This window comes from Methylosinus sp. sav-2 (assembly GCF_004366495.1).
GTDB lineage: Bacteria > Pseudomonadota > Alphaproteobacteria > Rhizobiales > Beijerinckiaceae > Methylosinus.
The window spans coordinates 1-57,671 of the sequence record NZ_SOEJ01000001.1; the positions used below are offsets into that span (position 1 = coordinate 1).

General features: G+C 66.0%; 42 protein-coding genes and 1 pseudogene (1 of these 43 running past the window's edge). 25 read left to right on the forward strand and 18 right to left on the reverse strand.

Going from position 1 to position 57,671, the window contains the following annotated elements; all coding sequences use genetic code 11:
- Window positions 1–56 precede the first annotated feature (56 nt).
- The 6 genes from EDE12_RS00005 to EDE12_RS00035 all read right to left on the reverse strand — a co-directional run bounded on the left by EDE12_RS00005 (window position 57) and on the right by EDE12_RS00035 (window position 9,844).
- Window positions 57–1,565 carry a DUF4173 domain-containing protein gene (locus EDE12_RS00005; RefSeq protein WP_051592633.1) on the reverse strand — a complete coding sequence of 503 codons (1,509 nt, stop codon included), beginning with the start codon at window positions 1,563–1,565 and terminating at the stop codon, window positions 57–59.
- Between the two features lie 1,054 nt (window positions 1,566–2,619).
- Window positions 2,620–3,804, reverse strand: coding sequence for a thiolase family protein (locus EDE12_RS00015; RefSeq protein WP_026600096.1), 1,185 nt, complete (start codon window positions 3,802–3,804; stop codon window positions 2,620–2,622).
- Window positions 3,805–3,955: 151 nt separating this feature from the next.
- Complete coding sequence (locus EDE12_RS00020; protein ID WP_166671815.1) at window positions 3,956–4,696, reverse strand: SDR family NAD(P)-dependent oxidoreductase; 741 nt, start codon at window positions 4,694–4,696, stop codon at window positions 3,956–3,958.
- Between the two features lie 82 nt (window positions 4,697–4,778).
- The gene (locus tag EDE12_RS00025) at window positions 4,779–7,925 is read right to left on the reverse strand and encodes an efflux RND transporter permease subunit (RefSeq protein ID WP_036291375.1); all 3,147 of its coding nucleotides are present in this window, start codon (window positions 7,923–7,925) and stop codon (window positions 4,779–4,781) included.
- Window positions 7,922–9,031: an efflux RND transporter periplasmic adaptor subunit gene (locus EDE12_RS00030; protein WP_036291373.1), complete on the reverse strand. Its 1,110-nt coding sequence runs from the start codon at window positions 9,029–9,031 to the stop codon at window positions 7,922–7,924. The genes EDE12_RS00025 and EDE12_RS00030 overlap by 4 nt, the downstream gene beginning before the upstream one ends.
- A gap of 84 nt (window positions 9,032–9,115) precedes the next feature.
- The gene (locus EDE12_RS00035; RefSeq protein ID WP_245275846.1) at window positions 9,116–9,844 is read right to left on the reverse strand and encodes a TetR/AcrR family transcriptional regulator; all 729 of its coding nucleotides are present in this window, start codon (window positions 9,842–9,844) and stop codon (window positions 9,116–9,118) included.
- A gap of 247 nt (window positions 9,845–10,091) precedes the next feature.
- Here EDE12_RS00035 and EDE12_RS00040 point away from each other — a divergent pair, with 247 nt between their 5' ends.
- Window positions 10,092–11,561 (forward strand): TolC family protein, encoded by a 1,470-nt coding sequence (locus EDE12_RS00040; RefSeq protein ID WP_036291371.1) that lies wholly within the window; start codon window positions 10,092–10,094, stop codon window positions 11,559–11,561.
- 436 nt (window positions 11,562–11,997) lie between these two features.
- Window positions 11,998–12,159 (forward strand): annotated as a pseudogene (locus EDE12_RS00045) (IS5/IS1182 family transposase); the annotation flags it as partial.
- A gap of 273 nt (window positions 12,160–12,432) precedes the next feature.
- On the opposite strand, the gene EDE12_RS00050 reads toward EDE12_RS00045, so the two are convergent.
- Window positions 12,433–13,872 (reverse strand): IS1182 family transposase, encoded by a 1,440-nt coding sequence (locus EDE12_RS00050; RefSeq protein WP_026600092.1) that lies wholly within the window; start codon window positions 13,870–13,872, stop codon window positions 12,433–12,435.
- A gap of 112 nt (window positions 13,873–13,984) precedes the next feature.
- Here EDE12_RS00050 and EDE12_RS00055 point away from each other — a divergent pair, with 112 nt between their 5' ends.
- The 3 genes from EDE12_RS00055 (at window position 13,985) to EDE12_RS00065 (ending at window position 15,698) form a co-directional block, all read left to right on the forward strand.
- Window positions 13,985–14,881, forward strand: a complete 897-nt coding sequence (locus EDE12_RS00055; protein ID WP_026600091.1) for a radical SAM protein — start codon at window positions 13,985–13,987, stop codon at window positions 14,879–14,881.
- Window positions 14,882–14,996: 115 nt separating this feature from the next.
- Entirely contained in the window at window positions 14,997–15,191 is a 195-nt protein-coding gene (locus EDE12_RS00060) for a hypothetical protein (protein WP_024878610.1), read from the forward strand.
- A gap of 66 nt (window positions 15,192–15,257) precedes the next feature.
- A complete protein-coding gene (locus EDE12_RS00065; RefSeq protein ID WP_026600089.1) occupies window positions 15,258–15,698 on the forward strand; it encodes a VOC family protein in 441 nt (146 codons plus the stop codon).
- Between the two features lie 80 nt (window positions 15,699–15,778).
- Here the strand turns inward: EDE12_RS00065 and EDE12_RS00070 are convergent, their stop codons facing one another.
- Window positions 15,779–16,048 carry a hypothetical protein gene (locus tag EDE12_RS00070; RefSeq protein WP_051592632.1) on the reverse strand — a complete coding sequence of 90 codons (270 nt, stop codon included), beginning with the start codon at window positions 16,046–16,048 and terminating at the stop codon, window positions 15,779–15,781.
- Window positions 16,049–16,443: 395 nt separating this feature from the next.
- Here EDE12_RS00070 and EDE12_RS00075 point away from each other — a divergent pair, with 395 nt between their 5' ends.
- Together EDE12_RS00075 and EDE12_RS00080 are read left to right on the forward strand one after the other, a co-directional pair.
- Window positions 16,444–16,887 carry a hypothetical protein gene (locus tag EDE12_RS00075; protein WP_064033801.1) on the forward strand — a complete coding sequence of 148 codons (444 nt, stop codon included), beginning with the start codon at window positions 16,444–16,446 and terminating at the stop codon, window positions 16,885–16,887.
- 118 nt (window positions 16,888–17,005) lie between these two features.
- Complete coding sequence (locus EDE12_RS00080) at window positions 17,006–17,659, forward strand: DedA family protein (protein ID WP_036291366.1); 654 nt, start codon at window positions 17,006–17,008, stop codon at window positions 17,657–17,659.
- A 30-nt stretch (window positions 17,660–17,689) separates the two neighbouring features.
- On the opposite strand, the gene EDE12_RS00085 is transcribed toward EDE12_RS00080, so the two are convergent.
- Together EDE12_RS00085 and EDE12_RS00090 are read right to left on the reverse strand one after the other, a co-directional pair.
- On the reverse strand, window positions 17,690–18,589 hold the full coding sequence (locus tag EDE12_RS00085) for a bifunctional helix-turn-helix domain-containing protein/methylated-DNA--[protein]-cysteine S-methyltransferase (protein ID WP_026600087.1): 900 nt from the start codon (window positions 18,587–18,589) through the stop codon (window positions 17,690–17,692).
- 48 nt (window positions 18,590–18,637) lie between these two features.
- Entirely contained in the window at window positions 18,638–19,135 is a 498-nt protein-coding gene (locus tag EDE12_RS00090; protein WP_026600086.1) for a DUF2244 domain-containing protein, read from the reverse strand.
- A 44-nt stretch (window positions 19,136–19,179) separates the two neighbouring features.
- Here EDE12_RS00090 and nth point away from each other — a divergent pair, with 44 nt between their 5' ends.
- The 4 genes from nth to EDE12_RS00110 all read left to right on the forward strand — a co-directional run bounded on the left by nth (window position 19,180) and on the right by EDE12_RS00110 (window position 23,468).
- A complete protein-coding gene (gene nth / locus EDE12_RS00095; RefSeq protein WP_026600085.1) occupies window positions 19,180–19,869 on the forward strand; it encodes an endonuclease III in 690 nt (229 codons plus the stop codon).
- A gap of 428 nt (window positions 19,870–20,297) precedes the next feature.
- Complete coding sequence (locus tag EDE12_RS00100; protein ID WP_024878601.1) at window positions 20,298–20,990, forward strand: glutathione S-transferase family protein; 693 nt, start codon at window positions 20,298–20,300, stop codon at window positions 20,988–20,990.
- Window positions 20,991–21,004: 14 nt separating this feature from the next.
- Window positions 21,005–22,117, forward strand: coding sequence for a tRNA epoxyqueuosine(34) reductase QueG (gene queG / locus EDE12_RS00105; RefSeq protein ID WP_245511927.1), 1,113 nt, complete (start codon window positions 21,005–21,007; stop codon window positions 22,115–22,117).
- Window positions 22,118–22,235: 118 nt separating this feature from the next.
- The gene (locus EDE12_RS00110) at window positions 22,236–23,468 is read left to right on the forward strand and encodes a hypothetical protein (protein ID WP_026600083.1); all 1,233 of its coding nucleotides are present in this window, start codon (window positions 22,236–22,238) and stop codon (window positions 23,466–23,468) included.
- A 10-nt stretch (window positions 23,469–23,478) separates the two neighbouring features.
- Here the strand turns inward: EDE12_RS00110 and EDE12_RS00115 are convergent, their stop codons facing one another.
- The 3 genes from EDE12_RS00115 to EDE12_RS00125 form a co-directional block, all read right to left on the reverse strand.
- A complete protein-coding gene (locus EDE12_RS00115; RefSeq protein ID WP_036291361.1) occupies window positions 23,479–23,781 on the reverse strand; it encodes a hypothetical protein in 303 nt (100 codons plus the stop codon).
- A gap of 151 nt (window positions 23,782–23,932) precedes the next feature.
- Entirely contained in the window at window positions 23,933–24,259 is a 327-nt protein-coding gene (locus EDE12_RS00120; protein WP_245275845.1) for a hypothetical protein, read from the reverse strand.
- Between the two features lie 162 nt (window positions 24,260–24,421).
- Complete coding sequence (locus tag EDE12_RS00125) at window positions 24,422–27,124, reverse strand: sensor histidine kinase KdpD (protein ID WP_026600080.1); 2,703 nt, start codon at window positions 27,122–27,124, stop codon at window positions 24,422–24,424.
- Between the two features lie 301 nt (window positions 27,125–27,425).
- Between EDE12_RS00125 and EDE12_RS00130 the strand changes: the two genes are divergently transcribed.
- From EDE12_RS00130 to EDE12_RS00150, 5 genes are all read left to right on the forward strand, one after another.
- Window positions 27,426–27,647, forward strand: a complete 222-nt coding sequence (locus tag EDE12_RS00130; protein ID WP_024878595.1) for a hypothetical protein — start codon at window positions 27,426–27,428, stop codon at window positions 27,645–27,647.
- Between the two features lie 95 nt (window positions 27,648–27,742).
- Entirely contained in the window at window positions 27,743–29,017 is a 1,275-nt protein-coding gene (gene purD / locus EDE12_RS00135; RefSeq protein WP_024878594.1) for a phosphoribosylamine--glycine ligase, read from the forward strand.
- A 28-nt stretch (window positions 29,018–29,045) separates the two neighbouring features.
- A complete protein-coding gene (locus tag EDE12_RS00140) occupies window positions 29,046–29,855 on the forward strand; it encodes a class I SAM-dependent methyltransferase (protein ID WP_026600079.1) in 810 nt (269 codons plus the stop codon).
- Window positions 29,856–29,913: 58 nt separating this feature from the next.
- Complete coding sequence (locus tag EDE12_RS00145; RefSeq protein ID WP_026600078.1) at window positions 29,914–30,321, forward strand: hypothetical protein; 408 nt, start codon at window positions 29,914–29,916, stop codon at window positions 30,319–30,321.
- Window positions 30,322–30,396: 75 nt separating this feature from the next.
- Window positions 30,397–32,691, forward strand: coding sequence for a TonB-dependent receptor (locus tag EDE12_RS00150; RefSeq protein WP_036291357.1), 2,295 nt, complete (start codon window positions 30,397–30,399; stop codon window positions 32,689–32,691).
- Between the two features lie 49 nt (window positions 32,692–32,740).
- On the opposite strand, the gene EDE12_RS00155 is transcribed toward EDE12_RS00150, so the two are convergent.
- Window positions 32,741–33,238 carry a PaaI family thioesterase gene (locus EDE12_RS00155; protein WP_026600076.1) on the reverse strand — a complete coding sequence of 166 codons (498 nt, stop codon included), beginning with the start codon at window positions 33,236–33,238 and terminating at the stop codon, window positions 32,741–32,743.
- A gap of 76 nt (window positions 33,239–33,314) precedes the next feature.
- On the opposite strand from EDE12_RS00155, the gene EDE12_RS00160 reads away from it, so the two are divergent.
- From EDE12_RS00160 to EDE12_RS00185, 6 genes are all read left to right on the forward strand, one after another.
- Complete coding sequence (locus EDE12_RS00160; protein ID WP_026600075.1) at window positions 33,315–33,812, forward strand: helix-turn-helix domain-containing protein; 498 nt, start codon at window positions 33,315–33,317, stop codon at window positions 33,810–33,812.
- 302 nt (window positions 33,813–34,114) lie between these two features.
- Window positions 34,115–35,107: a TonB family protein gene (locus tag EDE12_RS00165; RefSeq protein WP_026600074.1), complete on the forward strand. Its 993-nt coding sequence runs from the start codon at window positions 34,115–34,117 to the stop codon at window positions 35,105–35,107.
- A 55-nt stretch (window positions 35,108–35,162) separates the two neighbouring features.
- Window positions 35,163–35,819: an ABC transporter ATP-binding protein gene (locus tag EDE12_RS00170; protein ID WP_026600073.1), complete on the forward strand. Its 657-nt coding sequence runs from the start codon at window positions 35,163–35,165 to the stop codon at window positions 35,817–35,819.
- On the forward strand, window positions 35,816–38,293 hold the full coding sequence (locus EDE12_RS00175; RefSeq protein WP_026600072.1) for an ABC transporter permease: 2,478 nt from the start codon (window positions 35,816–35,818) through the stop codon (window positions 38,291–38,293). The genes EDE12_RS00170 and EDE12_RS00175 overlap by 4 nt, the downstream gene beginning before the upstream one ends.
- On the forward strand, window positions 38,283–39,341 hold the full coding sequence (locus EDE12_RS00180; protein ID WP_026600071.1) for a lipocalin-like domain-containing protein: 1,059 nt from the start codon (window positions 38,283–38,285) through the stop codon (window positions 39,339–39,341). The genes EDE12_RS00175 and EDE12_RS00180 overlap by 11 nt, the downstream gene beginning before the upstream one ends.
- Before the next feature lie 133 nt (window positions 39,342–39,474).
- Window positions 39,475–40,470 carry a hypothetical protein gene (locus EDE12_RS00185; protein ID WP_024878583.1) on the forward strand — a complete coding sequence of 332 codons (996 nt, stop codon included), beginning with the start codon at window positions 39,475–39,477 and terminating at the stop codon, window positions 40,468–40,470.
- Between the two features lie 4 nt (window positions 40,471–40,474).
- Here EDE12_RS00185 and EDE12_RS00190 read toward each other — a convergent pair whose 3' ends face one another.
- The 4 genes from EDE12_RS00190 to EDE12_RS00205 all read right to left on the reverse strand — a co-directional run bounded on the left by EDE12_RS00190 (window position 40,475) and on the right by EDE12_RS00205 (window position 55,158).
- Window positions 40,475–41,596 (reverse strand): aromatic ring-hydroxylating dioxygenase subunit alpha, encoded by a 1,122-nt coding sequence (locus EDE12_RS00190; RefSeq protein ID WP_051592631.1) that lies wholly within the window; start codon window positions 41,594–41,596, stop codon window positions 40,475–40,477.
- A gap of 103 nt (window positions 41,597–41,699) precedes the next feature.
- Window positions 41,700–43,793 (reverse strand): transglycosylase domain-containing protein, encoded by a 2,094-nt coding sequence (locus EDE12_RS00195; protein WP_026600069.1) that lies wholly within the window; start codon window positions 43,791–43,793, stop codon window positions 41,700–41,702.
- A 158-nt stretch (window positions 43,794–43,951) separates the two neighbouring features.
- On the reverse strand, window positions 43,952–49,936 hold the full coding sequence (locus tag EDE12_RS00200; RefSeq protein ID WP_084768610.1) for an MG2 domain-containing protein: 5,985 nt from the start codon (window positions 49,934–49,936) through the stop codon (window positions 43,952–43,954).
- 47 nt (window positions 49,937–49,983) lie between these two features.
- Window positions 49,984–55,158 carry a hypothetical protein gene (locus EDE12_RS00205; RefSeq protein ID WP_134187956.1) on the reverse strand — a complete coding sequence of 1,725 codons (5,175 nt, stop codon included), beginning with the start codon at window positions 55,156–55,158 and terminating at the stop codon, window positions 49,984–49,986.
- A 313-nt stretch (window positions 55,159–55,471) separates the two neighbouring features.
- Here EDE12_RS00205 and EDE12_RS00210 point away from each other — a divergent pair, with 313 nt between their 5' ends.
- From EDE12_RS00210 to ccoN, 3 genes are all read left to right on the forward strand, one after another.
- Window positions 55,472–55,867: a hypothetical protein gene (locus EDE12_RS00210; RefSeq protein WP_024878578.1), complete on the forward strand. Its 396-nt coding sequence runs from the start codon at window positions 55,472–55,474 to the stop codon at window positions 55,865–55,867.
- A gap of 168 nt (window positions 55,868–56,035) precedes the next feature.
- On the forward strand, window positions 56,036–56,506 hold the full coding sequence (locus EDE12_RS00215; protein ID WP_036291354.1) for an SH3 domain-containing protein: 471 nt from the start codon (window positions 56,036–56,038) through the stop codon (window positions 56,504–56,506).
- Between the two features lie 394 nt (window positions 56,507–56,900).
- On the forward strand, window positions 56,901–57,671 hold the beginning of the coding sequence (ccoN, locus tag EDE12_RS00220) for a cytochrome-c oxidase, cbb3-type subunit I (RefSeq protein WP_134188005.1). Its footprint extends 834 nt past the window's final position; 771 of the gene's 1,605 nt are visible here — the first part of the coding sequence; its start codon is at window positions 56,901–56,903; the stop codon falls past the right edge of the window.

A 57,671-nucleotide genomic window follows, 5' to 3' on the forward strand; every position in this document is an offset into this window, starting at 1 on the left:
GAATGTGGGAATCGTCGTCGGCGACGAGAATGCGGTGGGCCACGGAAGCGCGCCTATCATTTGCCGGAGGCGTCGTCGCTCGTCGGCGTCGCGCCCTGCGGATTTGTATCGAAATATCGTTTCAGGCGCCATCCTCGGAAGGTCCAGCTGCGCCAGTCGATATCGGCGATGGTGGAGGAGCGGGCGAAGACCTCCTCTCGCGGCGGGCGGCGCCCTGTCCGCTCGGCGTAGAGCCGGACATATCGTTCATAGGCGGGGATCGCCTGCGGCCCGAGCGAAAGAAGATAGTCGACGTCGAGCGCCGGGCCGGAGCCGCTCGTCTCGGCGCAATGCGTCACATTGTAGGTCGCGACGAGATGAGGGAAATTCAGGAAGCAGCAGAGGTAGAGCGTCGCAGCCGCGGCGAGCGCATTGGCGTCGAGCAGCCATTTATTGGTTTTTTTCGTGGCGATCTGAATGGTGATCAGCATAAGGCCAACAGCGACCAAACCCATCCAGATCAACGCCGCAAGCCGCAGTTTGCTGAGGGAATAGGCGTCGACATAGAGTCCTGTGCGAAACATCGACGACAGGACGAGCATGAAGTTCTGCGCGACGAAGATCAGCACCAATGGTTTTATGTGTCGCGACCTTTCGGCAGGGCCGCCCGGACGCATCGCTATGAGGACGAAGCCGGCGGCGAGCACTGCCGTCGCCAGCAGCGGATAGGCGCCGTGATGCGCATAGGCGGCATAGGTGAGGCCATGCGGCAACGTCAAGCCGCCCCAGAGATAGGCGACGTCCAGCGACGTCTGTAGGGCGAACAAGGCGTTGAACAGGAGCAGTGATCGCAGCACCGCATCCGCGCCGAGCAGCGCGCCGTCGTCTCGCTGGCTCGCAGATGCGGGCGACGATCGCTGCGGCCGCTTACGTGGGCGGCGCAGATGAGCCAATGGCCAAATGAGGCACGCGATCATCATCCAGAATAGGATTCGCATCGTCGAGATCAGCTCGAATCCGCGCCTCGGATCCAATAGGCGCACCCATTCGTCGATCACAGGATTTGCCGCTGCAAAGAGCGACAGGAATATGAGAAACAACCCGACCGGCGCGATCCAGGCGACCAGCGTTCCTACAGGCCGGATCGTCTTGCGCCTGCTCCTCGACAGTCTTCGCGCACGAAGAACATCGCCGATCAGCCAGAACGGGCCGACGAAGGGTAGACTGCACGCGCGGCGGAGTTGTGAGGGCCAGACGCCGCCGCCGCCGAAAGTCATGACCTGCGCAAACATCAGTGTCGCTCCGGTGGCGACGAGAAACGACAGCCAGGAGATGTCCTCCATAATGGCCAGCAGAGCGAGAATAAATGCCGCGGCGGCGACGCTCCGCAGTCGCATGTTCGCGCGAACCGGATTGGCGACGATCGTCAGCAGACCAATTGCGCCGAGGAACAGGGCGAGCGACAGGCCGACGGCGGCACGATCGACGAACAGCCAATCGGCCAGAGCCGCTGCCGCGGCGGCGAGAGAGAGCCTGAGCGCCAGCCATTGCATGGGCGGGCGATGGGACAGAGAAAATTCAATCATCGCGTGCTTTCCTTTGGCGATGGGCAATCGGGAAAGGAATGACGTTGCAGAGCCGCAGGCGGCGGACCGGGAATGGTGCGATTTCCGCAGGCGGTTGCTCGGTACGGCGGGCGAGCCACCAGCCGTCATTTACGAGCCGGGGCGGCAGGCGTTGGGCGCAGAGTGGGAGGGAGATGACGTCAGCCATGCTCGGACAATGCGCTTCAGCTTTGCAGTGCTGTTGCGGGCCGATCGCAGAATTCGAGTATTATCGTGCAGTTTTTGTGCAATCGGCGGTGGGACCGGGAGCGGCGCCGATGCGATCAAGGCTGCGAGGAAGAGAGATGACCGCGTTCGGAGAAGACCTGATACAGTCTCTTGGCGAAGCGCTGGCGCACATGAAGGGCGAAGGGCCGGCCGTCGTTCACGCCTCGCTAGATCGGCGCGAGGTCCGCAAGCACGGTGGGCTGACGCAGGCGGACATGGCTCGCCTCATGGGGAAGAGTCTATCCGGGTATCGCAAATGGGAGCAGGGTCAGCGCGCAGTGGCCCGGCCGCCATGTTGCAGCGCGTGATCGCACGGGAGCCGAAAGCCGTCAAAAGGACGCTTGAGGCTTGACGCGCGCCGATTTCTTCGCGGCGGTTTTATTGGCATTTCCGTGCTGAAAGCGCCGGTGCTGTCGCGCGAGTTTCGATGTCCGATAAGGTTGGTTTATCGGACATATCGCGGCGGCCATGGAATTCTGGGCGATCAGCGCCGGTTTCCGCGCTCGGCAGCCTCCCGAGGCGTCGGATTTTCGGCGCCGCGGGACCCCGGCCAGCAGACAGAGTTTGAACGCTTCCGACGACGCCCCTCCCCGGCCGACGCCGCTCCGCCCGCGCCGGCGCATTTCGCCGCGTTCGGCGTCAAGGCGAGCGAGGACGCCCGCAACGCATGCGCCGATATCACCTGCCCCGCTTTTCCGGATGATTGCGTCGGCGAGGGCTCGCCCCCTGCCCTAACTGCACCCCCCATCAGTTGCGGTCGACGCCGTCTCGGAGCCGCCGACGACCAACCCTGCCTGCTCATATCGAATCATCTCGTTTCTAAGGCAAGGGCGATGCCTTGGCCGCCTCCGATGCAGAGCGTGACGACGCCACGCCTGAGTCCGTCCCGCCGCATCGAATAGAGAAGGCGTGTTACGAGGATCGCGCCGGTCGCCCCGATCGGATGGCCGTGCGCGATCGCTCCTCCCTCCACGTTTACGAGGTCCAGCGGTATCGCAAGTTCGGCGGCGAAAGCGAGAGGCACGGCGGCGAATGCTTCGTTGATCTCGAAACGCTCTACGTCCGCCAGCTTCCAACCCGCACGCTCCAGCGCCTTTCGGACAGCGGGCACAGGACCGATGCCGAACAGGCCTGGCTCGACCGCAGCCACAGCCGAGGCTGCCAGCCTGCCCATGGGCGCGATCCCGTTCGTCTCCGCGAATCCGCGTTCGGCGACGACCATGGCCGCGGCGCCGCTGTTTAGACCTGGCGCGTTTCCGGCCGTGATGGTCCCACCGTCTCTGAACGCTGGCCGAAGCTTCGCGAGTATCTCGATCGTGGTGTCGGGACGTGGGGCTTCGTCGACAGCGAACCGCACGCTTCCCTTCCGACCGGGCGCCTCGACCGGCACGATCTCGTCCTTAAGGAGACCAGCTTCGCGCGCGCGGGAGAACGCCTGCTGCGAGCGGACGGCGAATGCGTCCTGCTGTTCCCGCGTCAGTCCCGCGCGGGCAACGAGGTCTTCGGTGTGCCAGCCGGAATGTTTGCCGGAGAATGCATCCTCGAGGCCGTCTGTCACCGCGCTGTCGAAGATTTCGGCCGCCCCCATCCGGTAGCCCCAACGGCCGTTGCCGAGAAGGTACGGCGCGCGGTCCATGCTCTCCAATCCGCCCGCGATCGCAATGTCGATCTCACCTGCGACGATTTCCGTGGCGGCCGTGGCGATAGCTTGGGCGCCAGACCCACAGACACGATTTACGGTCATTGCGGGAACGCTCACCGGCAGCCCGCCGCCGATCGCGGCCTGCCGAGCCGGGTTCATGCGGTTGCCAGCCTGGATGACATTGCCCATCACGACGCCGCCGACTCGGTTCGGGTCGAGACCCGACCGACGCAGCGTCTCCGCGACGACCGTCGAGCCGAGTGTTGTCGCCGAGACCTCCTTGAGCGCACCCCCGAAGGCTCCGATTGCCGTCCGGACAGGGCTACAGATGACGATCTCACGCGTTTTCATAGTGTGTCTCCGTGTTGACGGACCTGATTCCATGCAACTTCACGGATCCGGCCCGTGGCCCAGACTATCGACAGTGTTCGAGCATCGCGTCGCGCTGAGAGCGCAGCGGCCTATCGATCGTGACGCTGACGCTGCTATTCGCGGCGGCGCTTCAGGAAAACAGCGCCCGCAATAGAAAGATCGCCCGGAAGATCGCCGGTGAAACCAAGCGTCGCTTCCGTCGCTCGATCGCCTTGATGATTGCATCCGCAGCCTGGTCCGTCGTCAACGGCGGAATGGCTTTCGAAGCATGTTCTCTGCTTCCGGGGTTATGCTCCCAATAGCTGCTCTCCACGACGCCGAGCACGACGAGGCTGACGAACACGCCTTTCGCTTCGACTTCCGTGCGCAGGGCATCCGAAAAACCCTTCAATGCTTGGCGTGCGGCAATGTAAGCGGCTGCATTCGGCCACACCATATAAGACGCTGGAGATGTCACGTTGACGATATGGCCGCTATGCGCCGCCAACAATCGCGGAAGGAAGAATCTCGTTACGTCGAACGCGGCGAGATAAGGCAGCTCGATCATCTGTCGAGCTTCCTGCGGAGTTGTTTCGACAGTCGGGAGCCAGCGGCCAGAGCCGGCATTATTGATGATAATATCGGGCGTTCCGGCCTTTTCGAGCACTTGTTCTCCCATGCGAGATATTTCATCAGAGTTCGAGAGATCGCACTCTACGGCGAGCGCGCTGCCTCCCGCCGCTTCGATCTCTTGCGCCAATTGCGCCAACTTGTCGCCTGAACGCGCGACCAAGATTACGCGCGCTCCTTTGCCGGCGAGCGCGCGTGCGGTCGCGGCGCCGATGCCGCCCGAGGCGCCAGTCACAAGCGCAAGTTTTCCAGCGATTTCCATTGTCATGGCTCCTTGTAGATCGTGCTTGAGCTGGGCGAGTTCATCGCATTGAGCGGGCCATTATGCTGCCGGCGCTTTCGAGCTACGCTCTCGAGTCGACATCCAAACTCATGTCATGAGATGTATGGCGGCGGGTCGGCAGCCCGACGGCGTCATGTTCATTTTCAGTCGGCCTCGCGCCCGCAGGCTTCACTTTGAACCAGATCGCGTAGAGCGCTGGAAGGAAGAGCAGGATCAAGACAGTGCCGACAGCCGTCCCTCCGATCAGCGTATAGGCCATGGAGCCCCAGAACACCGAGTGGGTCAGCGGAATGAAAGCGAGGACGGCGGCGAGCGCGGTCAAGATCACAGGGCGCGCGCGTTGGACAGTCGCCTCGATAACCGCGTGATAGGTGTCTAAGCCCTCGGCCTCATTGGTCTGAATCTGACCGATCAGAATTAAGGTGTTGCGCATCAGAATGCCGGAGAGGCCGATCAGTCCCAGGATTGCATTGAAGCCGAAGGGCTGCCCGAACAGCAGCAGGATCGGAACCGTGCCGAGCAATCCCAAAGGAGCTGTCAGAAACACCATTCCCATTGCCGGCAGGGACCGAACTTGAAGGACGATGACGAACAGCGTGAAGAGAATCATGATCGGGAAGATCGGAGCCAACGCTGAATTAGCCTTGTTCGATTCCTCGGCGTTGCCGCCCATTTCGATCCGATATTGATCGGGAAGGCGCGCGATGATCGGCGCCAGCGCTGTCTGGATTTCCGCCGAGACCTGCGGCGGTTGAAGCGCCTCGTCGATGTCACATTGAACCGTGATCGTCGGTGTCCGATCACGCCGCCTCAGAACGGGCTCTTCCGGGCGAATCTCGACCTGGCCGATCTGGCTGAGCGGAATCGAATTCCCGCTCTTGCCGGTCAGGGTGAGGTCCCCGAGCTTGACCGGATCGAGACGCTCCGGCCCCGCGCTGCGCCCCGCCACGTCGACGATTCGAATATCCTCGCGCACCTGGGTGGCGGTGACGCCGGTGAGAAGAAACTGCAGCTGCTCCGCCACGTCGATGGAGGTGAGACCGATCAGCTGGAGACGATCCTGATCCAGAACGAAGTGAACCGTCGGCGCCCGCTCGCCCCAGTCCTGATTGACTTGGCGCGTATTCGGATTGGCTCGCATCACCGCCAGCACCTCATCGGCGATGGCGCGCAACTTGGTCGTGTCCGGCCCCATCACTCGAAACGAGACAGGAAAATGCGTGTAGGGGCCGAACACCAGCTGCGACACGCGAATGCGGGCCTCGGGCGCCAGCCCTTCGGCGACACGCTCTCGAAAGCGTATTTTGAGGCGGTCGCGGGCCTCCGCATCCGGCGTCAAGACGATCAGCTTCGCGAAGGATGCATCGGGGAGCTCGGGACTATAGGAAAAGAAGAAACGCGCCGCGCCCTGACCGATATAGGTCGTGACGATTTTCGTTTCCGGCTGCTGCTTCAGCCAGCTCTCCAGCTTCGCAGCCGCGGCGCTGGTCGTCTCTATGCTCGAGCCTTCCGGCATCTGGACTTCGGCCAGAACTTCCGGTCGATCCGAGGTCGGGAAGAATTGTTTCTTGACGACGGCCATTCCTGCACCCGCGAGGACGAATAATCCGAGCACGATCCCCGCGACCTTGAATTTCTGGTCGACCGCCGACGTTATGAAGCGTCGAAGCTTTTGATAGTTCGGCGTCGCATAAATCGCATGGTGTCCGCCTTCGACCGGCTCGATGTCGGGAAGCAGCTTCACCCCCAAATATGGGGTGAAGACGACCGCGACGATCCAAGACGTGATCAGCGCGAAACCGACGATCCAGAAAATATTGCCGGCATATTCGCCGGCCGTCGAGCGAGCGAATCCGACGGGCGTGAAGCCGATGATGGTCACCAGTGTGCCCGACAGCATCGGCGCGGCGGTGTTGCTCCAGGCATAGGCCGCCGCTTTGACGCGATCGTAGCCTTCTTCCAGCTTCACCACCATGATCTCGATGGCGATGATCGCATCGTCGACGAGGAGTCCGAGCGAGATGATCAAGGCGCCGAGCGTGACGCGATCGAACACGCGATCCGTGACCAGCATGATGACGAGAACCGCCGCGAGAGTGAGCGGAACTGCGGCCGCGACCACGATGCCGACGCGCCAACCGAGACTGACCAGGCTCACGACGAGGACCACGCCGAGAGCGACAAAGAATTTGAGCATGAACTCGTCGACCGACTCCGCGATGTTGACGGCTTGATCGCTGACCTTGGTGAAGGAGAGCCCGGCCGGCAGTTCCTGCGCGATCTTGGCCTCCTCCGCATCCAGCGCCTTTCCCAGCTCGAGGCCGTTCACCCCTTCTTTCATGACGAGGCTGAGCGCCATGGCCGGCTCGCCATTGTGACGGATCAGATAGGTCGCTGGATCTTCGTAGCCGCGTGTGACATCCGCGATGTCGGACAGCTTCAGCACACGGCCGCCACTGACCAGAGGCGTGTCGGCGATTTTTTGCGGGCTGTCGAAAGCTCCGTCGATGCGAATGAAGACCTGCGGCCCGTTGGCGTCGATCGATCCAGCGGGGGTAACGGCGTTCTGACGCCGGAGCGCATCGACGATTTCGCGCGGGGCGATCCCGAGCGTCGAGAGCCGCTCATACGAGAAGTTGACGAAAATTCGCTCCGGGCGCTCGCCGAGAATATCGACCTTTTTGACGCCGGCGACATGCAACAGCCGTTGGCGCAACGCTTCCGCCTCACGCGTCAGCTCGCGCGGCTGCATGCCGCGGGCTTTCACGGCGTATACGGCGAAACTCACATCGGAATATTCGTCGTTCACGAATGGACCGAGCGCGCCGGCAGGCAGTTTGTGAGCCTCGTCGCCGAGCTTCTTTCGGGCCTGATAAAACTCCTCCTGAACGACCGACGGCGGAGTCTTGTCCTGCAGCGTCAGGGTAATGAAGGCCAAGCCCGGACGCGTGAAGGTCTCGACGCGATCATACCAACGCAGTTCTTGCAGCCGCTTCTCGAGGGGCTCCGCGACGAGATTCTGCATCTCCTCGGCGGTCGCCCCAGGCCAGGCGGCGGTTACGATCAGCGACTTGATCGTGAAGGCCGGATCTTCCGCTCGGCCGAGCCGGCTGAAGGCGAAGACGCCAGCCAGGGTGACTGCGATCAGAAGAAAGAGCGTGATCGCTCGTTCGCGGACCGCCAGGGCGGAGAGATTGAAGCTGCTCATTTCGCCGCCTTCTCGTTCCGAGCCTGTCCAGCCTCGATGTGCGCGCCATCGATACGAACGCGCTCGCCTTCGTGCAGAAGATGGGCGCCCAGGGCCACGACATGCTCGCCGGCGACGACGCCCTTCAGGAGAATTGCTGTTTCCGCGCCGAGGCGTGCGATCTGGACCGGACGGAACGAAACCGTGTCGGCATTCACAATCCAAACGCCAGGCCCGTCGCCCTTGTCGAAGATCGCTCCGAGCGGCGCCGAGGTCGCCGAAGCCGCATCGTCCTTGGCGAGGTAGACTGTGACCGTCGCGCCGAGCGGCGCTTGCTGCGCCGCTCCTTCCAGCACATAGCGGGCTTCGAAGGTCCGGGTCTGTGGATCAGCGGCGTCCGAAAGCTGCCTGAGACGCGCGACCGAGCCGATCTGGCTCCCGTATACAGTGGCCCGCGCCGTCGATCCGATCGATGGACGTATTGTCTCAGGCAGATTGACGGCCGCTTCGCGCGGCCCCGAATGCGCGAGCTTCACGACGATTTGGCCTGCGGAAACGACTTGGCCGGGCTCGGCGAGCGTCTCGACCACGACGCCGTCGGCGTCCGCGAGAAGAGTGGAATATTCGAGCTCGTCTTTTGCGACCTTCAGCTGCGCTTCGGCTGCCTCCAATTGCGCTCGCGTGGCGTCCGCCGTGGCTTTTGCCTGATCATATGCCGATTTGGATACTGCGCCCGAACCGACCAGCTTGCGATAGCGCGCTTCGTCGGCTGCCGCCTGAGCGTAGCGGGCCTTCGCAGCGGTGACATCGCCGGCTCGAACGGTGATCGCATGCTGATAATCGATAGAATCGATACGCATGACAGGCTGGCGAGCTCGCACTTTCTGGCCGGTGTCGACCAGACGTTCGATGACCTTGCCTCCGACTCGGAAGCCGAGATTGCTCTGCACGCGCGCGGCGACAGCGCCTGTGAAGGCCCGCTCTGGCGCGCCGGCCTGCTCTACGGTTGCGATCCGGACAAGCTGCTGCTTGGTTCTCGGGTCTTGTTCAGACCTGCCGCAGGCTGCGAGGCTCAACGCGGCGAAAACAGCAGCCGCAGCAACAGTCGATTTTTCCAATCCGGGCATGTTCGGGGTCCCAAGCCAAGCTCGAAACCCAAATTAGAAACATGTGACGATATTGTCAATCCGTCACTCGTCACCAAACGCAAGCTAAGGGGCAAGGCTCCGTAACACCAGATTCGCCATAGCGGCCGCGCGCTCCTCGATGTCATCGAAGTGCCGCTCCAGAAGGCGTGGATTCCAGCATAGCTCCATCGTCTGGAGGATGGCGCGACATGTTTCCTCGATGGGCGTCTTGCGCTCGAACTCGCCCTTCTCGCGTCCTTCTGCGACGAGTTCGCGGATGAGCCCCAGCATTGCGTCCTCGTAGTCCGAGATCGGTCGCCACGCTTCCGAGCACGCCGTGATCACGATTTCGTGGAGCTTTCGCTCATTGAAGAAAAGCGCCGCGCTTTCGCGCGTGAGGCACTGGTACATAGCGCGAAGCCTTTCTGCGGCGGACTTCTTCTGACCGACGATTTTCTTCAGAGCGGCGATGATCCCGCCCAGAGACTCGGCGCAAGCGGCTTCGCCGATCGCCTGCTTCGAGTCGAAAAATTTGTAGATATATGCGGTCGACAAGCCGATCGCTCTGGCGAGGTCCGCCACTGTCGTCTTGTTATAGCCGTAACGGCGGAAATGCTCGTTCGCCGCGCTCACGATCTGCTCGCGCCGCTCATGTTCAGCCGGCCCGCGGCGCCCCGGAGGTGAGTCGGAAGAACGGTTCTTGTGGCTCTTGTCAGTCATGGAGCCACCATATGCCAAAATTGTGCGCTCAAATCCAACTCGGCTCGCGCCGGGAAAATCTTCCGGATGAGAGGTCTGGCGATCAGCGTCCATTCGAGCCTCCTGTATGGCGGGTCCTGCCGACCTTCGACTGAACGGCGCGATCGCGCATCGAGCTCGGCCGCACGAAGGTCGACAGGACGCCCGTTCGCGAACCTGCCAAATCTTACGCGCTTAGTTATGAGTTGACAATATCGTCACTCGTAACCTATTTCTCAGCCACTGAGCTGGAGCGACAGCGGGCGTTGGTCACGCGCGCGACAGCGCAGTGTCGCCCCGCCCGATAGAAGAGGCCCAGCCGATGAAATTCGCCTCCACTCCGAAGCCTCCGCTCGCGCGAGATCACAAGGCGCTCGCTCTGGCGGCGACACTATTCGGGGCGAGCGTTTCAGGGTGCGCCGTCGGTCCCGACTATGTGGCCCCGACGATATCGCTCGCGGATTTTCATAGCATCGGCGCCCTCCCGGCGCGCCGGGATGATTCTCCGCCACTGGATCGATGGTGGACAGGGTTCGATGATCCGACGCTGACACGCATCATTCGGCGCGCCCTGGACCAAAATCTCGATCTGGCTGCGTCACTCGCACGGGTCGAGCAGGCTCGCGCCGCCGCGCGGGAAGCCGGCGCCAAACTTTTGCCGACCACGGATACGACCGCGCAGGCGGTGAAAATCCGCCAGTCGCTCGAAAGTCCGGTCGGCGCAATCGGAAGAAACCTGCCCGGCTATGATCCGAACCAGGCTTTATTCGACCTCGGAATCAGCTCGAGCTGGGAAATCGACGTCTTCGGCGGCTTGCGTCGCGGCGCCGAGGCGGCGAGCGCCGAGGCCGAAGCCGCCGAGGCGGCTCGTCTCGGGACGCGCATTTCGGTGGCGGCCGACGCCGGCGACGCCTATTTCCAGATACGCGGAGATCAGGCGCAAATCGCTGCGACGGAAGGGCAGATCGCTACTGACGCGCATCTGCTCGACCTCGTTCGCCAACGTTCCGCCCTCGGCCTTGCCTCGGCGCGGGAAACGGCGCAAGCCGAAGCGCTTCTCTATCAGGCGCGCAGCGCTCTTCCGCCGTTGCGCGTCGATTTGGAGGCGCAACTCAATCGCCTCGACGTTCTCATGGGCGCGCAACCCGGGACCTATGCCGTGGAGCTGAGAGCGCCTGCGAACATAGCAGCGGTTTCTCACGTTTTCGGAGGCGACAAGCCGATAGACGTCTTACGCCGCCGGCCGGACGTCATCGCCGCCGAACGGCGACTCGCATCGTCCAATGCACGGATCGGCGAAGCGATCTCCGGCTACTATCCGAAAATTTCGATCTCCGGCCTGCTCGGCTTCGAAAGCATGAATGTTTCGCATCTCTTCAGATCCGCCACATTCCAGCCCCAAGCAGTCGCGGGCTTGCGTTGGCGGTTGTTCGATTTCGGCAAGATCGACTCCGAGGTGACGCAGGCTGAAGGCGCGCACGCCGAGGCGCTCGCCAGATATCGGCAGTCGATCTTGCACGCGGCCGAAGACGTCGAGAACGCGTTCACCGCCTTCATGCAGGCCAAGGCGCAAACGAAAGAGCTGGAGGCGGAGATTTCGGCTGTGAAGCGAGCTCTCACTCTCGCGCAAAGCGCCTACCGCGCCGGCGGGATACCGCTCACCGACGCGCTCGACGCCAACCGACAATTGTTGGTCGCCAGAAGCGAGCTCGCCCGCAGTCGCGCAGACACGGCGAGGGCCACTGTCCGCGTGTTCAGGGCATTGGGCGGAACGCCCGATTCCGCGCCGTGAACGAGCGACGTGGAGTTGAAAATTGGGCGAGACACATCGCCTGCCAACTGATGCAATCGGCCGTCCAACCAGTGTAGTCGTGTAGCGCTCAGTTCCGGAGGAGGCGAAGCTATAGAGGTTGGAATCGCCACCGCCATAGCCGAGGGGGATCCTCGGCGAGGAAGCGCCCGAGCGCCGGATCGTAGAAGCGCGCGCGGTTGTAATAAATATCCGGACCCGGAATCCGTTCGCGCCTCTTCCAGCCATAGGGCTGCAAGGTGAGGCTCTCCAACACCGCCAGCCGCCGGCCGAAACTGTGTCGTAGCGGGTGCAGACGGTCGAGCCGGCGTTGGTGATCAGGCGGATCGAGCCTTCGCCATCGGCGTGGTAGTAGAATTGCGATCCCCTCCCCGGCGTCGGCGCGGCGCCGTGCGCATAGACTTCCGTCGCCAGACGCCCGTTCGAGACGTTGAAGGCATGGATGGGCGCCGCCCACTTCCTGACCCGAACCCAGGAAAAGGTCAAAACCGAGATGAGTCTTCATGTGCTCGCCTACAATATGAAGCGGATGCTCAACATCTTCGGAGTCGAGCCGCTCATGGAGACAATCGCAGCCTAATCGCGATAGCCAGACGGCGTCCCGATTCCTCGTTCGTTCAAAAGCAAAAAATCGTCACGCGTGCCTTCGAAGAGGCGTTTTCACACGGCCTCGGTCTTGGTTGTGTGAAAACGGCGCCGCGCCATTTATGACAACGCGATACCATGGCAGCGCGCTCCGGCGCTCGCGCTTTGGCGAGTTTTCGCTATTTTTCGGGCCGACGGCGCGTCAGCCGCTTCTATGAACCGCTCTGTGGAGGCTCAGGGGGCGGGAGCGAGGATCATAGGGCCGCGATTATCCCTGTATCGCCGCCATCAGCGGCCTGACGCCCATGATGTTGAGGACACGTGTGAGGTTGTAGGCGAGCACGTGCAGCGCCATCTCAGTGGCGACGCGCGGCTTGGTTTTCATCAGGAAGTGGGTTGCTCCCATCCGCGCCTTGATGGTGCCGAAGGGGTGCTCGACCGTCTCGCGTCGCACGCGCATCTTCCCCGGGTCTGCATCAAGTCGGCGTTGCACGGCTTCGAGAAGATGCTCGTGTTCCCAGCGGGTGACGCGCCGCTGCACGCTCGGCGTGCACTGAGGCTTGATCGCGCAAGCGCCGCAGGCGCTGGTCCAATAGCGGCGCAGATTGAGACCGTTTTCCTCGCGCGTGAAGCGATAGATCAGGCGTTCGCCGGCGGGACAAATATAAACGTCTTGCTCCGCGTCGTAGCGAAAGTCTTGCTTGCCGAAGCGTCCTTCGGACTTTGCCCCGGAGGTCATCGGCTTGGGCAGCGTGACCGTGACACCCGCCTGCGCGCACGCCAGAATCTCCGCGCTATTGAAGTAGCCGCGGTCAGCGACGACGTCGAGGCTCTCCGTCTCCAGCGTCGCCTTTGCTTGCTTGGCCATGTTGGCGAGCTGAGATCGATCCGCGCCGACATTGGTCACCTCATGGGTGACGATCAAATGATGCGTCGTGTCGACCGCCGTTTGCACATTGTAACCGACTACTCCGGAGCCGCGGCCGCTCGTCGCCATCGAGCGGGCGTCGGGATCCGTCAACGAAATCTGCTGGTCCGGCGCATCGAGCATTTGCGTCTCGAGCGCCTCGAGACGCTGCATCTCGCCCTTCAGCTTCGCGATCTTCTCTTTGAGGCGGCCTGCTTTGATCTTCAGCGCCTCGGACGGCTCCTGTCGGTCGGCGCTGTCGAGTTGCTGCAAATAGCGCGCGACGCTCTCCTCGATCTGCGCCATGCGCCGCTCCATCTTGGCGCGCGTAAAGTTCTCGTCCCGGTTGTTGACCGCCTTGAACTTGCTGCCATCGATCGCGACGCTGGCTTGTGTGAGCAGGCCCATCGTGCGGCACAGCGCGACGAAGCGGACGCAAACCTGCCGGATGGCGAGACCGTTGTTCTTGCGGAAATCGGCAATCGTCTTGTGATCTGGAGCCAGACGCCGAGTCAGCCACATCACCTCGACGTTGCGTCCGGCCTCGCGCTCCAGTCGCCGGCTCGATTGAACCCGGTTGAGGTAGCCGTAAATGTAGAGCTTCAGCAGGCAGGAGGAATGATAGGAAGGCCGGCCCGTCGCCTTGGGATCGACCCCGCCGAACCCGAGCGTATGCAGATTGAGCTCATCGACGAAAACGTCGATCACCCGAATGGGATTGTCCTCGCCGATCCAATCATCGAGGCATTCCGGAAAAAGCGCGCCCTGTCCACGATCCGCCCCTTCGACAAAGCGCTTCATGAGAACCCCCGGCAAATCACTAGAAAATCATAGCATCAACGACGTTTTCACACAGCCAGGGTCACTCGCCGCCCCCATTCCCGTCCCGGCCTCCTCGTATTAGACTCCCCCCATGACCGACGCCCCCATCCGCTATGTCGAGCCCGTCTTTCGTCCGCCCAGCGAGGCGGAGTCGCTGATTCTTCCCGTCACCGATGGATGCTCGTGGAATCGTTGCAGCTTCTGCGAGATGTATACCGCGCCGCAAAAGCGCTTCCGCCCGCGGGACGAAGCCGAGGTAATGGAGAACATCAAGCGCTGCGGCGAGATTTATGGGGCCTCTGTCGCGCGCATGTTTCTGGCCGATGGCGACGCCATGACATTGTCGACGCGGCGTCTCGCCGCCATTCTCGAGGCGATCCGCCGCGAGCTGCCGGGCGTGCGGCGCGTGTCGAGCTATTGCCTGCCGCGCAATGTCAGCCGCAAATCCGTCGCCGAGCTGCGCGATCTCGCCGCGCTCGGCCTCTCGCTGGTCTATGTCGGCGCGGAATCGGGCGACGACGATGTGCTGGCGCGGGTCCAGAAGGGCGAGACTTTCGCCTCCACCCGCGACGCGCTGGAGAAGCTCGGCGCGGCCGGGATCAAGCGCTCGGTGATGATTCTCAACGGGCTCGGCGGCGCCGCGCTCAGCGAGGCGCATGCGGAAAATTCCGCCGCGCTGCTCAACGCCGCGCAGCCGGAGTTTCTGGCGACGCTGGTGGTCAGCTTCCCCAAGGGCGAGGCGCGATTTCGCGCCGATTTCCCCGATTTCGCGCCGCTCGACGTGCCGGGGCTGCTGCGCGAGATGGAGCGCTTTCTCTCACGGCTGGAATTGAAGCGCACCGTTTTCCGCAGCGATCACGCCTCCAATTGGCTGGTGCTGCGCGGCACGCTCGGCGCCGACAAGCCGCGCCTGCTCGAGCAATTGCGCGCCGCCATCGCCGCGCCGGAGGACGCCCCGCTGCGGCCCGCCTGGGCGCGGGGACTGTAGAGACGTCCTTTCCGACGCTCGCAATATGCGCCAGCGCACAGCGCCCCCTGCGAGCAGGACCTATGCTGCGGCTCGGTCGATCGGAATCGGCCAGTCGATGAGGAAAGATGCGCGCATGATCAGAATCGAGCTCGAGCCGCAGATCGCCAGGGAGCTGCTGATCGTCCTGGAGCGGCGCCTGATGACGATTCACGAGGTGGAGCAGCGGCTGAAGTCCGCCGAGTTCGGCTCGGCCGAGCAGGAGAAGGAGGCGCTCATTCCGATCATCATCGCGCTGGAGAGCGCGCTGAAGATCCCGCCGCATCAATAGGGCGCGTGCGTCGGCGCGAGGGAGCGGCTATGCTCGCCGCCTCTCACCCCCGCAAGAGGCGCCAATATGCAATTTCTCCACACGATGATCCGCGTCGGCGATCTCGACGGCTCGCTGGATTTCTTCTGCGGCAAGCTCGGCCTCGCCGAAGTGCGCCGCACCGAGAATGAGAAGGGCCGCTTCACCCTCGTCTATCTCGCTGCGCCGGACGATCTTCCGCAGGCGAAGGAGGCCGGCGCGGCGCTCGTCGAGCTCACCTATAATTGGGACGAGCATGATTATGCCGGCGGCCGCAATTTCGGCCATCTCGCTTTCGCGGTCGACGACATCTACGCCGTATGCGCGCGGCTGCAGGCGGCCGGCGTGACGATCAACCGCCCGCCGCGCGACGGCTATATGGCCTTCATCCGCTCGCCCGATCAAATCTCGATCGAGCTGCTGCAGAAGGGGGCGCCGCTGCCGCCGGCCGAGCCCTGGAGCTCCATGCCCAACACCGGCGCCTGGTGAGCGCTCTAACTTTCTTTCGTTGGAGCGAATTCTGATCGATCGAACGGGTCCGTTCGATCGGAAAGCGCTCTAAAAAGCGCTCAGTAATAATAGTAGCGACGGCGACGCCAGTAACGCGGCCGATAATACCGGCGCCAGTAGCGGCGACGCCAGCGCGGCCGCCAGACGCGGCGACGATAGTACCAATAGGTCTTTTCGACCTGCGCCCGCTCGAGATCCTCCGGCGTCGCCACAGCGGCCTCGGGAGCCGGCTCCGGCGCCCGCGGCGCCTCGAGCGGCGCGACCGAGGTGAGGGCGTGAGAGGGGCCGGCGACCAGCGCCGCCGCCGCGCCGATAACGAAAAATCTCATGAAAGAGCGACGTTCCATCGACTTTCCTCCATAGAAGCCGCCACGCCCGGCGCAGGACGCGCCTTTTGCGCGTGCGGCTCATCCCCAAAGAAATCGGGCCGTCCCGGCGGCCGGCAAGGCCTTCGCCGCTTTTCCGCCGCGCGCCGAGCGTAAAAGGGCGGATGGCGATGAAACCTTTTCGGAACTACGGCGTTTTGCTTATGCGGCGCCGGGCGGGAAGTCCGAATGACCGAATAGATTCAAATGTAACCCAGTTTTTCGACGATAGAGCTGCGGGAAAGACGAGGGGGCTTTTGAAAAATCTGGTCCGGCTTTTGCGTGACGGCGGAGGCTCGGGCGGCGTTTCGGACGGAAGCGGACAAACAACGCCGCAAGAAGACTGCCGCGAGAAGACTATGGGAATTCCGAAGATGCATTCCATCGGCGCAGGAGAGTTTCGTTCGCAGGACGGAGAAAAGGTCATGCTCGTCACCGATCTCATCCATTCATGCTCGAACGACAAGGTCGCGCAGGCGGCGACTTTCTGCATCGGAGGCGTTTTCGCCGAGAGAGTCCGCGCCGTCGCGCAGGAGAATGGCGTCAGCGAGGGTCGTTTCGTCTCCGTCGTGGTGCGCGATTTCGCGCTGCGGGCCGATGAGGCGGAGCGCGCGCAGCTGGCGCACGAGATGGCCGGCTGCGATCAGCCGATCCTCAGCGGGCTGCGCAGGGTGGTGGAGAAGGCGCTGGAAGGCGGCGCGCAATTCGCCGATGACGTGAAAGGCTTCGGACTGCCTTTCCTGCGGCGCGATGGCGGCCTCACCTTCGAGGGCGTCGTTCCCCTGCGGCGCGCCGCGCGCTGAGACGAGCTCGCGCCTTTCGGCGGCCTCTTTTGCCCGAGGCCTCTCTTGCCGGCGGCGCGCCCGGCGGCGACAATGCCGTCGCTCGACCGTCTCTCGGTCGAATCGGCAAAGGCGGGGCATGTCGGGACTGATCGACGAAGCGCAGATCGTCTCCATTCTGACGACCTATGGCTATTGGGCCATATTCGTCGTCGTGGCGCTGGAGAGCGCCGGCATACCGCTCCCCGGCGAGACGACATTGGTCGGCGCGGCCATTTACGCCGGGCACTCCGGCAATATGGACATTCGCTTCGTCATTCTGGCCGCGGCGGCCGGCGCGATCTTCGGCGACAATATCGGCTTTTGGATCGGACGCGAGTTCGGCGTGAAGCTGCTGATGCGCTATGGCTCGCATGTCGGCGTCGGGCCGCCGCAATTGCGCCTCGGGCAATATCTCTTCATGCGCTGGGGCGGCTCCATCGTGTTCTTCGGCCGCTTCATCGCGCTGCTGCGTATATTGGCCGCCGTGCTCGCCGGCGCCAATCGCTTCGATCCGCTCAAATTCCTGTTCTACAACGCCGCGGGCGGCATTTGCTGGGCGCTGGTCTTCGGCCTCGGCGGCTATGTTTTCGGCGCGGCCATCCATCGCATCGCCGGCCCGATCGGCTGGCTGGGCCTCGCCGGCGCGATTCTCGGCGCCTTTCTGCTGTGGCGCTATTGGAAGATCCACGAGGAGCGGCTGACCAGAGAGGCCGAGGCGCATTTCGAGCGCATCGATCATCGCCGGCCGTGACGCGCGCGGACGCGCGAGCTGTCCTCCGCCTCACGCCTCGCTTTCGGCCGGCCGGCGCGCGACACGCCCCGCCTCCCAGCCGATGATCGCCTGCTTGCGCGTCAACCCCCAATGATAGCCGGTGAGCGCGCCGCTCGCTCCGAGCACGCGATGGCAGGGTACGACGAAGGAAACGGGATTGCGCCCGACGGAGGCGCCGACCGCCCGCGCGGCGCCGGGCTTGCCGAGCCGCCGCGCGATCGCACCGTAAGTCGTCGCCCGGCCCATGTCGATGTCGAGCAGCGCCTCCCAGACCGAAACGTCGAATTCCGAGCCGATCAGCACGAGGCGCAAGGGCCGGTCGGGCCGCCATTCCGCCGGATCGAAGGCGCGCCGCGCGAAATCTGCGGTCGCCGCGTCGTCGAGCGAAAATCGCGCCTTCGGCCAGCGGCGGCGAAGATCGTCGAAAGCCTCCGCGCGCGCGCCATCGACGAAGCCGAGCCCGGCGAGGCCGCGCTCTGTCGCGACCAAAATCGCCTCGCCGAAAGGCGAAGGGTGGAAGCCGTAGCGCATCTCCAGCCCCTCGCCGCCGCGCTTATATTCGCCCGGCGTCAGCGCCTCATGAGTCACGAAGAGATCATGCAGGCGCGAGGGGCCGGAAAGACCGAGCGAGAGTGAGGCGTCGAGCAGGCTCGTCTCGCCGCCGAGCAGCGCGCGCGCATGGCGCAGCGTCAGCGCCTCGAGGAAGGCCTTGGGCGAGAGTCCCGCCCAGCGCCGGAACAAGGCGCGCAAATGCGCTTCGGAAAGGCTCGCCGCTCCCGCCATTTCCTCGACCGAGGGCTGCCGGCGCCAATTCTCGCCGATGAAGCGGATCGTCTCCGCGACCTTGGCGTAATCCTCCTGCGGCCGCGTCTCGGCGAGAGGAGGGATCGTGTCGGAGCGCAGGGTCATGCGGCGCATCATGGCGCGCGCGGCCGGGCGTCGCCACCCGAAAACGCGTCAGGAATAGACCGGTCCGCGCTTGGCCGTCGCCAGCGCGCGGGAAAGCTCCTCGGCGAGCGCGGCCTTCTGCTCCGGCGCGAGAAAGCCGCCGATCTCGATGCGCTCGCCGCGCGCGACGAGCAGCACGCGCTGCATGCCGAACTCCTCGTCCTCCTCCGTCTCGAGCCGCAGCCAGTAGGTGTCGAAACGCCGCTCCCGCCGCAGGCCATAGGCGCTCTTCTTGACGATAACGAGCTCGAAGGGGGTAAGGGTGAGGGTCTCGAACGCCCGGGCGGAACGAAAGCTGACGCGCAGCGCGACATAGAGCGCCAGCACATCGAGCCCCATGAAGCCGACCACCGGCCAGGCGCCGAGAATATAGAAGGGAACCGACAGCACGCATGTTCCCGCGCCGAACAGCAGGATGAACACATGCGCCTGCCGCAGCGTCATCGAGCGATGCGGGATCAGCCGCGTCTGATAAATGGCTTCCGCAGAAGGAGCGCTCGCCGTCACGCCGCCGCCTTTCGTTCTCCAGAACGCCGAGTTATAACGCCTTTATGCCGAACGAAAAGAGCTCGCTCGCCAAGGCGCGGCGCCCTGCATCGCCGCGCAGCCGCGAGGCTGCGCGCATCGATGAGATTTTCGCGCGTCTCGAGGCGGCTGATCCGCATCCCAAAGGCGAGCTCGAGCATGTGAATATCTTCACTCTGCTCGTCGCCGTGGTGCTCTCCGCCCAGGCCACCGACGTCGGCGTCAACAAGGCGACGCGCGCTCTTTTCGCGATCGCCGACACGCCGCAGAAAATGCTCGCGCTCGGCGTCGAAGGGCTCCGCGGCTATATCAAGACGATCGGCCTCTATCCGACCAAGGCGAAGAATGTCATCGCCCTCTGCGCGCAGCTCATCGAGAAGCACGGCGGCGAGGTGCCGTGCGATCGCGAGGCTTTGCAGGCGCTGCCGGGCGTCGGCCGCAAGACCGCCAATGTCGTGCTCAACATCGCCTTTCATGTGCCGGTGATCGCGGTGGACACGCATATTTTCCGCGTCTCCAACCGGTTGCCGCTCACCAAGGGCAAGACCGTCGAGCAGGTGGAGGCAGGCCTCGAGAAGCTCGTGCCCGAGCGCTTCAAGCTGCATGCGCATCACTGGCTGATCCTGCACGGCCGTTACGTGTGCAAGGCGCGCAAGCCGGAATGCGAGCGCTGCATCATCGCCGATCTCTGCCGCTTCGAGGGCAAGACGATCTGAGAGGGCAAGACGATCTGACGGCCGCAGCGGTCGAAAGCCGCGCGGTAGAGCTTCTTTCCGCGCCGGAATGTGCGCCAGCGCACGAACGCCGCCCCACTCTCCCGCTAAACCGAAGCCATAGGCCGGCCGCGTGGAGGGAGGGGTCATGGGTTTCGAATTCTCCGCCCCTCGCGCGCGCCGCGCAGCCGCCACGAATCAGAAACCATTCATTAACGCAGCCCATAAAAAAGGCGGCTCGCGGCCGGTTTCGCAGGCGCCCGCGCCGGTCGGCAGTACGCGTATTATTTTCAGACAATTAGAGCGAAGCCCGACGCCTGCCGAGCACAATCTCCGCGCTTGTCGCGCCGCGCGCTCCGACTTATACGAACGTCTCCGCTTTCGCGCGGCCAGGCGCAGTTTCCGGCGTTTCGCCGTCAAATCACGGCTCCATGCCCACTCTCTATCATCACCCGCTCTGCCCCCATTCCCGATTCGTGCGGCTGATTCTCGCCGAATACGGGATCGAGACGACGCTGGTCGAGGAGCGGGCGGCCGAGCGGCGGCGGGAATTTCTGACGCTCGATCCGGCCGGCAAGACGCCAGTGCTGGTCGACGACGACGGGACCGTGGTTCCGGGCGCGAGCGTCATCGTCGAATATCTCGAGGATTGCCTGCCGCCGGACTTCCGCGGCCTGCGGCTGATGCCGGCTGGTCTGCACGAGCGCATAGAGACGCGCCGGCTGATCGAATGGTTCAATGTCAAATTCTTCGAAGAGGTGACGAATTATCTGGTCACCGAGAAAGTCTACAAGCGCTTTCTCGCGGCCGAGATCGGCGGCGGCGCGCCGGACATGGATCTGCTGCGGGTCGCGCGCGCCAATCTGCGTCCCCATATCCGCTATATCGGCTATCTGACCGAGGCGCGGCGCTGGCTGGCCGGCGAATCCCTCACCTATGCGGATTTCGCCGCTGCGGCTCATCTCTCCTGCGTCGACTATCTGGGCGACGTGCCATGGGACGAAGACGAGACGGTCAAGCACTGGTATCAGCGGATCAAGTCGCGTCCGGCCTTCCGTCCCCTGCTGGCCGATCGCACGCCGGGCATGACGCCGGGACCGGTCTACGCCGAGCTGGACTTCTGAGCCTCGAGCAGGCGCTGCGCCGCCGCGCTGCCGAGTTCGGCTTCGATCTCTGCGCCATCACGACAGCGCAGGCTCCCGCCGAGGCCGGCGAGCATCTCGCGCAATGGCTCGAATCCGGCGCCCATGGCGATATGGAGTGGATGGCGGAGACCGCCGACCGCCGCGCCGCGCCGAAGGCGCTGTGGCCGCAGGCGCGCTCCGTAATAATGCTCGGGGTCGATTATGGCGCTTCCGGCGATCCGCTGGCGACGCTGGCGAAGCCCGATCGCGGCGCCGTCTCGCTCTACGCGCGCCGACGCGATTATCACGAGGTCATAAAGGGAAGGCTGAAGCAGCTCGCCGGCTTTCTGCTGGCGCAGGCCGGCGGCGGCGAGGTCAAGGTCTTCGTCGACACGGCGCCGGTGATGGAAAAGCCATTGGCGCAAGCTGCCGGGCTCGGCTGGCAGGGCAAGCACACCAATCTCGTCTCGCGGCGCTTCGGCTCCTGGCTGCTGCTCGGCGCGATCTTCACCGATCTTCCGCTTCAGCCGGATGCGCCGGAGGAGGACCATTGCGGCTCCTGCCGCGCCTGTCTCGACGCCTGCCCGACCAAGGCCTTTCCGGCGCCCTATCGGCTCGACGCGCGGCGCTGCGTCGCCTACCTCACCATAGAGCACAAGGGCCAGATTCCGCGCGAGTTCCGCGCGGCCATCGGCAACCGTATCTTCGGCTGCGACGATTGTCTCGCCGTCTGCCCCTGGAACAAATTCGCGCGCGCCACGCGGGACGCCAAGCTCGCCCTGCGCGAGGAGCTCTCCGAGCTTCCCCTCGCCGATCTCGCCGCGCTGGACGACGCCGGCTTTCGCGCGCTCTTCGCAGGAACTCCGGTCAAGCGGCTCGGCCATGCGCGCTTTCGGCGCAATGTCGCCATAGCGATCGGCAATTCCAAGAACCGCGAGCTCGCCGCCGCGGTCGAGCCGCTGCTCTCCGATTCGTCGCCGCTCGCGCGCGGCGCGTCCGTATGGGCGCTGGCGCGGCTGCTTCCGCCGGGAGATTTTTCCGCGCTCGCCGGGAAGGCTCTCGCTGAGGAAGAAGACGTAGCCGTGCGCGAGGAGTGGGCAAAAGAGACACACCCAGCGAAAAAGTGACGTCGCGACACAGATTGCCGCGGCGCAATGCCGGCGCATCCATGGATTCGTCGGAGCACAAACAGTAGAGTTCTCCGCGCCGCCCTCGGGCGCGCGCCTCACGCCGAACGCCGCCGCCATGCCCAATGTTTCGCGACGCACAATAGATGATCCAGCCGCCGAGGCGGCGCGCCTTTTGGCGCGTCTCAGCATTATGCTGCTGTTCATCATCTCGCAGCTGGCGCCGATCCTGACGCGGCAGACCATCTATATTCTGCTGCCCGTCGGCGCCGCGCTGCTGCTGCTCTCGGCCAGCCTCACGCCGGAGACGCGACGCTTGCGCGAGATCGCCGTGCTGGCGCTGACGCCGACCGCCCTCGCCGCTTTCTTCTTCGTCGGCTGGACGGGATTGTCGCTCGCCTGGACGCCCTTCGGCGCCGGCCCGGCCGAGCGCTACGCCAAGAGCGCCGCGACCTTGGCGCTGGTCGCCGCCGCCTGCGCGCTGCTGCCGGCGCGCACCAAGACGTCCAACCTCAATCTGCTGCCGATCGGCACCGGCGCCGCAGCCGCTGCCCTCGCCGCCGTCGCCCTGCTCTCGGCGAGCGGCGGCGATCAGCCGGTCGATCTCGACAGCAATGCTCTGCAACGCGCCGGACTCGGCCTGGCGCTGGCGATCTGGCCGGCGCTCGGCGCGCTGGCGCTGCGCGGACGCTGGGTGTCGGCCGCCCTTTTCGCTCTCGTCAGCGTCGCCGCCTGCCTGCTGGCGCGCGCGCCCAATGCGCTGCCCGCGCTGATGGCCGGCGCGCTGGCGCTGGCGCTGTCCTTCGGCAAGGCGCGCCGCGCCGGCTCGCTGCTGGCGATCCTCTCGGCGGCGCTGATCCTGCTGGCGCCGCTGGCGCCGATTCTCGTGCATCTCGTCGCGCCCGAGCGTCTGCCGGCTTTCGCCGCCCCGCTCGAGACCTGGGGCCGGATCATCGCCAATGATGGGCCACGGCTCTTCATCGGCCATGGCTTCGGCGCGGCGGTGTTCGGCGTCGCCGGCCATTATCTCTACCCGGACACGCCGCGCAGCCTGCTGTTTCAGGTTTGGTTCGATCTCGGCATTCTCGGCGCGCTCGGCCTCGCCGCCGTCGTCGCCCGCGCCTTTTATGTCATCGGACGGACGCGGCCGGTGCTCGCGCCGTTCCTGCTCGGCGGCTTGGCGACGGGTCTGACGATCTGCGTGCTGGGCCCGGCGGCCGAGCAGCTCTGGTGGCTGACGCTCGCCGGCCTCAACGCCATTGCCTACGCTCTGGTGCTGAAGGGGCAGTTCCGCACGCGCCGCCCGCGCCTCGAGCCCAATGGCGGAATGGGGCGCCTCGTCGTCCGATGAAGTTCGTCTCTTATTGCGGGCAGGCGATTCCGCGGGCGACGCTGACCTGACCGTCCGAGCCTTCGACGCGGGTGACGGCGAGCACGCAATCCTCGTCATCGGCGCCATAGGCGCGACCGATCAGTATCGCCGGACCATCGCCGAAGGGACGCAGCGCCGTCACGCTGTCGCCGAGCGTCGCTTTCGTAATTGACGATGGCGCGGCCAGAGCCTCGAAACGCGCGCCGAGCGACGGCGTGGCGGCGACAGACGCGCCGAAGCTGGCCGCGACCGTCACGGCGAGAAGGATTCGCGAATTTTTCGATAGGCCCATGATTCGACGCTCCCGGCGAAGGGCCGACTGGAGCGAGGAATTCTCCCCGAAGCGTCGGCCGCGCCTCTCATTGGCTGTAACGCGGCGACGTCGTCATGGTTGCAGGGACCGTAGAAACCGAAAAGGCGAGGCCGAAGCCTCGCCTTTCGCCTCACTCGCAGACGCGGGTGGGTCGATAGCCGACGACGTCGCCATATTCGTCGAACACCGGGCGACGCTCGCGCCAGCAGCGATAGGGCGGCGGCGCTTCATAGACGGGCGCCGGATAATAGGCCGGCGCGCCATAATAAGGCGGGGGCGGCGGAACCGGACGCGCGGCGCCGCCGGCGAGCGCGCCCAGCGCGAAGCCGCCGATGCCCGCGGCGATGGCCGCGCCCGGATCGCCCGCAGCGGCCGGCGCGGCCGTCACGATCGGCGCGACGCCGAGGCCGAGCGCGACGAGAGCGCCCGCGATTTTTCGTGCCGAAATCTCCCTCATGACTCTCTCCATCACCCTCCGGGGCGGCGCTCGGACGGCCTGTCCCCGAGTCACGCCGCCAGCCGCGCGCCGAGCGCGTCGATGAAAGCCAGAAAACGTAAATGAACGGCGAAAACGTGGCCGTCACGCTCGCGCTTTTTCAAATTTCGGCGAGTGATGCGTTCACGCCACAGCGTCGCGGCGCGGCTGCTCCGGAATGGGAAAGCGCAGCACGATTCGCGTGCCCTTGCGGCGGATGGCCGGGCTCTGCGCGACGATAGAGCCGCCCATCGCCTCGACGAGGCCGCGGCAGATGGAGAGGCCGAGGCCGGTGCCGGCCTTGCGGCCGTCGACGCGCCCGCCGCGGTAGAATTTCTCGAAAATGCGGTCGAGGTCGGCCGGCTTCACGCCCGGCCCTTCGTCGGTCACAGTGAGCAGCAGCTCGGAGCCGTCGCGGCGGGCGTAGACCGAAGCCTGGCCGCCACCGTATTTATGCGCATTGTCCAGTAGGTTGAACACGATCTGCCCCAACAGGCCGGCGTCGCCGCGAATCGCCGGCAGATCGGGCGCGAGGCTCGCCGAGACCTTCAGCTGCGGAAACTCCTTGCGGCTGCGCTCCATAGCGGCCCGCACGGCGTCGCCGACATCGACGAGCTCGCGGCGCGGCGCCAGCGCGCCCGATTCGATGCGCGACATATCGAGCAGATTGACGACAAAGCGCGACAGACGCGCCGCCTCCTCCTCTATGGACACGAGCAGATCCAGCCGATCCGTATCGGCGAGCCGATCGCCGAGCTGGCGCAGGCTGGTGACGGCGCCGGTGATGGAGGCGAGCGGCGTGCGCAGATCATGCGAGAGCGAGGCGAGCAGCGTGGTGCGCAAGCGCTCATTCTCCTCGAGCGCGGCGGCGCGCACAGATTCGCCGACGAGCAGCGCGCGATCGACGGCGATGGCGGTCTGCTCGAGAATCGCCGTCAGCATTCGCTCATTCTGCGCCGAGGGCGTCTCTTGCGCATTCTTCGGCTCGAGGCCGATCACCGCCACGACGCCGCGCGTCGTCGCCAGCGGACGAAAGGCGAAACGTATGTTGGGCAGCGTGCCGCTGCGCAATCCCGCCGGCTCGGCGCGCTCAAAGGCCCAGCGCGCGGCGCCCGCCTCCTTCGCGTCCAGCTGGTCGATCGGCGGCCAGGCGGCGGCGATCGTCAGCTCACCGTCGTCCGGCGCCAGAAGCACCGCGCTCTTCGCGTCGAGCGCCTTTTGCGCATGCATGGCCGCGGCCCACATCACCTCGTCGAGCGAGGCCGCGCTCGACAATTTGCGCGAGAACTCGAATAGAGATTGCGCCGCCTCCGCCCGCGCGCGCATAGCGCGCGATTGCTCGCGCACGCGGCCGGCGAGCGTGCCCGTCACTATGGCGACGAAAGTGTAGACGAGCAGCGACAGAAACTCATGCGCTTGCGAGACGGTGAGCTCATAGCGCGGATCGACGAAAAAGAAATCGAAAGCGAAGAAGGAGAGAATGGAGGCCGCGACCGCCGACCACACGCCGGCGGCGAGCGCGCAGAACACGACGGAGGCGAGAAAGATCATCCCGAGATTGGGAAGATGCAGCCATACGTCGAGCGGCCAGGCGATGAGCGTGGCGCAAGCGACGGAGGCGAGCGTCGCGCCGACGCCGCGCCAGAGCTCGCCATTGGCAGAAAGCGCCTTGCGCGGCCGCGGCTCCTCCTCGGCCTTCGCGCGGCTCTCGGTGATGACCTGCACGGCGATATCGTCCGAGCGCCGCACGATCTCGTCGGTCAGAGATTTGCGCCACAGCCGCGCCAGCAGCCCGGCGCGCGAGCGGCCGACGACGATCTGCGTGATATTCTCGCGCCGCGCGAATCTCAGCGCCTCACCGGCAAGATCATGACCGGAGATGCGCTCGACCGTTCCGCCGAGACGCTCGGCGAGCCGCAATGCTTCGTCGACGCGCCGCGCGCGATCGGCGTCCTGCTCCTCTTCTCCCGCGCGCTCCAGATGCAGCGCGATCCAAGGCGCATTGAGCCCGGTCGCGAGGCGCGCGCCGGCGCGCACGACGAATTCCGACAGACGATCGGAGCCGACGCAGACGAGCAGCCGCTCCGACGTCGCCCATGGCCCTTCGATCGCGCTCTGCCGCAGATAATCGACCATCTGATCGTCGACGCGCTCCGCTGTGCGACGCAGCGCCAGTTCTCGCAACGCCGTGAGATTGCGCGGCGTGAAGAAATTCTGCACGGCGCGGCGCGCCATGTCGGGCACATAGACCTTGCCCTCTTTCAAACGCTGCAGCAGCTCGTCCGGCGTCACATCGACGAGCACGACATCGGCGGCGTCCTGCAGCACGCGATCTGGAACCGTCTCGCGCACGGCGACGCCGGCGATGCGCGAGACGACATCGGCGAGACTCTCGAGATGCTGAATATTGAGCGCGGTCCACACATCGACGCCGGTGTCGAGCAGTTCCTCGACATCCTGCCAGCGCTTCGGGTGGCGGCTGTCCGGCGCATTGGTGTGCGCGAGCTCATCGACGACGATGAGCGCGGGATGACGCGCGAGCGCGGCGTCGACGTCGAACTCCTCGAGCGTGCGGCCGCGATACTCGATCTTGCGGCGCGGCAGAATCTCGAGGCCTTCCGTCAGCGCCTCTGTCTCGCGGCGCCCATGCGTCTCGACGAGGCCGATGACGACATCGACGCCATCGGTCTTCAACGCGCGAGCGCGGGCGAGCATGGCGTAGGTCTTGCCGACGCCCGGCGCCGCGCCGAGAAACACGCGCAGCTTGCCGCGCTTCTCGCGATCGGCGAGCGCGAGCAACGCGTCCGGATCCGGCCGACGTTCGAATTCGCTTCCCGTCTCCGCCATTTTCCTTAAGCTCTCTCGCACGCTGCGTCGTCATTAGAGCCTTTCCGGTTCAGCTTGAACCGAAAAGACTCTAAATTCCCTTGTTCGGTCGTGTTTTCTTCACGCGAACCGGTTCCCACTTCGCTCGAAAACACTCTAAATGCGGGAGGCGCGGCGCGCACGCAAGCGCGGACACGGCGAAATTTCGCGCTCACGCCCGATCTTTACGAAGCCCTTATGCGCCTCCCGCAAATCGCGAATGGCTTCCTTACGGCGAGGAGACGCATCGTGCCGCCGTCCGAGCTTGCAAAGGAGACGAGGCATGTTTCAGATCATCAGCGCGGCGATCGCCGGCTCTGCGCTCACTGTCGCCTATGCCGCGGCCTGGCGCATCTATCGAAGCGCATGGGAGCGCAAGGCGACGCCCGCGCTCGTCCGAAGCCCCGCGACCCGTGCAGGGGCGCTCATCCTGCTGCTGCGCCGCCGCCGTCTGATGAAGGCCCGCCACGCCGGCCCGCGCGGCAGAGATCTCGCAAAGGCATAATATCGCAGAGCGCAGGCGGCGCGATGCGCCGCCCTCTTCCGTCCGGAGGCGCGAGGCCCTATTGAAGGGCCGACGTCAATTATCCGGATCACAGGATGAATGTTCTCCTCATCGGCTCCGGCGGCCGCGAGCATGCGATCGCCCGGGCGTTCTCGAAAAGCGCGCTTCTCTCCCGACTCTACGCCGCGCCGGGCAATCCGGGCCTCGCAGAGATAGCGGAGCTCGCGCCTCTCGATGTTTCGGATCACGCCGCCGTCGCGGCCTTCTGCGCGCAAAAGAGCATAGAGCTCGTCGTCGTCGGGCCGGAGCAGCCGCTCGTCGAAGGACTCGCCGATTTCTTGCGCGCGAAGGGCGTCGCCGTTTTCGGCCCGTCCAAGGCCGCGGCGCAGCTCGAAGGCTCGAAGGGATTCGTCAAGGATCTCTGCCGCGCCAACGCCATTCCCACCGCGGACTATCAGCGCTTCGACGATGAGGAGAAAGCGCTCGCCTATTTGCGCGCGAAGGGCGCGCCGATCGTGGTGAAGGCCGACGGCCTCGCCGCCGGCAAGGGCGTCGTCGTCGCCGAGACTCTCGAAGAGGCGGAGACGGCGGTCACGGCCATGTTCTCCGGCGCCTTCGGCAAATCGGGCGCGGAAGTCGTCATAGAGGAGAAGCTCGAAGGCGAGGAGGCCTCCTTCTTCGTGATCTGCGACGGAGAGCGAGCGCTGCCTTTCACATCCGCGCAGGATCATAAGCGCGTCGGCGACGGCGACACGGGGCCGAACACGGGCGGAATGGGCGCCTATTCGCCGGCGCCCGCCTTCACGCCGCAGATAGAGGCGCGCGTGATGCGCGAGATCGTCGCGCCGACGCTGCGCGCGATGCGCGAGATGGGCGCGCCGTTTCAAGGCGTGCTTTTCGTCGGGCTGATGCTGACGAAGGATGGACCGAAGCTCATCGAGTTCAATGTGCGCTTCGGCGATCCAGAGACGCAAGTGATGCTGCCGCGCCTCGAGGATGATCTGCTGGCGCTGATGCGCGCCGCCGCCATAGGCGCGCTGCCGGAGAAGCCGCTGCGCTTCTCGCAGCAGACCGCGCTCACCGTGGTGCTGGCGGCGAAAGGCTATCCAGGAACGCCGCTGACGGGCACGGCGATAAAAGGCCTCGCGCGCGCCGGCGAGATCGACGGCGTCATCGTCACCCATGCGGGCACGCGGCGCGAGAGCGACGCGCTCGTCGCCGCCGGCGGACGCGTGCTCAATGTCACGGCGCTTGGCGACACGGCGAGGGCGGCGCAGGCGCTCGCCTATCGCGGCGTCGACGCGATCGACTGGCCCGAGGGATTTTGTCGCCGCGACATAGGCTGGCGCGCGATCGAGCGCGAAACATAAAGCGCAAGACTATTTGCGAGGAGGCCGCATGGACAAGATCGCGCCCAATCTCACCGGCGTGCCGGAAACCATGTTGTGGACGCTGCACAATCGCGCCGGCGAGGCGTTGCGGCCAAACGGACTGCTGCATGATCCTCGGCTCGTCGAAATCTATCGCGCGCTCGACTATGACTATGAGGCGAGCTTCGGCAAGGCGCAGCCCTCGCACGCCAATCGCGCCGTCGTCTTCGACAATGCGCTGCGCGCCTTTTTGGCGGCGCATCCCGATGGCGTGATCGTCAATCTCGGCGAAGGCTTGGAGACCCACAGATTCCGCGTGGCCGATGCGGGCGAGGCGCTGTGGATCACCGTCGATCTGCCGGAGTCGATCGCCATACGCGAGCGCTTCATAAAGCCCGACGCGCGCCATCGCCACGTGGCGCTGAGCGCGCTCGACCGCCGCTGGTTCGACGAGGTTCCGCGAGGACGCCCCGTCTTCATCACGGCGCAAGGGCTGTTCATGTATCTTCCGCCGGAGGAAACCGCATCGCTGCTGCGCGACATGGCGCAGCGCTTTCCGAAAGCGAGCCTCTTGTTCGACCATGTGCCGCGCTGGCTCTCGAGAGAGACGCTGAAAGGCCGCAAGCTCACGCAAAATTTCACCATCCCGCCCATGCCCTGGGGAATCGACCGCAGCGAGATCACGCCCACATTGCGAAGCTGGGCGGCGATCGAGACGGTGGAGCATTTCGACTATCGATTCTATCGCGGATGGCGCGCGCTGCTGTTCGGAGGGCTTTTGCGCCTTGCCTTTTTTCGCGAGCGCATGCCCGCGATCACGCGCGTGACCTTCGCCTGACAAGCTGGCGGGGCGGACGAAGGCTTGACAGTCGTGAGCCGCTGCCGATTATGCCGCAATGATGAAGCAAAGGCGGCGATTCAGCGACCGACGGCTCCCGATTCTCGGGCGCATCGCGGCCCTATTGGCCGTGCTGCTCGCTCTCGTGATGAGCGCCGCGCCGGGCGTCGCCCAACGCGCAGCGCATGCCGACGAGGCGTCGCTCACCGCCGCGACGCAGGAAATCTGCGAGCTCTCTCATCACGCCTCCGACCACGGCGAGGAGCACGCCGGCGCGAGCTGCTGCTGCCTGCAAATCACGGCGCGGCGCGACGCGACAGGCTTCGTCGCAATTCTGCTCGGATTCGTGCAATTCCCCGCTCCCGACGCGCCGTCCTTCGCGGCGCGCTCCGACACGTCTCATCGCGCCGGCGTCGCTCTGCCGACGACGCCCTGGCTCTCGCGCGCGCCGCCTTTCTTCTCCTGATCGGTCCGATGCGGCTTTGCCGCCCCGCCCTTTAGACCCGCGCGCGCTCATCGCCGCGCCAGGAGACAAATCGTCATGACCAGAACCATTCTCTCGCGCGGCGTTTCCGCCGGCGCGCTCCTCATCGCGTCTCTTTCCTCCGCAATGGCGCAGGAGGCGCTGCCCTCCATCGACGTCGCTGGCGAGGGCGCCCCGCGCGACGCGGGACAAAAAGCCGCCGCGCCGGGATTTTCTCCCGAGAAAAAGGCGCTGCCCGTCTATCGCGATCCGACCGGCCAGACTTTCACCACGGTGAAGCGCGAGGATTTCAAGACCTCGCCGCTCGTCACCATCGGCGATCTCGTCGAATACAGCCCCGGCGTCTCCTTCAAGCAGGGCAATGGTCCGCGCGACATGACGCTCTCCATCCGCGGCTCCGGCGCGCGCATCGGCGGCGCCATGCGCAATATCGTGCTGCTCGAGGACGGCTTCACCATGACGCAGCCGGACGGATTCTCGCGCACCGATTCCACCGATCCGCACGCCTATGCGGGCGTCGACGTCTATCGCGGCCCCTCCTCCGCGCTGTTCGGCAATTGGGCCAATGGCGGCGCCATTAATTTCCGCACCCGCAGCGGCGCGGAGATCGACGGCGTGGAAACGGGTCATGAGGCCGGCAGCTTCGGCTATCTCACCAATTACACCGCCATCGGCAAGAAATACGGCGATTTCGACATCGCCCTCTTCGCCAGCGACGCACGCGGCGAAGGCTCGACGACGCATACGGAATTCAACACGCAGACGGTGAATCTGAAGGCGAGCTACGAGGCGACGCCGACCGATCGCTTCACCTTCAAATGGGTCCATAATCAGCTCTACGGCAATGTGCCGGCGCGCATGTCGCTCAACCAATTCTATTTCAATCCCTATCAGCGCGGCTGTTATGGGCTGCCGACGCCCTCCACCGCGGTCAGCCGCAGCCTCTGCGGACAGACGGCCGTTTTCCTCAACGGAACCAATGGCGCGACGGCGCAGGTCTCCGCGCAGCAATCAGGCTGGCATCGCAACGACCGGCGCGACATGCTGGGCCTGCGCTGGGAGCACGACATAGACGCGCAGACGGTGCTGCGCACGCAGTTCATCTATGACGACAAGGATTTCTACCAGCCGATCGACACGCCGGTCACTTATGGCGACGCGCCCTCGATCAACATATCGACCGATCTCACCCATCACGGCGCGCTGCAAGGCCAGCAGCTCACGAGCAATTTCGGCGTCTGGTACAATCGCGCGCGCTTCACCACCTACTCGCAAAATCTGCTCGGCTGGGGCAATGGCGATCTCGGGCCATTGCTCACCAATAAGCAGGAGATCATGCATTCCAATCTCGGCGGCCGTTTCCGCGAGGAGCTGGAGCTCGCGCCGGATGTGACGGGCGTCATCGCCCTGGCGACCGAGATGAGCAAGGTCGCGGCGCTGTCCTCTTCCGTCTCCTATCCCTCTGGCGCGCTGACCACCGTGCCGGCCAATCGCACCTATTGGAATTTCGCGCCGGAAGCCTCGGTGACCTGGCGGCCCGATCGCGAGTGGAAATTCTACGCGCGCGCCTCGAGCGGCTATGGAACGCCGCAATATGGCTTCCTCTTCGTCAATCAGCAGGGGCTCGACGGCAATAACACCGGCCTCAAATCGCAGCGCAACTCCGGCTTCGACGCCGGCTTCGACTGGACGCCGACGGAGACGCTGAAGGTCACGCTCAACGGCTTCTACGAATGGTATCAGAACGAGATGCTGACGCAGTCGCCGGGCAATGGCCTGAAGAACTACACCTATAATGCGCCGGGCTCGGCCCATCGCGGCGCGGAGTTCCTGCTCGACTGGCGGCCTATCGACGGATGGCGGCTGCTCGCCAATTACTCCTACAATAATCAGATCTTCACGAGCTTCACCGAGCAGCGCGGGCCGAGCTCGTTTTTCAACCGCGCCGGCTATAAAATCCCCGGCGTCGCCCCGCATGAGCTGACGACGCGCATCGGCTACGACATTCCGCAGGGAGATTTCAAAGGCGTCGGCGCCTATTTGGAATATGTGCTGAAGAGCTCCTATTTTATCGACAATGGCAATCAGCTCACCATTCCGGGCTATGGCCTCGTCAATCTCAATCTGCATTATGATCGCGACGTCTCGATCGGCTTTCTGAAGAACATCTCCGCCTTCGTCGAAGTGCGCAATGTGTTCGACCGGACCTATGTCGCATCGGCGACGGTGATCTCCAACTCGCTCACTTCGGGATTTCAAAATCCCGGCTTCGTGCTCGCGCAGAATGGGACCAGCTCGATCTATGCGGGCCAGCCGCGCGCGATACAGGGCGGCGTGAAGTTCAAGTTCTGAAAGAGCGGCGGCGGGAGAGGCGCGACCGCGCCACTCCCCTGCCCGCTCATCAGCCGCTGGGCGCGCGGCCGGCGGCGAAGATCATGCAGGTCGTCGTCGCATGGGCGAGCAGACGTTCGCGCGCGTCATAGAGCCGCGCCTCCGCCGTGGCGATGCTGCGGCCTTGGTGCAGCACCTTTCCCTCGGCGCGAATCTCGGCGTCGGCGGAGACCGCGCGGGTGAAATTCACCTTCAGCTCGAGCGTCGTGTAGAGCTGGCCCGGCGGCAGCGTCGTATGGACGGCGCAGTTCATCGTGGAATCGAGCAGCGCCGAGATATAGCCTCCATGAACCGTTCCGAGCGGATTATAATGTCGCTCGTCCGGCGTCGCCGCGAAGACGACGCGCCCACTCTCGATCTCGACGGGACGAAAGGCGAAAAGGAGCATGATCGGCGGCACGGGCAAGGAACCTTCGCCCATGGCTCTCACGACTTCCAACCCGCTCATCGAGCCCAGGCGCTCCAGCGGCAAGGCTCCCGCGACATGGGTCTGCGTTTCGTCGGACATGAGGCGATCTCCTCTAGCCTTTCGAAACTGAGGCATATATTTGGTTTCGTCAAGATACTAAATAAACGGCGAAGCGATGAGAAACAATCAATTCCCCTCCCAGACCTGCTCAGTGGCGCGCGCGCTGGAGATCGTCGGCGAATGGTGGACGCTGCTGATCATTCGTGAGGCGTTTTTCGGCGCGCGCCGATTCGGCGAGTTCGAGCGCAATCTCGGCGTCGCCAAGAATGTGCTGAGCGAGCGGCTGTCGAAGCTGGTCGCCTGCGGCGTGATGGAGCGCATCGACGTGCCGGGACGCGGCAATCCACGCGACTATCGCCTCACCGAGAAGGGTCGCGATCTGTTCCCGGTTCTGGTGGCGCTGATGCAATGGGGCGACCGCTGGGCGGCGGCGGCGGGACCGCCGCTGCGCCTGCTGGACCCGGCGACCGGCGCGGAGATCGCCCCGCTGCGCGTGACCGGCTCGAGCGGCGCCGCGCTGGAGCCGCAGGAGCTGCTGATCGCCCCCGGCCCCGGCGCGGATGAGAAGGTGCGCCGCCGTTTTCCGCCGGCTTCGGAAATACTCCCGAGATGACGCGCGCCGCCGCGCCCGCTATTCTCGCTGCGGCGCAACGAACGCCCCCATTCGAGCGGCGGAGCCGGCTCGAACGGGGGTTGAACCTGCCGCCGGTTTCGTGTGAATGCTCTCTCGTCTCTTCTGGATCGCCGGCTCGATGACGCGCAGCTTTTTCATTGTCGCGCCCGGCGTCGCCGGAACATCTCGCGGAACGGAGGCGCGCGGCGCGTCCATCCTCGCAGAATCGCGCCTTTCAGGCTCGAGCGCGAAGCTCTCGCCGTCGTTTTTCCGCAATGCGGCGTTCGAATGTCGCTTCTGACATGAGCTTGAGAGCGGACCCGACCGAACGTCTGACAACGCCGCCCGCGAGCGAGGCGCCTGCGAAGCGCCGGCTCGCGCCCATCATCCTGTCCGCGCTCATACATATTCTCGTCCTGGCGGCATTTCTGCTCGAGCAATTGCTGCTGTCGAGCGAGAGCCCGACCACAGAGCAGGAAATTCCGCTGGAGGTCGTCGCCGAGGCGCCGCAGCCTCCGCCGCCGCAGGAGCCGCCGCCGCCGGAGCCCGAGAAGGAGGAGCCGAAGCCGGAGGAGAAGCAAAAGCAGAAGCCGCCGCCGCAAAAGCTCGTCGACGACGAGAAGCCGGCCTTCGACGCGCCGCGCGCGCCGAACCAGGAGAAGGCCGATCGCGACGCGCCGGATCAGGAGACCAAATCCGCCCGCCGCGAGCCGCCGAACGAGCAGCACGCCGCCAAGCCCGCGCAGGAGAAATCCGCCGATCCGCAAAAGCAGCAGGCGGCCAAGGCCGAGCCCGCGCCGGCCGCCCCCAAGGCGGAGGAGGACAAGGCCGACGCCGAGATCGTCGAGCAGGCGGAGCCGCAAAAGGAAGCGCGGATCGACGACAAGCAGGGCGAGGTCGAGATCAAGGCCTCGCCGGAGCCCAAGCCCAAATCCATCGCCGATCAGCTCGCCTCGCTGGAGCCGCTACCGGACTTCAAGCTCTCCGGCTCCTCCAAGCCGGCGCCGGTCAGCGGCGGCACGGCGAAGACCACCTATCTCTCCGTGCTCTTCGGCCTCATCATGCGGCATATGAATGTGCCGCCGTCCCTGCGCAACAAGACGACGCCCAATCACGGCGTCGTCGTGTTCTTCATCGACGAGGGCGGGCATCTCACTCACCAGGCGGTCTATCGCTCGAGCGGCTTCTCCGAGCTCGACAACGCCGCCCTCGCCGCCGTGCGCCGCGCCGCGCCTTTCCCTGCGCCGCCCTACGGCCATCCGCGCGGCATTCAATTCCACTTCGATCCGAAATGAGGGCGTTTTGAGCGTGATTTCGGCGCCCGCGCGTGATGCGGCAGTAGAGGGCGCGCTGCTGCGCGTGACGGGGCTTTCGAAATCCTATCTCGGACCGCAGGGTCCTCTGCCCGTGCTGCGCGGCGTCGATCTTACGCTCGGCGCCGGCGAGAGCCTCGCGCTGATGGGCGAGTCGGGCAGCGGCAAGAGCACGCTGCTGCATCTCGTCGCCGGTCTCGACCATGCCGATGGCGGCGCCATTCACATCGACGATGCGGAAGTGACGAAGCTCGACGACGAAGGCCGCGCGGCGCTGCGCCGCAAGACACTCGGCGTCGTGTTTCAGCAGTTCAATCTCGTGCCGAGCCTCACCGTCGGCGATAATCTCTCTCTGCAGGCGCGGCTCGCCGGGCGTTACGATCGCGATTGGCGCGACGCGCTCGCGGAGCGTCTCGGCCTCTCCGCTCTGCTCGATCGCTATCCCGAGCAATTGTCGGGCGGGCAACAGCAGCGCGTCGCCGTCGGCCGCGCGCTGGCGCCGCGCCCGCGCCTCTTGCTCGCCGACGAGCCGACCGGCAATCTGGATGAAGCCACAGGCGACGCCGTGCTCAATCTTCTGCTCGAGCTCTCCGCCACGGCGGGCGCGGCGGTGCTGATGGTCACGCATAGCGCGCGGCTCGCTGCGCGGCTCGACCGTCGCGCCACTCTGGCCGGCGGAAGGCTGGCGCCGTGAAGCAATTCTTCTATACGCTCACCACGCTCACCAGCCATTGGCGGCGACGTCCCGGCCAATTCGCCGCGCTCTTCGTCGGCCTCGCCGTGGCGACGGCGCTGTGGAGCGGCGTCGCGGCGCTGAACGATCAAGCGCGCCGCAGCTATGATCGCGCGGCCGGCGCGCTCGGCCTCGGCGGCTCGCCGAGCCTCGTTGCGGCGAGCGGCGGATTTTTCGCGCAGGACGCTTTCATCGCTCTGCGGCGCGCGGGCTGGAAGGTCTCGCCGATTCTCGAGGGGACGATCCGCCTCGGCGACAAATCCTATCGCCTGCTGGGCGTGGAGCCGCTGACGCTGCCCAAAATCTCCAGCAATAAAATGCCGGAGGGCGACGATCTGAATGATTTCCTCGGCCCGCCCGGCCGCGCGCTGATCGCGCCGCAGACATTGCGCGCGCTCGGCCTCACGGAAGGCGCGACGCCGACGATCAGTGAAGCGGATCGCCTGCCGCCGCTCGCCATCGCCAGAGATCTCGCGCCGGGGATGGTCGTCGTCGACATCGGCGCCGCGCAGAGGCTGCTGCATCGGCCGGGGCGCCTGTCGCGCCTGCTGCTCGCCGAGGAACCTACTGCGGACGCGCCCACGCTCGAATCCGTCATCGGCGAAACGCTGCGCCGCGTGGAGGCAGATGAGGCGCCGGAGCTCGCCAAGCTCACCGAGAGCTTTCATCTCAACCTCACCGCCTTCGGCCTTTTGGCCTATGTGGTGGGCCTGTTCATCGCACATGCGTCTTTCGGCCTCGCCTTCGAGCAGCGCCTGCCGATCATCCGCACGCTGCGCGCCATCGGCGCCTCCTTGCGTGCGCTCTCATTGGCGCTGGTCGCGGAGCTGACGCTGCTCGCCCTGCTCGCCGGCGCTGCGGGAATGGCCGGCGGCTATCTCATCGCCGCCGCGCTGCTGCCCAACATGGCCGCCAGCCTCGAGGGACTCTATGGCGCCGAGCTCGACGGCGCGCTCGGCCTCGCGCCTTCCTGGTGGCTATCCGGCATCGGCATGGCGCTGATCGGCGCCGCGATCGCCGCGGCGAGCGGGCTGGTCAAGACTCTGCGCCTGCCCGTGCTCGCCATCGCGCAGCCTTTCGCCTGGCGCGAGGCGCAGCGACATTGGCTCTACCGCCAGGCCGCGCTCGCAGTACTCGCGCTCATGGGCGCGGCGGCGGCGCTGCTCTTCGGCGAGGGGATGGAGGCGGGCTTCGCCTCCATGGCCGGGCTGTTGCTCGGCGCCGCGCTCGCATTGCCGCTGCCGCTCGCCGCAATGCTGCGGCTCGGCGAAAGACGCGCGCGGGGACCGCTCGCCAAATGGTTCTTCGCCGATGCGCTGCAGCAGCTTCCCGGCCTCTCGCTGGCGCTGATGGCGCTGCTGCTCGCCCTCTCCACCAATATAGGCGTCGGCTCCATGGTGGAGGGCTTTCGCCGGACATTCACGCAATGGCTCGACGAGCGCCTCGTCGCGGAAATCTATTTCGAGGCCGCGAGCGATAAAGACGCGCAGCGTATAACGGCATGGCTCTCCCATCGCGAGGACGTCGCCGCCGTTCTGCCGCTGTGCAAGGCGAAAACGGCCATCCGCTCCACGCCCGGAAGTTCTTGGCCCGTCGAGATCGTCGGCGCGCCGCCGCATGAGACCTTCAGCGCGCATTTTCCACTGCTCGAAGCGCACGCCGACGCGTGGAACAGCATCGCACGCGGCGATTCCGCGCTCATCAGCGAGCAGCACGCGCGGCGTCTTCGCCTCGCGCTCGGCTCGACCTTGGAGATACCGACGCCAACCGGCGATTGGCGCGTCGAGATCGTCGGAATCTATCCCGATTACGGCGCCGCCAAAGGCCAGCTCCGCGTCGATCACGACGCGCTCTCGTCGCGCTGGCCGGACGCGCGCCGGCTCGACTATATGCTACGCGCGCGCTCGGAGACTGCGCCGGAGATCATGCTCGCGCTGCAAGCGGAATTTGGCGCGGGCGTCGCGCGCATCATCGATCAGGCGGCGCTGAAGCAGCGCTCGACCGACATATTCGAGCGCACATTCGCCGTCACCGCTGCGCTCGACGCGCTGACGCTCGTCGTCTCGGCGATCGCACTTTTCGCCAGCCTCACCACGCTCGCCGCCGCGCGCGTCCCGCAGCTCGCGCCGCTGTGGGCGGCGGGCGTCTCGCGGCGCAGCCTCGCTCTGCTGGAACTCGCGCGCGTAACGCTTTTCGCGGGGGCGACGGCGCTCGTCTCCGTGCCGCTCGGCCTCGCTCTCGCTTATGATCTCGTCGCCATCGTCAATGTGCGCGCCTTCGGCTGGCGCCTGCCCTTTCACATTTTTCCGTCGCAATGGCTCGAGGTATTCGCGCTGGCGCTGCTCACCGCCGCGCTGGCCGCGCTCTTGCCCATTCGCCGTCTCGCGCGCATCGCGCCGGCGTCGCTGCTCGCGGTCTTCGCCAATGAACGCTGAAACGCCGCGCGCCCTTCTCCTCGCTCTGGCGCTTCTTTCCACTGCGCCGGCGCGCGCCGCCGGCTTCGCCGGCCTCGGCGACGAGGCGCAAGGCTTCGCCGAGCCGCAGCCGGGCCATACGCTCGTCTTTCCGCGCGATCATGGCGCGCATCCAGAGTTTCGCATCGAATGGTGGTATCTCACCGCCAATCTGACGGATGAGACAGGCAAAGCCTATGGCGCGCAATGGACCTTGTTCCGCCACGCGCGCGCGCCGCATGGCGGCGAAGGCTGGGACAGCCCGCAAGCTTTCGTCGCGCATGCCGCCGTCACGACCGATGCGCTGCATCTCTTCGCCGAGACGCGCGCACGCGGCGGCGTCGGACAGGCGGGCGTCACAGCGGCGCCATTCCGCGCCTTTATCGACAATTGGTCCTTTTCCGCGACGGAGCCCAATCTCTCCGGCGGAACCATCTCCGCAATCGCGCCGCGCTTTCGCTACACGCTCGCGCTCACCGCCGAAGAGCCGCTCGCTCTGCATGGCGAAGCAGGCTTCAGCCGTAAATCGGAGAGCGGACAGGCTTCATATTATTACAGCCAGCCCTTCTTCAGCGTCGAAGGCGCGCTCGCCATAGACGGCGCCGAGCGCAAGGTGAAGGGCCGCGCCTGGATGGATCACGAATGGAGCAGCCGGCCGCTCTCAGCGGATCAGAAAGGCTGGGACTGGTTCTCGCTGCATCTCGACAGCGGCGGCGAGCTGATGCTCTTCCGTCTGCGCAGCGACAAGACGCTTCCCTTTCTCTCGGGAAGCTTCATCACAGCCGATGGCGCGACGCGCATGCTCACGCGCGACGATATTTTCCTCGAGCCGCTGGAGCAGGGCCTCGTCGCCGGTCGCCTGCTGCCCCTGCGCTGGCGCGTGCGCGTGGCGAGCCTGCATCTCGACATAGAGACGAAGCCCCTCAATTCGCAGAGCTTCATGGGCGTCGGCATCGGCTATTTCGAAGGGCCGATCTCCTTCGCCGGCGCGCAGAGCGGCGTCGGCTATCTCGAGATGACGGGATACTGACGGTTCGGTCTCGCTTCGCCGCCGAAGCTTGATCCGAATGTCATCGGCGCTATCCATACTGGGATGCTTTCTTCTGACGCAAGGCTTGCGCTGGACCCGTTCCGGCGACGCTCCGCCGAGGGGATTTCCCACCATGTATCTGTCGCCGACCTTTTTCCTCGATCTCGGCCTGCGCACCATCGCGCGCAATCCTTTCTTCAGCCGCGACCGTCCCATCCTCGTCGAAGGCGAGAGCGATTTTCGCTTGCTGGAAGGACAGGAAGGGCTCGTCGTCACGCTCGGGCCGAACACGGCCTTCTTCGATCGTCCCAATCGCTCCGTCTGCCGCTGGCCGGGCGTCAAGACGATCCCGCGCCAGAGCCCGCACGAGATTCCGCCGCGCTCCTTCATCGCCAATGAGGGCAGCGCATTTTTACAAATCTTTTGCGGCGGCGGCGACGTGCGGCTCAACCGCGTCACCACGCTCGCCGATCAGCGGCAGATTCTCCTGTCCGCCGGCGACGGCAATGTCGTCGAGAAGATCGATCTCTCCGAGCTGGCGCGCGACGGCGCGCCGCCGCTGAAGTTTCTGCAGCCCGCCTATCTCTGCTCCTCGGCCGAGGTGGCGATACACTCGACGCCATGCGACGCCGCCACGATGAGCTGGGCGCGCGCGCCCTATGTCTATCGCGCGGAGGAGACGGAGAATGCGGGACGGCAGGCGATTCTCTGCCTCTCCGGCCGCACTATGGTATGGTGCGAGCGACTCGCGCCCGGCGACAGCCGCGATTTCGCGCTCGGCAATGTCATCGCCGCCACGGAGAACATCGACTCCAAGCTGCGCCCGACGAGCCTGCGCCACCCCGACGATGCGGAGGCGAATGACGAGGAAACGCCGATCGCCGTCGCACCAAAGCCCGTGCGCACGCGCTTGCGTGAGTTCGCCGAGGCGACAGGCATTTTATTCGAATCGATGCGCGCGCGCGAAGGCTTCCTCGTGTGCGAATTGACCAATCGCTCCGACCGGCCCGCCTATGTCTATGTGCAGCTCAACAAGACCGGCTTCTATGGCGGCTCCGGCTTCGTCGGCTTGATGGTGAAGCTCGTCTCCGCCTTCTTCCGAATGTCGCATCTGCCGCTGCGCGCGTGACGCCTTACCCGCGATCACGCGCCAATGGCAGGCCATTCTCCACGAGCACGCTGCGCAGATCGAGGATCGCCGGAAATATCTCCTGATTGCGATCCTCTCCCTGCGCGTCGAAGGCCGCCTGCTCCAATTCGCAGATCCAGCGATCTTCCGCGAAAATGCCATTGGTGAACCAGACGATCGCGGGCCAGAAGAGATCGAGCAGGAAGGAATGTTTCGCCGGCCGCTTGATCATGATCATGCCGAATGTGTGATTGATCTTCTGCGCGCGATCGACAGGAATATAGCAGTTCCACAGATCGAGCGCCGGCTCGCTCGCGCCTGCGGTCCAGAATTTCAGCGTCTGATAGGGATAGTCGGTGCGGATCACCATACGATCGCCCGGCGGCGTCGCCAGCGCCTCGGCCGAAAGCGGCGCGCGCTTCAAGCGCCATTTGCCGCGATTGAGAATGAAATTCTCGCCGAAGGGCTGCCGACCGCTCACGCGGCGAAAGCTGTAGGTCGCTTCCGCCCAGGCGTCGCCTCTGCGGCTGCCGAGAAAATAGGTCTTGATCCCGCCCATCAGCCGGCGATGCAGAAACTGATGATTCATATCCATCAGATTCTCGTGCATGAAGCTGTAGTGGCAGCCGGCGCGGCGATTGAGATAGCGGATCTTGTAACGGCTGTCGGTCGCCGAGGGCACAGCGGGGAAAGGCGTCAGCTCCGCGCGCGCCGCATCGCCCGGAAAGACGAAGACGAGCCCATAGGCCTCCCGACACGGATAGCTGCGCACGCCGGTTGCGGCGCGGCTGCAATCGGTCGCATAGGGCAGCGACACGCAGGCGCCGCTCGCGTCATAGGCCCAGCCATGATAGCCGCAGCGTATCGTCTCCTCCTCGACCACGCCGGCGCTGAGCGGCACTTGCCGATGCGCGCAACGATCCTCGAGCGCGAACACGCCCTGACGCCCGCGCGCCAGCACGATCGGATCGCCGGCGAAAGAGCAGCGATGCGTCTTGCCTTTGCGCACCTCCTCGCTGCGCGCGACGGGATACCAGAAATTCGGATCGAGAGCGGTCTTGCGTATATCGCGGGACAACGCCGTATCGGCATCGGTCGCCATCATCACCGCCGCGTCGTCAGCCATGCCAGATTCCATCGACCCGAGATCTCACGCAGCACGCCTCATAATAAAAAAGCCGGCCCGGGTAAACCTCTCGCGCCCATATCGAAAAAGCGAGACGCCTCGCTCATTCGATCGTCACTTCCACGGTGCGGGAGGCGCCGGGCCGCAACGGCAGGCGCGCTTGAATGCGATGCGTTCCCGGCTGCATGGGCCAATAGACAGGCTGGTCGGCGTCGGCGAGCCGGAACGGCCGGCCGTCCACCACCCAGAGTACCTGCTCCACAGAGCCGGGCGCCGATGCGCGCAGAGCGAGACGATTCAGCTCTGCCGGCAGCTCTGGATTGCGCCAGACATGCGTTTTATGCTCGGGCGTCGTGATCGCGAGCTCGACATTCTCGTCGCCGCGCGGCGCCGGCCGCGCGGCGATTTCCATTGCGCTGCGCGTCGGCGGCGCCTTCTCTGGCCTCACCCATTCGACCAGCGTCTCGCCGCAGCGTCCGTCGCTGCGTCCACCGGCGAGACACATTTCCACAGGAACGCGTCCCTGCGGCGCAGGAAACGACTCCGCCTCTATCTCCCCCGCCTTCGCGCCATGAATGAGCGTCAACGCCGCATGCGCGAGCCGCGCGCTGGATGCGGCGCCGCTCAGCCGATTCATCGCGCCGGCGTCGCCGCGCCCGATCCATACGCCGACGATGGCCTTTCGCGAGTAGGCGATGGTCCAGGCGTCGCGATAGGCCTGCGAGGTGCCGGTCTTCACCGCCACGGCGAAAGGATATTCGAGCGGCCCATAGCGCGGAAAGCTCGGCAGGCGCGCGAGCGGATCGGCCAGCATGGAGGTGACGAGCCGCGCCGTGTCGCTCGACATCACGCGAATGGAGCGGCGCCGCTGCTGCTCTTTCGCAAAGAGAAGATCGGAGAGCACGCCATCCTCGGCGAGCGCGCCATAGGCGCGCATCAGATGCTCGAGCCGCGTCGGCAGCGCGCCGATCGCCATGGAGAGGCCGAAGGATTCCGCCGGGGCCTCGAGATCATGCAGGCCGAGATCGTGCAGAAATTGAAAATTGGCCTCGAGCCCGACGCGGCGCATGAGATTGGTCGCCGGCACATTGCGCGAATTGGCGAGCGCCTGGCGCGGCAGCATCGGCCCGAGAAACGCGCCATCGGCGTTGTTGACGCCGGATGCGCCCTCTGGAACATCGGCGACGAGATCCGTGGGCTCGAGCGCGCCGCGCTCGAATGCGAGCGCATAGACGAAAGGCTTCAGCGTCGAGCCCGGCGAGCGCAGCGCGCGCGTGAAATCGATCGCGCCATCGCGCCAGTCGCGATAATCGGATGAGCCTATGTCCGCGAGCACAGCGCCCGCGCCGCGCTCCACGACCATGAGCGCGACTTGCCGCGCGCCGGCGGAGCGCCAGAGCGCGAGATAGCGCCGCGAAAGATGCGCGAGCTTGTCCTGCAATGAGAGATCGATGGTCGCGCCGATGCGCGGATCATGCGGCGAGGCCGGCGCGATGAGGCCTTCCCGCGCCAGCGCCTCATAGCGTAGCGAGAGATGCAGCGCATCCGGCCGCCGCGCCGCGCCGATGGGATGCAGCGTCGCGAGCTGCTTTGTCGCGAGCGCGATCTGCGCGGGCTCGACGAGCGTCTCGCGCGACAGATAGGCGAGCGCGCGAGCGGCGCGCGCCCTCGCGAGGACGAGCCCGCTCTCGCGAAAGAGATTCATGCGGCCGGGCGATTGCGGAACAGCGGCCAGCAGAGCGATCTCCGCGAGCGAGAGATCCTCGACCGGCTTGTCGAAATAAAAGCGCGCGGCATGCGCGATTCCATGGCTGCCATTGCCATAGGGCGCGAGCCGCAGATAATGCGCGAGAACCGCCTCGTGACCATGGCGCGCGACGAGCGCGACCGCCGTCGCCGCCTCCGTGATCTTGGCCGAAAAGCTGCGCGGCGCGGGATTTTGCATGCGCGCGACCTGCATGGCGATGGTGGAGGCGCCCTCGCGGCGCTTGCGTCCGACAAGATTGCGCCACGCCGCGCGCAGCAGAGCCCGCGCATCGACGCCTCCATGCGAGGCGAAGCGGCGGTCCTCGAGCGCGAGAGTCGCGAGCGCGACCCGCTGCGGAATGTCACGCAATGGCCAATAGCCATAGTCGATCCGCGCAGCGTCACGCGCGCCGATCTGCGTGAGAAAGCCGCCGTTGCGGTCATAGACCATGGGCGTCGGCCGCGGCGCGACGAGCTGCGCGCGCCCGATGGCCGTGCGAACGAAGAAAGCGGAAGGAACGAGTAGCGCAACAATGAAGAAGAAAAATAAGAACAGAGCGGGCGACCTCCTTCTCCCGAAAAGCGGGAGAAAGAATTCGCGAACCTTCTTCACTTCGCGATTTCCACGCGCTTGCCGGCGCTCTGCGCTTGCAGGCCTTTCTTATACATCGTCTCGACGACGCCCGGCGGCTCGGTGAAGGCGCCCGCCGTCTGCGCCTTGGCGCGGAAGGCGAAGCGATATGTTCCCTTCGGCAATTGGTCATAAGCGTAGAACACGCGATCGTCGCCGAAGGAGACGCTGGTCGGCGCGAGCGTCGGCGCGCTCGACGGCTGCGCCTCGGCCGGCGCCGTCGCGAGATGGGGATTCAAAGGCTCGAAGCCCGCCGGCAGCGGCAGCGAGATCGCGACATGGGTGCGATCCTGCGGATTGACGAGCTCCGCCGTCTCCTCGATCACGTCGCCGATGGCGAGCTTCACGACGCCATTCTCCGCCGCGATTTTTTCCAAAGGCGCATCCGCCTTGCCGACGCGCAGAATGTCGCGCGTCAGCGCGAAGCCTTCGCTCACCGGCAGAGCCTTCGCGCCGCTCTCTTTCGGCTCGTATCGCGTCTCGACCAGCGCCATGATCGGCGCCGGTCCGCGATTGACGATCGTCAGCGCCGCAGGAGCCGTGCTCGTCTCGCGCAGGACAGGATTATTGGCGTCCAGCGTCAGCATGCGCGGCGGCGCGCCCTCCTGCGAGAGCGCGATCTGCAGGGGCGTTTGCGGACGACGCCAAATCTCGGCGAGCGCATCGATCGCGGCGGCGGTGGCGTTGGTCGAGCCCCAGCCGTCGCCCTCGCCCAATCGCAGCAGCGCGTCGCGCAACAGCCCCGCGCGCGGATCGGAAGGCGAAGCGATCGTGACGGCCCGCAGCATCTCCGCGAGCGAGCGCGTCTCGGAGGGCAAAATCACCGGATTGCCGCCGTCCGCCGCCTGGCCCGCATAATATTGCGCGCCGTTGCGAGAGAGAATCTTCACGCGGCTCCACAGAGAATCGAGCAAGGAGTCGACGTTGCGCCGATCGCCCGATTGCGTGCGCGCGGCGGCGCGCGTCAGCTCCGCAACGCTGGCGTTGGCCATGAAATCGGCGTGCCGCGACAGCTCGGCGACATAGGATTCGTCGAGCTTGCCGCCCTCCGCGAGCGCGATCAGCGCCTCGACGCGCTCGCGCAATTCCTCGCCGGAGAGCAGACGCGGATAATCCGAGCGAAGCGACAGCTTCAGCACATTGGCGAGACGATCGGCGAGCGGCTTGTCGATCGGCTCGCCCGCGCGCTCTGCGCTGACGAGGAAGGAATAGGCCCAGGCGGTGAGCGACACATTTCCGCGCGCGCGCGGCCAGAAGGCGACGAGCCCATCGGCGTCGACCGCTTGATCGATCGCGCGGATCGTGTTGCGCACATCGCTGGAAAGACGGCTCTCGAGCCCCGCAGCCGAGAGAATCGGCGTGAAATTCTTGAGCGCCAGCGCCGAGCGCGCGAGCGAGAGGCGCTGCTCCGTGCAGCCATAAGGATATTCGACGAGCGCGTTCAATCCCGCGACGAGCCGCACCAGAGCGGGATCGCCGGCGATCGTCACGTCACGGCGGAAGGAGCCGGGCCGCGCGGCGTCGGTCGCGGCCGCGAGTGTCTTGCTCTCGCCGGGCGCGATCTCGACGATCTCATAGCGCCGCACCGGCAGACGATCCGGCCTGATCGGCAAGTCGATCTCCACCGCATCGCGCGCATGGTCGGCGTCGCGCTCCACACGAAAATTCAGCTTCACGCTCTCCTTGCCGGGCGCTGGCTCCGGCACGCTGGCGGCGACATCGATGCGCGCAGGCTTGTTCGCGATCCAGCTGAAAGCCTGCGACGCATTGCTCGCCAGCATCAGCCCCTCCGCGGCGACGGAGGCTCTGCCGCCGCCGCCAGGCCCCTCGACGATGCGCGCGAGGACGGAAACATCGAACGCATCGCCCGGCCGCAGGAAACGCGGCAACACGGGCTGGGCGACGAGCTCCTGACGAATGAGCATCTCGCCCGTCGCATAGCCGAAACGATCGGCGCCGCTCACCGCCTTGGCGCGCAGCTTGAACACGGTGAGCGAGTCGGGCAGCTTCACCTTGATCTTTGCGACGCCGTCGGCGCCGACTTTCACGCTCGGCAGATAGATCGGCACGGGCGTGAAATTCTTGCGCACGCTGACATTGGTTTCCGCGCCCCATTCGTCGAGGCCGGCGTCGCCGCCAGGAATCTCCTCCAGCGGAATCTTGCCGAAGGCGAGATTGCGCGTGTCGCGCGCGGCGAGCCTCGTCTCGCGCTCGACGATGAAATCCGGCAGCGGATCGAGCGGCCGCTCCTTGGCGAGCGACAGCACCGCCTGATCGACCATCCAGAATGTCGCTTCTCCGGCGAGCGGCTTGCCGAGATCATCGGAAAGACGCAAGCTGACCTCCACCTCCTGCCCCGGCCGCGCCTTCGTCGGATAATCGAGCTTTGCGGTCACGATATTCTTGACCGGCGTCACCTCGATCCATTTGGTGGCGGCGATCGTCACCGGCTTGCCCTGGTCGATATTGGAGGCCGCCGCCGGCGCGCTGTCCTTCAAGCGTCCGCGCATGATGAGGAAATGCACGGCGAGCTTCGGCGTTTGCTCCTTGCGCAGCGTGAGCGTGTAACGCCCAAAGCCATTGGCGATGTCGATGAGCTGATAATCAAACACGCCATTGGGCTGCTCGACGATGGCGAGCGCCTTGGCGCTCTGGAACGGCGATTGGACGATGAGCGTCGCCGTCTCGCCCGGCGCATAGGATTGCTTGTCGGTCGTGATCGTCGCAGTGGAGGCCGGCGGACGCTGGAAGGTCACAGGCGTATTGCCGCCGACGAAGAAATCGACGCTCACCTGCTGACGACGGCCGATGCGATCATAGGCCTCGAGCTGCACGACATAAACGCCGGCCTCACGCGCCTCCAGCTCTATTTTCTGCGCCTCTTTCGCGCTCGTCAGTCTGCGCTCGAGGAGCGTCTCCTCCATCACCTGCGTCACATATTTCGCCGCGCCCTGCGCGAAATCGGAGGCCTGCAGCGTCGACACCCAATTGCGCTTGATGAAGCGCATGGTGACGGGAAGTCCTTCCACCGCCTCGCCCTTGCCATCGAGCGCGAGAAACTCCGGCGTCACCGCGCCGGGCCGCTCGACATAGCGCGGCAGCTTCACGCCGAGCGCGAAAGGCGGAACGGCGATGACATTCTGCACATTGCGCACCTCCATTCCATCGTCGCCGGTGACGGTCGCCTCTATCGAATAGCGTCGCGGCTGCGCGGTCGGCTCTATCGTGGTGTCGAAGGTCATACGCGAGGCGCCGCCGGTGTCGGTGCGCGCGTCGCGCTCCAGCACCGGCGAAGATTTGAACTTGCCCTCGCCCGAAAAGCGCGCGTCGCTCGAGAACAAAAAGCCCTCGCGTCCCGGCGGCTGAAACACATGCGGAAATTGCACGGCGCGCCATTTCACCGGCCGTTCCGCGACCAGCCCGCCGGCGAAATAACGCGCGATGAGATCGACATTGAACTCGCCGTCGAGCGGAACGATCTGCGGCGCATTCAGCACCACCTCGAATGTGGGCAGCCGATAGGCCTCTTTCTTGAACGGAAACTGTCCGCAAGAAATCGTCTGCGGAGCGTCGCCCTCGGCCTCTGCGGTCTCGCTCGGCTCGGCCTCATCGCCTTTCGTGTCGCTCTTCTTCGGCTTTGCGCCATCGGGCTCGAAGCGCAGCGCGTAATCGCCGGTCGCCGGCGTCTGCGCGTCGAATTTGTGATAGAAGCTCCCGGCGGCGTCGAGCTTCACCGGAATGCGCCATTCCTGATTGCCGGGGCCGGAGACGACCAGCGTTCCGCCGGCTTTCGCAATGGCCAGAGCGCCATCACGAAAGGCGCGCACGAAGCCCTTTATATGCACCGGCTCCTCGGGCCGATAGATCGGCCGCTCAGCGAAGACATGGCAGAGCGTGCGCGATTCGTCCTTGCGCGGCTCCTGCGGATTCGCGGTCCAGGCGAGCCAGGCGCCGTCCGGCTTCGTCCAATTCTCGCGGGCATATTCGGAGGGGCCGTCATTAGCGTCCAATACGAGCGTGTCGAGGCCCTTGGTCACGACGATGCGGCGCACATCGGCTTCCGCGCGCTTGCCGGGATCGAAAGCGAAGAAGCCGGAATTGTCAGTGGTCCCGCGCGCGAGCGTAACGAATTTCTCGCCCTTCACGCCTTCGAGCCGCACTTCCGCGCCGGAGACGGGCTGCGCGGTGGCGAGCGAGGTGACGACGAAGCGCACACGCGCGCGCTCCTCTATCGCGCTCAGCGACAGATCGGTCACTTGCGCGCGCAGCCAATGGCGTTTCTTCTCATCCACGGCGCGCAGGCCGATGAGATAGGTTCCCGGCTGTCCAGCGCCGGCGATCTTGGCGAATTCGCTCGAGAGATCGAGGCCGAATTTGGCGTCGGCGCCATTGCGGCGGATCGGCAGATCGAGCAACGCGGAAACGGCGGGCGAGCCCAGCGCCTTTATGCGCGCGGCGATCGCATCGGCCTCCGGCGCATCGGTCTCGCCCCAATGCGCGGGCTCATTGCCGGGCAGCGGCGGCGCGGCGCTGTCCTCCGTCTCGATGCCGCTCTTGGGGAAAGGCCAGAAGTCGCGCGCGAACGGATCGATCGCATGAATGCGAATATCGGCGCGATCATAGCCGCGTCCGCGCAGCGGCAGCAATTGCGGGCCGAAACGTTCGACGAGCCCTTGCGCGGCGTCCCATGCGAGCGCCGGCCGGTCGCGATCGAAAGCAAAGCGCAGCGCGAAGCGCGAGGCGAGCGCGCGCTTTCTGACGTCGCGTAGAGCGCCTGGCGCCAGCGTCAGCTCATAGACGCGATCGGAGAGAAACTTGCCATAGACATTGAGGCGCTTGCGATCGATCTCGACGGAGAGATCGTCGACCGGCGGCGAGATGCGCAGCGCCTCGCGCGCGCGCAGAATGTCGATCTCGTCCGGCTGCTCGGTGAAGCTCAATGTCAGCCGGCGCCGATTGGCGGGCTGATAATTGGAGACGGGCGCGGATTCTTCCTCGCCCTCCGATGAAGCCGACGCCGGCGCGACGGCGTAGCCGAAAGCGCAGCGCAACACGCCGTCCTGCTTGTCGTCGCTCCAGCCGCGGCCGCAGCTCGCCTCGCTGACGGCGAAAGGCGCGGCGGAGCGTGCGCGCAATTCGAAAATCTCATCGTCGAGACCCGGCTCGTCGGCGAGCTTCAATCGCAGGATCGCGACGCGTCCGTCGTGAATCGACTCGCGCAAGCGAATGGCGACGCTCTGCGCGGCGTTGCGATCGGCGCGCTCGAGCGGGCGAATGTCATAGTCCTTCGGCGTCAGCAATTGTCCGCCGAGCGGAGAAATTCCCGGCGCAGGACGCAATTCGATCGTCAGCAGGCGCGCCAGCGCAGCGATATCGACGGGCTCGGGAAAAGTGAGCGTTATCTGCTCGAGATCGGCGATCGGATCGGCGCTCTCGGTCGGATTGGTGGAAGAGGGCGTCGGCAGCAGCGCGACGAGCCGCGTCGCGGCGGCGCCCGCCTCTATATCGACGCGCTGCAGCGGCTTCCACGGCTCGGCGGGACGAAATTGCAGCGCGCGCGCGCCGATCCAGCGCCATTCGCCGGCGGGCTCGCCGGAGAGCTTCGCGAATTTCTCATGCACGTCTTCCGGCCCGCCGGCCTTGGGGCCGATGTCGCGATCGAAGAAGATGGTGATGGGATCGAAGCTGCGCAGAAATTTGTCCGGCACGATGCGCGCGCCATCGGCGCGGCGCAATTGATCGAAGGACGCCGTCTCGGCGCGCAGCGGCGCGGAGCCGGAGAGACCAGCGAGAAAAAGCAATGCGAGCGGCGCGCGCAACAGCGCGCCTCTGCAAAGGAGGCCCGTCATCGCGAGGAGCGAAGCCACCAAGCGATCCAGTGGCCGCCCTGCGACGCTGGATCGCTTCGCTCCGCTCGCGATGACGGCGGTGAGACTCGAGAACAGAAAAAGAATGCGTTTCATCGCCGAGCCTCGAATGGGACTGAGGGCGTTTGTCGAATGAGGAAAGCTCATTTGCCGCTCTTCCTTCCGGCCTTTTCCAAAAACTCCGCCGCTACTTCCTGCGGCGGCCCGGAGGGCGGCGGCGCGAGGCCGCGCAGAGCGAGGCGCAATGTCGTCGCGGGCGCGTCAGTGGGCGCGCGCGCCTCCACGAAATAACGGCCGGGCTCGAGGCGCAGAATCTGCGCGGCGCCTTCTCCGAGCGTCTTGCCGGCAACGTCGAGGAGACGCAGCGCGGCGCGATCCGGCTCGGCGCGCAGGCCGAGGCCGATCTCGCCCGCCTTCGTCACCTCGAAGGTGAAGAGCGCGGAGCCGGCGGGGCCGAGCGCGATCGGATCATTGACGCCGTCCGTCACCGGAATGACCGGCGTCGTCGCAATGCTCAGCACGCCGGAGAGCGCGCCGTCATGCGGCGAAAAAATCTCGATGAGCGCGCGGCCCGGCGCGGCATAGCGATGCAGCTCCACGCCAGCGGGGAATGTCTCCACCTCGCGCGCGCCATTCTGCGTGAAAGCAAGAATCGCCGGCGCGCTCGTGCGAATGTCGACGACGATGGGCGCGGTCACATCGAGCGCGAAAGCCTGCGCTTCTCCGCTGAGCGTGGCAGCGAAAGGCGCGCTCACCTCGCGCGGCGCGGCCGCGGGCCAGGGCGATTTGCCGGCGCGCTCGATCCAGGCGGCGACGAGGCCCGGCGCATGGGCGATCGTCGCCTCGCCCGGACCGGCGAGCGCGAGCGAGCGGCCGCGCAGCACGCGTCCATCGACGCCGATGAAGACGGCGTCGCCACCCGCGACGACGAGCCGATCTCCCGGCTGCGCCTCGACGAGATGCGCGGTCTCGCCGGCGGCGCCGTAGAAGCGCTTGATCGCCCTCCCCGCCGTGATCGGCTCGTGGCGTTCAGACGAGGATGTGACGCGCGCTGGCGCGGGCGTGTCGGTGAGATTGACGAGCCATAGCGCGCGGGCGCCCTCGAGGCGACGCGACAGCGGCGCGCCATCGGCGAAAGCCGCGAAGGCGCGCGGCTCCTCCGGCGCGGAGAACGCGGCGAGGCCGCTCGCAAGATCGAGCGCCAGCGCGCCGGCGCCGTCGAAGGCGAGAGGCTGCGCCGTGAGGGGCGGAATGACGCCGGAGAATTGCGCGCCGGCGCGAAGAGGCGCGGCTAGAGCGACATCGATCGCGCGAGCGGTGAAACGCAAGGATTGGGCGTCGCCGGCGTTCCACAGGCGCGGCGGCTCCTTGCCGGCGAGCGCCAGAGCCGCGCCCGGCGCGACGGCGAAGCCGTGTCCGGCCGAGACGCCCGGCTGGCCGAAGGCCGAGCGCGCGAGCCACAGCCGCGCCTTGCCGGAGGGCGGCCCGGCGGCGGGCAGAATGGCGCGCTCATTCTCGCCGAGCGTGAGCGGAATTTCAGCGCCGCTGGGCGCGAAGGCGGCGACGCGCGCCTTGGCGGCGCAATCGCCCTGCGTGAGCAGCCACAGGCTCTCCGATTGCGGCGCCAGCGCGCCGGCCGCAGCCGGAGCGAGCAGGCGACCGGCCGCCGAGCCCGCGGCGAGCGAGGTCGGCGCAGCGCCGATGGCGACGAGCGCCGAGGCGGGCGCAGCGACGAGGCCGACGCAGATTTTTGTCGCGAGCCCTTCGATCGGCGCCGGCTCCAGCGCTATGTCGCCGAAGCCGCGCGGGGTGCGCGCCAAGCTGCGCGCGGCGAGGGTGACGGGTGCGTCGGCGCCGCCGATGGTCCAGACGCTGGCGCGCCATTCGCCGCTCTCCGCCGGCCAGGCGGCGACAGGCGCAAGGCCGCGCTCGCGGCCAATGACGCGCCAGCGTCCATCGGCCTCGCGCTTCTCGATCGACAGCGCCGTCTCGCGCGTCGATTGTGCGGCGACGATCATCAGCCGCCCCTCCTGCGCAGCGGGCAGCGCCAGCTCATGCGCGCCGGCGCCGGAGACGGTCTTCACGCCCGCGAATGTCAAAGCCTCGGCCGGCGCGGAGGCAGGCAGAGCGAGGCTCACCTCGACGCCCTCGGGCTCGGCCGGTTCCTCCGCCTCCTGCGCGACCGTCTCGCCTTCCGTGGCGGCGCCTTCGTCTTCGTCATTCTGCTCCTCGGCCGCGGCCGCGGGTTGCGGCGCGCCCTTCAGCTCGTCGAGCCGCAGGCGATAGGCGCCCGCGGGCAGGCGCCGCGAGAGCGAGACGTTCCAATCTTCCGCGCGTCCCTCGAGCCGCTCGATCACGGCGCCATTCTCGTCCTCGACCGCGCCGATCAGCTCCTTGTCGCCGAAGCTCGCAATATCGACGACGCCGTCGCGCGCGATGGAGAATGGCAGAGCGGCGGGCAGAGCGACGAAGCGCGGCGCGCCCGGCTGCAATTGCGTCGATGTGAGCGCGATGCGGTAATCCAGCCGATCGTCATGGGCGAGGCTGCGCGCCTCGACGCGATAGGCGCCGGCGGCGAGCCTGCCGGAGAATTTGCGGCCGGCGGCGAATTTGCCGACGCTCTTGCGCGCCGAGTCGAAAATCTCCGCGACCATGCCCTCGCTCACATCCAGCGCAATGTCCGAGTCGCCGGCGAGCGCGAAGCTCCACACATCCGGGTCGCGCGGCGCGCTTTTGGCGAGAGGCTCGCGCCATTGCAGCTTCTGCGGCGCGTCGAAAGGCAGCGCATGTGGGCCATGGCCCTCGAGCGGCGCCGGCGTCACAATCCTGCGCAGGCGCGCGACGAAGCGGCCCTCGACATCCTCCGGCAGCACGACGAGGCGATAGCTTCCCTTCTCGAAACGGCGGGTGAGGCGCGTCAACGGGCCGGGCGTGGTGAGCGGCCAGCCGTCCGCCTCCTCGAGCCGCGCGCGCCATTCCTTGCCGAGCCCGGTGAGATCGAGCCGATAGAATCCGTCCTCGGGAATATCGATCGGCACGACGGCGCCGTGGCCGCCGTCGAGCGCGGCGCGCGCGGCGCCTTGGCCGGCGATGGGCGCCGTCGTCGTCATCGCCACGCTCTTCACCGAAAGGCCGAGATGGCCGGCGGATTCGCGCGCGGTGACGGCGACGCGATAGGCGCCGGCGCGCAAATAGCTCGTCACCAGCGCATTATGGCCGGGGCCATTGTTCTCGCCCTCGCCGAGATGCGGCGCCAGCGCGGCGCCGAGCGTGAGGCGCGTCTGCAATCGGCCCAAGGTCTCGACGCGATAGAGCCCGCCTTCGGCCACATCGAAACGAAACTCCCGCGTCTCGTCGCGGGAGAGATCCAGCCAAGCGGGCTTGGCGGCGGAAATCGTCGCTGGCGGGCGCTCCTTTACCGCCTCTGCGGCGGCCGTCTCCACATCATGCGCATAGACGAGGGCGAGCGCGCCCGGCTCCGCTCGCGCCGGAAGGCGAATGGTGGCGAAGCGATTGTCGTTCTCGATTTTTTCTTCCGTGATCTGCGCGGGCGCGCTCGCGCCCTTGTCGTCGATGACGAGAATCCTGCCGCCGCGCGGCGTGCGCACCGGCAGAAGATATTCCGTCGCGGCCGGCCGCGACAAAGGCGCGGCGCCCTTCTCGAGATCGGCCGGCAGAGCGATGACGCGCGGACCCGTCAGCAGGCCCGGCGCGCTATTGGCGAGAATGAAATGCGAGGCGCCCCGGTCGAGCTTGTGCTCGCCGAAGGAAATCACCGCGCGGGCGGAGGGCCGCGGGGGCAGCTCTGGGGCGAGGCCGGGCGGGCCGAGCGTCACATCCACGATTCCAACGGCGCCTTCCAACGGCTCGAGCGAGAGAAAATAGAAGCCCGCCTGAAGATCATAGCGGCTCGGCAGGCGGCCATCGGCGCGCGCCGCGGCGGCGCCGAAAGCGGGCTCGATGATCGCGCGCAGGCGCGGGCCTTTCACCGAGATCGCCACCGGGCCGCTGTCGGTCGCCTCGAACAGCAGAGTGGTCGGCCCACGCAGATTGAACTTGCCGCGATAGGCGCGGCCGCCGCCGATCTTCGGGAGGTCCGACGCCAGCACGCGCGTCTTGCCATTTTCCGTGCGCGCCAGCAGCGCCGTGGCGGGGACCTCGTCGGCGCCCTCGCCGGCGACGTCCATGGCGACGAGATTGGGTCCTTCCGTCTCGATCGGCGCGCGGCTCGCCCGGCGCAATGCGCGCAGCGAGAACGCCTGCCCCTCGAGGCCGGAGACTTCGATGAGGCCCAAAGTCTTGCCGTCGCCGCCGAGCGAGACGATCGCGACCGGCTCGCGGCTCGTCTTGTCGATCGCGGCGGACCCCGGCGCGCCAGCGCCACGCCGGGCCTCGAGGCGGGCGGCGGTCGGCTTGGGCAGCTCCAGGCGGAATGTGTCATAGCTCGCCGGCGCCTCGAAGCGCGCCGAGCCGAAAGCGCCGATGACGCCATTGGCGACGCCCGCGGCCAGCGATGCGGGATCGATGAGATGCAAGAGGAAGGGCTGCGTCGCGCCGCCCTCCGGCCAGACGATGGGCTCGCCGCCATAGGCGATCACGACATAGCGGCCGGGCTCGACCGCGCCTTCCAGCCGCAGCCGCGTCATCTGGCGCCCGGGCCGCGTCTCGATTGTCGCGCGCGCGGGTGAAAGATCGACGAGCTCGCCGCTCGCCTTCCACAGACGCAGATCGCGCAATGCGCGGCCCAGCGCCTCCACGCCGACGCGGCCCGAGGCCCCCACCTCGAGCGAATAGCTCCTCTGGACGAGATCGCCGAGCTCGGCGGAGAATGTCTTGCCGGGCGCCAGCGCCTCGCGCGCGCCCTGCTCCTGAAACGCCTCGGCGGTGAGGCGCGCCTTGCCGGCCGCGCTCTTGTCCATCGCGCCCTTGGCGCCGAAGAGCCGCAGCTTGTAGACGCCGGCGTCGAGCAGCAGATCGAGCCGCCCGTCGCGCTGGCCCGCGGCGCCCGCCGTCTCGCCGGGGCCGGTTATCATATCAACGAGCCCAATGGCCACGCCCGAGGCGCTATGCGCTGCGATGGCGTAGCGGCCCGGGGCCGGAATGGTCAGAAGCGAGAAGCCGTCGCGATCGGCGGGCAGCTCGCTCACAGAAAATCGGCCGGGCGCGGCATGCTGCTCGACGCGCGTCGGCTCGACGCGCGTTTTGGCGGAAGGCGCGGGCTCCGACGCCGCATAGGAGACGAAGGCGCCGAGCGACAGGCAGGACATCGCGAAAGCGATTGCGATCTTCAGAAGCAAGGCCCCGATCATGCGCAACATGACACCCTCCGCCGCGATGCGCCGCAAGACGCCGCGCTCGAGCTTACGCCGCCGCTTGTTTCCGAGTCGAGCCGGACTGTCGCGCGACGTCTCTCCATGGGCGGAAGGAAACGCGCTTTTTCGAGGCGCCGCCGTGCGCGACCGCACAATACGACGCCGATATGACGCTTCGCTAAGAGTTCGCGCGCGACCGCGTTAACCTCGAGGGAAAGTGAATTTGCGCCGCGCCCCTGACGCCGGCCGGGCGCGCGCTACTTGCGCCGTCGTGAGGCATCATGATTGCCGAACGGCATGCCTATTACGGAGGTCTTGAATGAAATCGAAAATCGCATCCGTCCTCGCCGCCGCCGCTCTGCTCGGCTCCGTCGGCTCGGCCGCGGCCTTCCCGCGCGTCGTCACCGACCTCGCCGCCTTCCGCACGGGTCCCGGCCTCGACTTCCTGCCCATCCTCGCCGTCCCCCCGCAGGCGGTGGTCGATGTGCACGGCCACATCGGCGGCTGGTCGCGCGTCGCCTATGCCGGCAAGATCGGCTTCATCGCCAGCTCGCTGCTCGCGCGTCCGATCGTCGTGAGGCCGGTCGTCACCTCGGTCGTCGTGGCCCCCACCCCGGTGGTCGCCGTCGCGCCGGCTCCGGCCGTCGCCATAGCGCCCGCTCCGGTCGCGGCTCCGGTCGGCCTCATCACGGCTCCGCTGCGCATCTTCGAGTAATCGAGACGCGGCGAGGCGAGCAGACGCGCGGAACATGTTTCCGCGCGTCTTTCGTACGTGCGCCGCGCGAGCGAGTTTCGCGGACAGAAAGCGAGCGCGCCCCCACTCTTTCGATGCTAGAATTTTCGAGTCGAATCTTTTTGGAAAATTCGTTTCGAGCGAGGCTCCATGCGCTCCTTCTTCCTTTCCTGCCTCTGCGCGCCTTTTCTTCTCTTTTCGTCGCAGACGCAGGGAAAGCCCGCCAAGGTCGGCGAGCTCGTCAACCTACGCTCCGGCCCGGGCCTGAGCTTCGCCGCTCTTCTCGCCATTCCCCCGGACGCGGTGCTCGAGGTCGCCTCCTGCCGCGCCGATTGGTGCCGCGTCACTTACGCAGGGTCCGCCGGCTATGTCGCGCAGCCGGCGCTCGTGCCGATCGCCGCGCGGCCGGTGGAGACGCCCATCCTGCCGCCGCTCGGCGCCTATGTGTGGCGGCGCGACATTCCGCCACTCTTTGATCCTTACGACTCCGCCGGTCCCTGGTACACCGGCCCTTGGGCCTATGAGGGAGCCAACGCCGTGCAATGGCGCTACGGATTTCCCGGCGGCTATGTGCCTTGGTATCGCAACGCCATCTGGCGGCCGGGCTTCGGCTGGTTCTGACATCCGCGAATTGCGACGCGAAAACGCCGCTGCGCGCAGCGCGTATCGACGCGCGCGCAGGCGCCGCGCATTGCGACAAATAAGCGCGCGTCTCGTTTTTTGACGTTTGCGCGCTGCGAAGCGCATGCGTGAAAGTCCCAGAATTCCAGGGAAAATAACGCACGATTTTCATTCGCCTGTGACATTTGTGCGCAGCGCGGGACGCACGCCGCTTTTCTTGATCGATATCAAATCGCATCGCCGCGCGAGCGATAGACTCTTACGCGTGATCAAAGACGAAAGGCAGGGCGCGCGACACGCGAAGCGCCCCGCGCCTTCCCGCCAGTCCGCGAGGATCCCGCCCATGGCGCCGAATGACGCTCCCGCAAAATCCGTCACCTTTTCAGAAGCGGCGATGACGCTTCTCTTCATCGCCTTCGCGGCGTTCGCCGGCTTCGTCGCCTCGCGCGCGCATACGCCGGCCTATGCGTTCCACGCCGCTCTATTCGCGCTCGGCTCCATCGTCGCCGTCTTCGCACTGCTGAAGCGCTACGAGCTGCGCGACGCGGAGGCGCCCGCGCCCTTCATCGACGGACGGCCCAATTACAATTACGGGCCGATCCGCTTTTGCGCACTGGCCGCATTGTTCTGGGGCGTCGCCGGCTTCGCCGTCGGACTCTATATCGCGCTGGAGCTCGCCTTTCCGGCCTTCAATCTCGATCTGCCCTGGATCAACTTCGGGCGCCTGCGGCCCTTGCACACTTCGGCGGTGATCTTCGCCTTCGGCGGCAATGTGCTGCTCGCCACCTCCTTCTATGTCGTGCAGCGCACCTGCCGCACGCGGCTCGCCGGAGATCTCGCGCCTTGGTTCGTCGTCCTCGGCTATAATTTCTTCATCCTCATCGCCGGCACCGGCTATCTGCTCGGCGTCACGCGCGGGCACGAATACGCCGAGCCGGAATGGTATGCGATCCTCTGGCTCGTCGTGGTCTGGGTCGTCTACCTCATCGTCTTCCTCGCCACTTTGGCCAAGCGCGAGGAGCCGCACATCTATGTCGCCAATTGGTTCTTCCTCGCCTTCATCGTGACGGTCGCGGTTCTCGTGCTCGGCAACAACACCGAGATTCCGATCTCCGTCTTCTCGCCGAGATCGGTGATCGTCTGGGCCGGCGTGCAGGATGCGATG

Excerpts from the sequence above, each read along its gene's own strand:
- EDE12_RS00005 (WP_051592633.1), bottom strand. The coding sequence starts at position 1,565 with ATGATTGAATTTTCTCTGTCCCATCGCCCGCCCATGCAATGGCTGGCG.
- EDE12_RS00015 (WP_026600096.1), bottom strand. The coding sequence starts at position 3,804 with ATGAAAACGCGTGAGATCGTCATCTGTAGCCCTGTCCGGACGGCAATC.
- EDE12_RS00020 (WP_166671815.1), bottom strand. The coding sequence starts at position 4,696 with ATGGAAATCGCTGGAAAACTTGCGCTTGTGACTGGCGCCTCGGGCGGC.
- EDE12_RS00025 (WP_036291375.1), bottom strand. The coding sequence starts at position 7,925 with ATGAGCAGCTTCAATCTCTCCGCCCTGGCGGTCCGCGAACGAGCGATC.
- EDE12_RS00030 (WP_036291373.1), bottom strand. The coding sequence starts at position 9,031 with ATGCCCGGATTGGAAAAATCGACTGTTGCTGCGGCTGCTGTTTTCGCC.
- EDE12_RS00035 (WP_245275846.1), bottom strand. The coding sequence starts at position 9,844 with ATGGACGCTGATCGCCAGACCTCTCATCCGGAAGATTTTCCCGGCGCG.
- EDE12_RS00040 (WP_036291371.1), top strand. The coding sequence starts at position 10,092 with ATGAAATTCGCCTCCACTCCGAAGCCTCCGCTCGCGCGAGATCACAAG.
- EDE12_RS00050 (WP_026600092.1), bottom strand. The coding sequence starts at position 13,872 with ATGAAGCGCTTTGTCGAAGGGGCGGATCGTGGACAGGGCGCGCTTTTT.
- EDE12_RS00055 (WP_026600091.1), top strand. The coding sequence starts at position 13,985 with ATGACCGACGCCCCCATCCGCTATGTCGAGCCCGTCTTTCGTCCGCCC.
- EDE12_RS00060 (WP_024878610.1), top strand. The coding sequence starts at position 14,997 with ATGATCAGAATCGAGCTCGAGCCGCAGATCGCCAGGGAGCTGCTGATC.
- EDE12_RS00065 (WP_026600089.1), top strand. The coding sequence starts at position 15,258 with ATGCAATTTCTCCACACGATGATCCGCGTCGGCGATCTCGACGGCTCG.
- EDE12_RS00070 (WP_051592632.1), bottom strand. The coding sequence starts at position 16,048 with ATGAGATTTTTCGTTATCGGCGCGGCGGCGGCGCTGGTCGCCGGCCCC.
- EDE12_RS00075 (WP_064033801.1), top strand. The coding sequence starts at position 16,444 with ATGGGAATTCCGAAGATGCATTCCATCGGCGCAGGAGAGTTTCGTTCG.
- EDE12_RS00080 (WP_036291366.1), top strand. The coding sequence starts at position 17,006 with ATGTCGGGACTGATCGACGAAGCGCAGATCGTCTCCATTCTGACGACC.
- EDE12_RS00085 (WP_026600087.1), bottom strand. The coding sequence starts at position 18,589 with ATGACCCTGCGCTCCGACACGATCCCTCCTCTCGCCGAGACGCGGCCG.
- nth (WP_026600085.1), top strand. The coding sequence starts at position 19,180 with ATGCCGAACGAAAAGAGCTCGCTCGCCAAGGCGCGGCGCCCTGCATCG.
- EDE12_RS00100 (WP_024878601.1), top strand. The coding sequence starts at position 20,298 with ATGCCCACTCTCTATCATCACCCGCTCTGCCCCCATTCCCGATTCGTG.
- EDE12_RS00110 (WP_026600083.1), top strand. The coding sequence starts at position 22,236 with ATGCCCAATGTTTCGCGACGCACAATAGATGATCCAGCCGCCGAGGCG.
- EDE12_RS00115 (WP_036291361.1), bottom strand. The coding sequence starts at position 23,781 with ATGGGCCTATCGAAAAATTCGCGAATCCTTCTCGCCGTGACGGTCGCG.
- EDE12_RS00120 (WP_245275845.1), bottom strand. The coding sequence starts at position 24,259 with ATGAGGGAGATTTCGGCACGAAAAATCGCGGGCGCTCTCGTCGCGCTC.
- EDE12_RS00125 (WP_026600080.1), bottom strand. The coding sequence starts at position 27,124 with ATGGCGGAGACGGGAAGCGAATTCGAACGTCGGCCGGATCCGGACGCG.
- EDE12_RS00130 (WP_024878595.1), top strand. The coding sequence starts at position 27,426 with ATGTTTCAGATCATCAGCGCGGCGATCGCCGGCTCTGCGCTCACTGTC.
- purD (WP_024878594.1), top strand. The coding sequence starts at position 27,743 with ATGAATGTTCTCCTCATCGGCTCCGGCGGCCGCGAGCATGCGATCGCC.
- EDE12_RS00140 (WP_026600079.1), top strand. The coding sequence starts at position 29,046 with ATGGACAAGATCGCGCCCAATCTCACCGGCGTGCCGGAAACCATGTTG.
- EDE12_RS00145 (WP_026600078.1), top strand. The coding sequence starts at position 29,914 with ATGATGAAGCAAAGGCGGCGATTCAGCGACCGACGGCTCCCGATTCTC.
- EDE12_RS00150 (WP_036291357.1), top strand. The coding sequence starts at position 30,397 with ATGACCAGAACCATTCTCTCGCGCGGCGTTTCCGCCGGCGCGCTCCTC.
- EDE12_RS00155 (WP_026600076.1), bottom strand. The coding sequence starts at position 33,238 with ATGTCCGACGAAACGCAGACCCATGTCGCGGGAGCCTTGCCGCTGGAG.
- EDE12_RS00160 (WP_026600075.1), top strand. The coding sequence starts at position 33,315 with ATGAGAAACAATCAATTCCCCTCCCAGACCTGCTCAGTGGCGCGCGCG.
- EDE12_RS00165 (WP_026600074.1), top strand. The coding sequence starts at position 34,115 with ATGAGCTTGAGAGCGGACCCGACCGAACGTCTGACAACGCCGCCCGCG.
- EDE12_RS00180 (WP_026600071.1), top strand. The coding sequence starts at position 38,283 with ATGAACGCTGAAACGCCGCGCGCCCTTCTCCTCGCTCTGGCGCTTCTT.
- EDE12_RS00185 (WP_024878583.1), top strand. The coding sequence starts at position 39,475 with ATGTATCTGTCGCCGACCTTTTTCCTCGATCTCGGCCTGCGCACCATC.
- EDE12_RS00190 (WP_051592631.1), bottom strand. The coding sequence starts at position 41,596 with ATGGCTGACGACGCGGCGGTGATGATGGCGACCGATGCCGATACGGCG.
- EDE12_RS00195 (WP_026600069.1), bottom strand. The coding sequence starts at position 43,793 with ATGGTCTATGACCGCAACGGCGGCTTTCTCACGCAGATCGGCGCGCGT.
- EDE12_RS00200 (WP_084768610.1), bottom strand. The coding sequence starts at position 49,936 with ATGAAACGCATTCTTTTTCTGTTCTCGAGTCTCACCGCCGTCATCGCG.
- EDE12_RS00205 (WP_134187956.1), bottom strand. The coding sequence starts at position 55,158 with ATGTTGCGCATGATCGGGGCCTTGCTTCTGAAGATCGCAATCGCTTTC.
- EDE12_RS00210 (WP_024878578.1), top strand. The coding sequence starts at position 55,472 with ATGAAATCGAAAATCGCATCCGTCCTCGCCGCCGCCGCTCTGCTCGGC.
- EDE12_RS00215 (WP_036291354.1), top strand. The coding sequence starts at position 56,036 with ATGCGCTCCTTCTTCCTTTCCTGCCTCTGCGCGCCTTTTCTTCTCTTT.